At 42.8% G+C, this 57,671-nt stretch carries 48 protein-coding genes and 1 tRNA gene (1 of these 49 running past the window's edge); 22 read left to right on the top strand and 27 right to left on the bottom strand.

What is annotated here, in order from left to right:
• A partial coding sequence (locus tag H6G05_RS14410; protein ID WP_190578837.1) for a transposase occupies window positions 1-246 on the top strand: 246 nt, incomplete at its 5' end.
• 8 nt (window positions 247-254) lie between these two features.
• A complete protein-coding gene (locus H6G05_RS14415) occupies window positions 255-3,221 on the top strand; it encodes a DEAD/DEAH box helicase family protein (RefSeq protein WP_199310549.1) in 2,967 nt (988 codons plus the stop codon).
• 60 nt (window positions 3,222-3,281) lie between these two features.
• Here H6G05_RS14415 and H6G05_RS14420 read toward each other — a convergent pair whose 3' ends face one another.
• The 5 genes from H6G05_RS14420 to H6G05_RS14440 form a co-directional block, all read right to left on the bottom strand.
• On the bottom strand, window positions 3,282-6,032 hold the full coding sequence (locus H6G05_RS14420) for a phycobilisome rod-core linker polypeptide (RefSeq protein WP_190578838.1): 2,751 nt from the start codon (window positions 6,030-6,032) through the stop codon (window positions 3,282-3,284).
• Between the two features lie 273 nt (window positions 6,033-6,305).
• Complete coding sequence (dnaE, locus tag H6G05_RS14425; RefSeq protein ID WP_190578839.1) at window positions 6,306-9,344, bottom strand: DNA polymerase III subunit alpha; 3,039 nt, start codon at window positions 9,342-9,344, stop codon at window positions 6,306-6,308.
• Window positions 9,345-9,556: 212 nt separating this feature from the next.
• Window positions 9,557-11,251 (bottom strand): CTP synthase, encoded by a 1,695-nt coding sequence (locus H6G05_RS14430; RefSeq protein ID WP_190578840.1) that lies wholly within the window; start codon window positions 11,249-11,251, stop codon window positions 9,557-9,559.
• A 278-nt stretch (window positions 11,252-11,529) separates the two neighbouring features.
• Window positions 11,530-11,769: a type II toxin-antitoxin system HicA family toxin gene (locus H6G05_RS14435; RefSeq protein WP_190578841.1), complete on the bottom strand. Its 240-nt coding sequence runs from the start codon at window positions 11,767-11,769 to the stop codon at window positions 11,530-11,532.
• Window positions 11,756-12,007 carry a type II toxin-antitoxin system HicB family antitoxin gene (locus H6G05_RS14440; protein WP_190578842.1) on the bottom strand — a complete coding sequence of 84 codons (252 nt, stop codon included), beginning with the start codon at window positions 12,005-12,007 and terminating at the stop codon, window positions 11,756-11,758. Before H6G05_RS14440 ends, H6G05_RS14435 begins: the two co-directional genes overlap by 14 nt.
• 403 nt (window positions 12,008-12,410) lie before the next feature.
• On the opposite strand from H6G05_RS14440, the gene H6G05_RS14445 reads away from it, so the two are divergent.
• Window positions 12,411-13,637, top strand: coding sequence for an ABC transporter permease (locus H6G05_RS14445; RefSeq protein WP_190578843.1), 1,227 nt, complete (start codon window positions 12,411-12,413; stop codon window positions 13,635-13,637).
• Window positions 13,638-13,689: 52 nt separating this feature from the next.
• Window positions 13,690-14,448 carry an ABC transporter ATP-binding protein gene (locus H6G05_RS14450; protein WP_190578844.1) on the top strand — a complete coding sequence of 253 codons (759 nt, stop codon included), beginning with the start codon at window positions 13,690-13,692 and terminating at the stop codon, window positions 14,446-14,448.
• A 104-nt stretch (window positions 14,449-14,552) separates the two neighbouring features.
• On the opposite strand, the gene H6G05_RS14455 is transcribed toward H6G05_RS14450, so the two are convergent.
• Window positions 14,553-16,511: a S9 family peptidase gene (locus H6G05_RS14455; protein WP_190578845.1), complete on the bottom strand. Its 1,959-nt coding sequence runs from the start codon at window positions 16,509-16,511 to the stop codon at window positions 14,553-14,555.
• Window positions 16,512-16,775: 264 nt separating this feature from the next.
• Complete coding sequence (locus H6G05_RS14460; protein ID WP_190578846.1) at window positions 16,776-17,408, bottom strand: DUF1361 domain-containing protein; 633 nt, start codon at window positions 17,406-17,408, stop codon at window positions 16,776-16,778.
• A 48-nt stretch (window positions 17,409-17,456) separates the two neighbouring features.
• Between H6G05_RS14460 and H6G05_RS14465 the strand changes: the two genes are divergently transcribed.
• From H6G05_RS14465 to H6G05_RS14475, 3 genes are all read left to right on the top strand, one after another.
• Window positions 17,457-18,221, top strand: a complete 765-nt coding sequence (locus H6G05_RS14465) for a TIGR00297 family protein (protein WP_190578847.1) — start codon at window positions 17,457-17,459, stop codon at window positions 18,219-18,221.
• 196 nt (window positions 18,222-18,417) lie between these two features.
• Window positions 18,418-18,786, top strand: coding sequence for a cyclic nucleotide-binding domain-containing protein (locus H6G05_RS14470; protein WP_190578848.1), 369 nt, complete (start codon window positions 18,418-18,420; stop codon window positions 18,784-18,786).
• A gap of 412 nt (window positions 18,787-19,198) precedes the next feature.
• Window positions 19,199-23,461: a chemotaxis protein CheB gene (locus H6G05_RS14475; protein ID WP_190578849.1), complete on the top strand. Its 4,263-nt coding sequence runs from the start codon at window positions 19,199-19,201 to the stop codon at window positions 23,459-23,461.
• Between the two features lie 277 nt (window positions 23,462-23,738).
• Here H6G05_RS14475 and H6G05_RS14480 read toward each other — a convergent pair whose 3' ends face one another.
• Together H6G05_RS14480 and H6G05_RS14485 are read right to left on the bottom strand one after the other, a co-directional pair.
• Complete coding sequence (locus H6G05_RS14480; protein ID WP_190578850.1) at window positions 23,739-25,634, bottom strand: bifunctional serine/threonine-protein kinase/formylglycine-generating enzyme family protein; 1,896 nt, start codon at window positions 25,632-25,634, stop codon at window positions 23,739-23,741.
• A 90-nt stretch (window positions 25,635-25,724) separates the two neighbouring features.
• Window positions 25,725-26,522: an LmeA family phospholipid-binding protein gene (locus H6G05_RS14485; protein WP_190578851.1), complete on the bottom strand. Its 798-nt coding sequence runs from the start codon at window positions 26,520-26,522 to the stop codon at window positions 25,725-25,727.
• Between the two features lie 181 nt (window positions 26,523-26,703).
• Between H6G05_RS14485 and H6G05_RS14490 the strand changes: the two genes are divergently transcribed.
• Window positions 26,704-27,300, top strand: a complete 597-nt coding sequence (locus tag H6G05_RS14490) for a GNAT family N-acetyltransferase (protein ID WP_242025514.1) — start codon at window positions 26,704-26,706, stop codon at window positions 27,298-27,300.
• Between the two features lie 45 nt (window positions 27,301-27,345).
• On the opposite strand, the gene thiD is transcribed toward H6G05_RS14490, so the two are convergent.
• The 11 genes from thiD to H6G05_RS14545 all read right to left on the bottom strand — a co-directional run bounded on the left by thiD (window position 27,346) and on the right by H6G05_RS14545 (window position 36,542).
• Complete coding sequence (gene thiD / locus H6G05_RS14495) at window positions 27,346-28,161, bottom strand: bifunctional hydroxymethylpyrimidine kinase/phosphomethylpyrimidine kinase (RefSeq protein WP_242025516.1); 816 nt, start codon at window positions 28,159-28,161, stop codon at window positions 27,346-27,348.
• Between the two features lie 266 nt (window positions 28,162-28,427).
• Window positions 28,428-29,030: a hypothetical protein gene (locus tag H6G05_RS14500; protein WP_190578852.1), complete on the bottom strand. Its 603-nt coding sequence runs from the start codon at window positions 29,028-29,030 to the stop codon at window positions 28,428-28,430.
• Between the two features lie 128 nt (window positions 29,031-29,158).
• Window positions 29,159-30,616, bottom strand: a complete 1,458-nt coding sequence (locus H6G05_RS14505) for a hypothetical protein (protein ID WP_190578853.1) — start codon at window positions 30,614-30,616, stop codon at window positions 29,159-29,161.
• 303 nt (window positions 30,617-30,919) lie between these two features.
• Window positions 30,920-31,270 (bottom strand): hypothetical protein, encoded by a 351-nt coding sequence (locus H6G05_RS14510; RefSeq protein WP_190578854.1) that lies wholly within the window; start codon window positions 31,268-31,270, stop codon window positions 30,920-30,922.
• A gap of 502 nt (window positions 31,271-31,772) precedes the next feature.
• A complete protein-coding gene (locus H6G05_RS14515) occupies window positions 31,773-32,120 on the bottom strand; it encodes a DUF5615 family PIN-like protein (protein ID WP_190578855.1) in 348 nt (115 codons plus the stop codon).
• Between the two features lie 2 nt (window positions 32,121-32,122).
• Window positions 32,123-32,374 (bottom strand): DUF433 domain-containing protein, encoded by a 252-nt coding sequence (locus tag H6G05_RS14520; protein ID WP_190578856.1) that lies wholly within the window; start codon window positions 32,372-32,374, stop codon window positions 32,123-32,125.
• Between the two features lie 110 nt (window positions 32,375-32,484).
• Window positions 32,485-32,937, bottom strand: coding sequence for a PIN domain-containing protein (locus H6G05_RS14525; protein WP_190578857.1), 453 nt, complete (start codon window positions 32,935-32,937; stop codon window positions 32,485-32,487).
• Entirely contained in the window at window positions 32,934-33,218 is a 285-nt protein-coding gene (locus H6G05_RS14530; RefSeq protein WP_190578858.1) for a hypothetical protein, read from the bottom strand. Before H6G05_RS14530 ends, H6G05_RS14525 begins: the two co-directional genes overlap by 4 nt.
• A 75-nt stretch (window positions 33,219-33,293) precedes the next feature.
• On the bottom strand, window positions 33,294-33,872 hold the full coding sequence (gene lepB, locus H6G05_RS14535) for a signal peptidase I (RefSeq protein WP_190578859.1): 579 nt from the start codon (window positions 33,870-33,872) through the stop codon (window positions 33,294-33,296).
• Window positions 33,873-33,944: 72 nt separating this feature from the next.
• Window positions 33,945-34,637, bottom strand: coding sequence for a signal peptidase I (gene lepB, locus H6G05_RS14540; RefSeq protein ID WP_190578860.1), 693 nt, complete (start codon window positions 34,635-34,637; stop codon window positions 33,945-33,947).
• A 75-nt stretch (window positions 34,638-34,712) separates the two neighbouring features.
• Window positions 34,713-36,542 (bottom strand): aspartate kinase, encoded by a 1,830-nt coding sequence (locus H6G05_RS14545; protein WP_190578861.1) that lies wholly within the window; start codon window positions 36,540-36,542, stop codon window positions 34,713-34,715.
• Window positions 36,543-36,986: 444 nt separating this feature from the next.
• Between H6G05_RS14545 and gpmI the strand changes: the two genes are divergently transcribed.
• From gpmI to H6G05_RS14575, 6 genes are all read left to right on the top strand, one after another.
• Window positions 36,987-38,591, top strand: a complete 1,605-nt coding sequence (gene gpmI, locus H6G05_RS14550; protein WP_190578862.1) for a 2,3-bisphosphoglycerate-independent phosphoglycerate mutase — start codon at window positions 36,987-36,989, stop codon at window positions 38,589-38,591.
• Window positions 38,592-38,788: 197 nt separating this feature from the next.
• On the top strand, window positions 38,789-39,622 hold the full coding sequence (locus H6G05_RS14555; RefSeq protein WP_190578863.1) for a dienelactone hydrolase family protein: 834 nt from the start codon (window positions 38,789-38,791) through the stop codon (window positions 39,620-39,622).
• 114 nt (window positions 39,623-39,736) lie between these two features.
• Window positions 39,737-40,453, top strand: coding sequence for an SDR family oxidoreductase (locus H6G05_RS14560; RefSeq protein WP_190578864.1), 717 nt, complete (start codon window positions 39,737-39,739; stop codon window positions 40,451-40,453).
• Window positions 40,454-40,611: 158 nt separating this feature from the next.
• Window positions 40,612-42,963 carry a hypothetical protein gene (locus H6G05_RS14565; protein ID WP_190578865.1) on the top strand — a complete coding sequence of 784 codons (2,352 nt, stop codon included), beginning with the start codon at window positions 40,612-40,614 and terminating at the stop codon, window positions 42,961-42,963.
• Between the two features lie 440 nt (window positions 42,964-43,403).
• Window positions 43,404-44,555 (top strand): hypothetical protein, encoded by a 1,152-nt coding sequence (locus tag H6G05_RS14570; RefSeq protein WP_190578866.1) that lies wholly within the window; start codon window positions 43,404-43,406, stop codon window positions 44,553-44,555.
• A gap of 100 nt (window positions 44,556-44,655) precedes the next feature.
• A tRNA-Ser gene (locus H6G05_RS14575) sits at window positions 44,656-44,740 on the top strand.
• Between the two features lie 123 nt (window positions 44,741-44,863).
• On the opposite strand, the gene H6G05_RS14580 is transcribed toward H6G05_RS14575, so the two are convergent.
• The gene (locus H6G05_RS14580) at window positions 44,864-45,613 is read right to left on the bottom strand and encodes a DedA family protein (RefSeq protein WP_190578867.1); all 750 of its coding nucleotides are present in this window, start codon (window positions 45,611-45,613) and stop codon (window positions 44,864-44,866) included.
• A 276-nt stretch (window positions 45,614-45,889) separates the two neighbouring features.
• Entirely contained in the window at window positions 45,890-46,294 is a 405-nt protein-coding gene (locus tag H6G05_RS14585; protein WP_190578868.1) for an NIL domain-containing protein, read from the bottom strand.
• A 542-nt stretch (window positions 46,295-46,836) separates the two neighbouring features.
• On the opposite strand from H6G05_RS14585, the gene tftA reads away from it, so the two are divergent.
• Complete coding sequence (gene tftA, locus H6G05_RS14590; protein ID WP_190578869.1) at window positions 46,837-48,225, top strand: hormogonium tapered terminus morphoprotein TftA; 1,389 nt, start codon at window positions 46,837-46,839, stop codon at window positions 48,223-48,225.
• A 43-nt stretch (window positions 48,226-48,268) separates the two neighbouring features.
• On the top strand, window positions 48,269-48,916 hold the full coding sequence (locus H6G05_RS14595) for a Uma2 family endonuclease (RefSeq protein WP_190578870.1): 648 nt from the start codon (window positions 48,269-48,271) through the stop codon (window positions 48,914-48,916).
• A 17-nt stretch (window positions 48,917-48,933) separates the two neighbouring features.
• Here the strand turns inward: H6G05_RS14595 and H6G05_RS14600 are convergent, their stop codons facing one another.
• Both H6G05_RS14600 and H6G05_RS14605 read right to left on the bottom strand, forming a co-directional pair.
• Entirely contained in the window at window positions 48,934-49,320 is a 387-nt protein-coding gene (locus H6G05_RS14600; RefSeq protein WP_190578901.1) for a Uma2 family endonuclease, read from the bottom strand.
• Window positions 49,317-50,291: a succinate dehydrogenase/fumarate reductase iron-sulfur subunit gene (locus H6G05_RS14605; RefSeq protein WP_190578900.1), complete on the bottom strand. Its 975-nt coding sequence runs from the start codon at window positions 50,289-50,291 to the stop codon at window positions 49,317-49,319. Before H6G05_RS14605 ends, H6G05_RS14600 begins: the two co-directional genes overlap by 4 nt.
• A gap of 164 nt (window positions 50,292-50,455) precedes the next feature.
• Between H6G05_RS14605 and H6G05_RS14610 the strand changes: the two genes are divergently transcribed.
• The 5 genes from H6G05_RS14610 (at window position 50,456) to H6G05_RS14630 (ending at window position 53,969) form a co-directional block, all read left to right on the top strand.
• Window positions 50,456-50,830 (top strand): hypothetical protein, encoded by a 375-nt coding sequence (locus H6G05_RS14610; RefSeq protein WP_190578871.1) that lies wholly within the window; start codon window positions 50,456-50,458, stop codon window positions 50,828-50,830.
• 25 nt (window positions 50,831-50,855) lie between these two features.
• Window positions 50,856-52,712, top strand: coding sequence for a caspase family protein (locus H6G05_RS14615; protein WP_190578872.1), 1,857 nt, complete (start codon window positions 50,856-50,858; stop codon window positions 52,710-52,712).
• 268 nt (window positions 52,713-52,980) lie between these two features.
• The gene (locus H6G05_RS14620) at window positions 52,981-53,208 is read left to right on the top strand and encodes a toxin-antitoxin system, antitoxin component, Xre family protein (protein ID WP_190578873.1); all 228 of its coding nucleotides are present in this window, start codon (window positions 52,981-52,983) and stop codon (window positions 53,206-53,208) included.
• Between the two features lie 74 nt (window positions 53,209-53,282).
• Window positions 53,283-53,480, top strand: a complete 198-nt coding sequence (locus tag H6G05_RS14625) for a DUF433 domain-containing protein (RefSeq protein ID WP_190578874.1) — start codon at window positions 53,283-53,285, stop codon at window positions 53,478-53,480.
• Between the two features lie 30 nt (window positions 53,481-53,510).
• On the top strand, window positions 53,511-53,969 hold the full coding sequence (locus H6G05_RS14630) for a DUF29 domain-containing protein (RefSeq protein ID WP_190578875.1): 459 nt from the start codon (window positions 53,511-53,513) through the stop codon (window positions 53,967-53,969).
• Window positions 53,970-54,060: 91 nt separating this feature from the next.
• Here H6G05_RS14630 and H6G05_RS14635 read toward each other — a convergent pair whose 3' ends face one another.
• The 3 genes from H6G05_RS14635 to H6G05_RS14645 all read right to left on the bottom strand — a co-directional run bounded on the left by H6G05_RS14635 (window position 54,061) and on the right by H6G05_RS14645 (window position 55,919).
• A complete protein-coding gene (locus tag H6G05_RS14635) occupies window positions 54,061-54,477 on the bottom strand; it encodes a putative toxin-antitoxin system toxin component, PIN family (protein ID WP_190578876.1) in 417 nt (138 codons plus the stop codon).
• Window positions 54,474-54,695, bottom strand: a complete 222-nt coding sequence (locus tag H6G05_RS14640) for an AbrB/MazE/SpoVT family DNA-binding domain-containing protein (protein WP_190578877.1) — start codon at window positions 54,693-54,695, stop codon at window positions 54,474-54,476. The genes H6G05_RS14635 and H6G05_RS14640 overlap by 4 nt, the downstream gene beginning before the upstream one ends.
• 282 nt (window positions 54,696-54,977) lie before the next feature.
• On the bottom strand, window positions 54,978-55,919 hold the full coding sequence (locus tag H6G05_RS14645) for an NAD-dependent epimerase/dehydratase family protein (RefSeq protein WP_190578878.1): 942 nt from the start codon (window positions 55,917-55,919) through the stop codon (window positions 54,978-54,980).
• 212 nt (window positions 55,920-56,131) lie between these two features.
• On the opposite strand from H6G05_RS14645, the gene H6G05_RS14650 reads away from it, so the two are divergent.
• Window positions 56,132-57,671, top strand: the 5' portion of a protein-coding gene (locus H6G05_RS14650; RefSeq protein WP_190578879.1) for an N-acetylmuramoyl-L-alanine amidase. The gene runs 320 nt beyond the window's last position; 1,540 of the gene's 1,860 nt are visible here — the first part of the coding sequence; the start codon lies at window positions 56,132-56,134; the stop codon falls past the right edge of the window.

The following is a 57,671-nucleotide window of genomic DNA, read 5'->3' on the forward strand; positions in this document are numbered from 1 at the left end:
GCTGAAATTGCGAAAACTCTAATTGAATCTGTCGGTGCTAAGGTTAAGTTCCTACCTCCTTATTCCCCTGATTTATCGCCAATCGAGTTATGTTGGTCAAAGTTGAAAGAAATTATTCGCTCTGCTAAAGCTCGTACAATTGAGGCTCTTGATTCAGCTATCACTATGGCTATTAATGCTATTTCTGATGAGGATGCTCTTAATTGGTTTCATCATTGTGGCATCTGCTTTGAGCCTTTTCGGTAGGTTGTTTTGTGGTGGGTTTGATCGGTATTTGCTGTAATAAATCAGTTACGCTCCAAGGCATCAAACTACATCTTTTCTATACCGATGACAGCGTAATTCATGATAGTAATCTCTTCAATCAAAATATATTTTCCGTAGTCCAAGAACTACCCTACAAATACAAATATCAAAACAAAATCATCTTCTCCTTTCGTCCCGATATTTGCCTATTTGTGAATGGGATCTACCTCGGTTATAGCGAACTAAAATCTAACCTCAGCAACCAAACCGCAAAAAAGAACGGACGCGGTAAAGTCATCAAAGACTACTTTGAAGCCGTCAGAGTCTATTACGAAAACTTCGATCGCCATCTCTACCTCAGCGACAAAGAAAAAGAAACTCATCGCAAAGACTTCTTAAAAATATTTGAAAAAGCCATCCATATCACCAGCACCGACCTCGGCGAAACCTACGTGATCCGCACCATCTCTGACTTTTTTGATGAAATCCTCACCACCTGCCGCGATAAAGAGTTTGATCGCGAAGAGTACGAAAAAAATGTCATCAAAGTATTTAAACCCTATCCCCTGCTAAATCCTAACGCCGACAAAAAAGACAAACTCAAAGAAATATTCAAATACCATTACGGCAAAAACTTCATTGAGAAAGAAATTCTCTACTACAACTTCATCGAGCGCGATGTCTATTTTGTCAGTGGCAAAAAAGAACTCAAAGACGAAAAAGGACACCTCATCTCACCGCGTCCCAAACAAAAATTTGGAACAGACAAAATTCTCGCCAAAATCGATGAATTTCTCGATCATGAAACTGAAGATGATTATTTCATCAAGCAACTAGAGCGACAACTCGCCCATGTCGCCCCTAGCAAACGCGCCGAACTGATCGAAAAGCGCAAAGCCTACGCCAACAACAAAAATATTTATTCGCTCCTACTGCAATACGCCGCAGGGTTTGGCAAATCCAACATCATCGGCTGGACAGCACTCCAACTCAAAGACCTGCGCCGCAATGGTGAATATGTCTATGACAAAATCATGATCGTCGTCGATCGCCTGCAACTCCGCAGCCAAATTGATTCCAAAATGCTAAACATGAACATCGACAATCGGATGTATGTTGAAGCAAGCGACAAAAACAGTTTCCAAAAAGCCCTCGAATCCGACACCCGCTTAGTAATCGTCAATCTCCAAAAATTTGGCGCAGTCAAAACCATACTCGATCCTGACACCCTCGAAAAAATTGCCCAACTCCGCATCGTCTTCCTAATCGATGAGATCCACCGCTCCAACAGTGGCGAACAACATGAAGACATGGTCAATATCTTCGATGAACTGCAAACACCCTTTGACACTCAAACCAGCCTATTCCGTACTAAAAAGAATTTAATTATTGGCTTCACTGCTACCCCAGATGATCATACTCTCGCTCGTTTCGGTGAATTTAGCGGCTATGCCGAAAGCGAAAAGCTCTGGGTTCCCTTCGATTCCTACACCATGAACGAAGCAATCAAAGACGGCTTTATTCATAACCCTATCGAAAATATTATCCCTGTTGCTTCCAAAATGCTATTTGACCTTCCTCAAAACAAAATGGAAGGCTTCGAGCAACCTAATTACAAAGATGTCGATAAAAAGCAAATCTATGAGGAACGCGAACGAATTAATGCGATCGCCAAATACATCGCCGATCTCCTTGTAAAAGATGTCTATCCTAAAATTCGTGGCACGGCAAAAGCCATGCTTGCTGTGTATTCGATTAAAGCAGCGATCGCCTATAAACAAGCCATTACCAAACATTTCCAAGAAATCACCAAACAAAATAAATACGCTAAATATGCCGAAGCGCCTATTCACATCGTCTACTCCAGCAACCAAGACGAACAAAGCGCCACAGGGCTAAATGACGGACTCAGCGAGGAGAAAGTCTTAGAAAACTTTGCACTCAAGAAAAATGGCTTAATTATTGTCGTTGCCAAACTGCAAACAGGCTTCGATGAAAAAAGACTGCATACCCTATTTCTAGACAAAGAAATCAAAGGTATTAGCGCCATTCAAGCAATTTCTAGAGTCAATCGCACCGCCAAACATAAAAATGAATGCAAAATCGTTGATTTTTCCTACAACAATGTCAACGTTCAAAATATCAAAGAAGCCTTCGAGCATTTCTCCGATGTTGTCGTCAGTGACTTCGATCCCTTCAGCGACAAACGCATCTTAGAACTACTCTTCCCGATGCTGAAAAAATCTGAGGTGTACGAAAAGTTTTTCAATATATTTGTAGCGATCGCTAATGATGTCACTAAACAAAATGATCCCGAAAACCACCTAGATTTAGAAAGTAGCATCGAAAAACATATCGAAGCTAATCCTAAACCCACCGCCGACACCAAAGCCAAAACCGCCCAATATTTCACTATTCTCAATCGCATTGAATATGTAATTGCTCTAGAAGAAAAGTACAGTGAACCGAATTTTTTAAATTTTCTGCGCCTGTTCAATAAAATCTATAACCAGCTACATCGTACCGATGATATTAAAGATGCGATCGAGGTCTATTTTGACAACCAAATCGGCATCATCGAAGTTCAAACCCAACCCAAAGAACCCAAGCCCCCCAAGTCGCCAAAAATAGCTGAGGGCAAACCGCCCTTTACAGTTCATCAATTTAATATTTTGGCGATTCTCGAAGCGCGTAATGAACAAGAAGAATTAAAAGGCGATCGCATCAAAGAATTTGCCGCTAAAATTGCTGAATTCTTCGCTTATGTGCAAAATTGTGAAGACGGTATACGATTAGTTGCCAAGATTAACTCGAATGTCTCAGAAGAAGAGATTTATGAAATTTTTTCCAGAATCTATCGCCGATATAAAATCTTTAACCAGAAGACGGTGGGCAATTATTTTTTTAAAGAGATGGAAGATTTAGTCAATAAACTTTGTGATGATTTTGCGGAGACAGTGCGTAATGTTATTTAATCCCACAAAAAAAGAGAAACGGCTAAGCCGTTTCTCTTTTTTTAAGCTAGAAGCTAGTCTCTAAACTGTAGTTGGGATTTTCGATTTTACTGGTGCAAAGCTAGGCACAACAATCGATTTGTCCTGCTTGGTGAGGCGATCGTATAGCTCCTTAGTATTAGGGTAGTTAGCCGCAGGGAAGGTCTCGAAGCGGTTGTAAGGTACTACATCTTCACCAAAAGCATCGAGGAATTCACGGCTGTTAACCATTTCCGTGACCATCGCCTTGATACCACTAGTTGCCAAAATCACATTGTATTTGCGGATTTCAGCTTGATCGAGGGGCGCACGTCCTAAGAAGTGCTTTGTACCCAACTCGATCACCTTGGTGTTGGGGAATGGTGCGTAGAATTCCTTGATGTAAAGGTCGGATGTACCGATTGCCAAGATGAATTCCTTGACCGTGGTTTCTTTGTTGAGCAACTTGGAAGTAAATTGGCTGAATTGTGAATCAGCAACATAGGCATCCATGTCCCGCTCGAACACTTGACGGTAAGCAGCACGTACCAAAGCACCTGCTTCCACAGGATCAGTGGTAGTGAGCTTGAAGATCTTGCGTTGTTCACGTTTCTTGTCAACACCTTGATTGATGCGATCGCGAATCGATACAGAAGAACGCTCTTCAGTGACTTGACCAAGTTCGACAAACTTAGGCGTTGGCTCAACCACAACCTTAGTGCCTTTTTCTTCACCCAAGGTGCTGTTGCGATTGTTGCGAAGCGAGACACCTGCGGGGGTCAAATAGCGCTCGTAAGGAACCGTATCTTCACCAAAAGCCTGCTCGTATTCCTTGGTATCAAGGATTGCATCTACAACAGCGTAGAAACCTTTCTTTGAAGCCAGATCAAAGTAAGCATTCATCTCAGGACGACCATAGGTAGGGCGACCCAAGAGGCGGCGATGGGTAAATTCGATCGCCTTACAGACATAAAGCTTAGTCCAGTAGCGATCGCGGAAGATAGGTGACTTCGCCAACATTCTGACAAACTCACGCACGGAAATGTCGCCATTCTCTAGCTTGATTTCTGCGAGGGTGAGGCGCTGACCAGAGTAAGGAATAAAGCCAATGATTTGTAGATAAAGAGCACGAATCACTGCTTGGGTAGAGCTTTCTGAGTTGGTGATGCTCAAGCCCTTTACCGAAGATTTTCTAGCACCTTTACCGATCTTGACGTTATCACGTAGGGTTTGATCGAGCTTGAATACCTTGGGACTCATCGGATCGATTGAGCCAGTTGCCGATGGGTTGCCAAGTTGGTTGGTGATACCAGCACCATTGCGGATCAAGATGCGACGGGTATCTTTGCCAAAAGGAGCAGGGGATGCGCTGGGGTTGCGGGTTTCTTTGGGGAAGATCGCACCAAACGTAATTTCTAGAGGATCGTTGCCAGCACCGTAAACATGCTGATCAGGCAATGGATTCTGATAAGCCGCAAACAAGGTGATGAACTGAGGAACCTTGCGGAAAGGAGCCGAGTAGTTGAACAGGTCAAACTGTGCACCCCAGTTACGGGCTGTTTGAGCTTCTTGTCCGTATCCACGTTGATAAGGTACGGTTTCTTCGCCGAAGTAGTCGCTGTACTCTCTGGAGTTAACTAGGGCATTAACTAGGGCAGGTAGACCACCTTTGGAAACGATCGCAAAATAAGCAGCAACTTCTTCACGGCTTTCAGGTGAGCGTCCAAGGAAATGCTTAAATGCTAGTTCGACAGCGCGGGAGTTGATGAAAGGTAGGAAAAACTGATCGCGGTATAGAGGCGATAAGCCTAAGCGACGCACAAATTCACGTACCGAGATTTCGCCATTCTTTACCTTAGAGTCAAGATCCGAAACACCTTGGCTATAAGCACGAGCAATATCACGCTCGAAAACTTGACGGTAAGCAGCCTTAACTACTTCATTTTTCTCAGCACCAGTCATGGCTGCCTTCATCACAAACTTCTGACGACGCTCTGCGGTGTTGAAGTAGATCTGAGGTAGAGACAGACCTTGTAGGTCAGGAGAGTTGCGTTGACGGACTTTAGGTGATGGGGTCGCGGCTTTAAATTCAGCGATCGCTACATCCATATACTGCTTAATAATTTCAATCGCAGTAGAATCGTTAACAAAATAGCTTGCTGCTGCTTGCTTCATGGTTTGTAAAGCAACAATCGTGGCATCGGTCGAGCAAGCTGCTTCGATGATTTCACGCAAGCCGCGCACGTTCTGAGCAAGGATATTAGGGTCACCTGCGACGATCGCATAGGTGGCATAACGCAAGAACCATGACAAGTCACGTAGGGACTTCTTCATGCGGTCTGCGCCATAACGGGAAATGTTAATCGGACGGAAATTGGCTGGAGGCGTATCTACAACACCAATAAGCCCTGTATTACTGAAGAAATTCTTGATGGTTCCTAAAAAGCCACCTTCGCTTGCTTCGGTATAAGTGGTTGTCCCAAGTTCCATGCCGACCTTGACATCAACTACGCGACCAGCGCGATCAATTTCAAGCTCTTCTGAACCTTTGGGCTTTTCCAAAAACGCCATAGCGGAACCACCCGTAAAAATACGGCTAGCTGCCTTGGATACGATGTTATCTGAGTTTTTGGTCAAAATCGCAGCAATTTCGATGCGCTTTAGTCCAGATTGAAAGTATGTGGACAAGTCATCTAGTTCGCTACGAGTCGCAAAGCGATCTTGTTGCTCTATCTGGGAAATTGTGGAAGTTATAGCGGTCTGATATAGACGAGGGCGGGCATTTACTGCACCACTTGACGCTGTTACGCTCATGTGTCTGCCTTGTGATCTTTAAAGGGTATGTAAAAAGTCGAAATAATAACTACCCAGTATAGGGTTTTCCAACTAAATATCTAACTCTATCTCATCAGAAAATGCTGCATTTACAGGTATTTCAAGCAAAAACTAACGATAAGTTTTGTAAAGCAAGGGGGGTGGTGACTTTGTTTATTCATATATAGCTGTATGTAGGACATAAGCACGATCGCCTTAATCGTCATATTTTAGATTTTGTTAAGCTAGATCTAAAATTTAGTCTCCTAAGTTTCATATATTTGTGGCAATCACAAGATCTAACCCACGCTCAAAAATTTCATCGATCGCTAGCATCTCACCGTCAAGAGTCATAAACTTATGATCCTTAGTAGCTCTAATGCGATCGCCATTTTCTAGCTCATATTCAAAAACTTCTTGATTACCGCGATCGTGCCATTGGGCAATGGGTTGGGTATAGACAAAGCCATTCTCATCAACACTATACACACTACATTCGATGTGATGCTCCACAATCTTACCGATAGGCATCACACCATATTCGACAGTTTTTACTAAAGTATCGTAACTGAGGCAATACTCCGCAAAGATTACCATCTGATCGAATAGATCATTAGAAATCTCTGACCTAATACCATTTTTAGCGCAACCATCAAGAAAAATAGAACGCTGCTTTTCCATTTCTTCTGGCTTCTTCTTCCCCATCGCCCGACGCAATAAATCCGCAGCACCAAGGGAATATCCTGCCAGATCCTGCGCCATTTTCATGATCTGCTCTTGATAGCAATTATGGGTAACAATTCCATTTGCTAAGAAATAGGGAGAATTTTGATCTGCCATTTCAATGTCGAAACATTCGCTAGTTCCCCAGTCTTCAATAGATGCCACAAATACAGGACGAACATCTTTCAAGGAATTAGAATCTAATTCAAAAAGGAATGATCCGTAAGTGATAGTGTCTCCAGTTTCATTTAGAGGTTTTAACTCATTGGCAAACTGATCGCCCTGTGGCGTGAGAAAGCGATGTTCTGACGTACAGTAAATCTCTGTACCTGTTGATAGCGTGATTTTGACAATGGATTTAATACCGCTTTGCCATTGCTTTGCGACCTTTGCTGACCATACGCGCTTACCATCAGAAGAGAGAATTACATCACCCTTACGAATATTCTCAATTGGTGTACTTGTGCCATCAGGTTTTGCAATTAAAGTTCCTTTAGCTAAGCATAATACTCCATAAGTATTATTTAGAATTGGTTCTAAGGTGTGGTGCTGATACTCGATCGCTTCTCTGCCATGCTTACGATTAATGAACTTTGGAATTAGCCCAGCATCCAATGGACCAGGGCGATAGAGCGCCAGAATCGAAGAAATATCTTCAATATTGGAAGGCTTAAGATCTTTGACGATCTGCTTCATTCCCGATGATTCTAGTTGGAAGACACCCTCTAGATCGCCTTTTTCTAATAGCTTATAGGTTTTTTGATTTGCCTCCGTAGACATGTCGGGGGCGATCGCATCAATATGGAAATTCGGATCTTGATTGTTACGAATTAGCTTACTGGTATGCTCAATGGTTGTCAGATTTCGTAGTCCTAAGAAGTCCATTTTCAGCAAACCAAGGGATTCCAAATCCTCCATCGTGTATTGCGTGACAACTTGACCTTCATTACTGCGTTGCAATGGTACAACTTCATCCAATGGGAATGGTGAAATCACTACACCTGCTGCATGAACACCTGAACTTTTGTTCACACCCTCAATTCGCATCGCCATGTCCAGCCATTCAAACACTTTCGCATCTTGTTTGTAGCGATCGCGAAATTCGGGTGCAGGGGATTCCTCAGAAATCATCACCTTCAACTTGGCTGGCTTACCGCGAGAAACGGGTATCATCTTTGCCATTTTGTCTGATTCACTGTAAGACACATCTAGCACCCTTGCCACATCCTTGAGGACAGCCTTAGAAGTTAAGCGGTTAAAAGTCACAATCTGAGCAACTCGTTCTTGTCCATAGCGTTGCGTCACATAATCAATCAATTCACTGCGGTGATCGATACAGAAGTCCGTATCAATATCAGGCATTGACTTCCGTTCAGGATTGAGAAATCTTTCAAAGAGAAGTCCGTGATGAATGGGATCAATATTGGTAATTCCCAAAGAATAGGCAACCAAAGAACCTGCGGCACTGCCTCGTCCAGGGCCCACGGGAATCTGCTTGTCTCTTGCATATTTGATGTAGTCCCAAACCACCAAAAAGTAAGTAGAGAAACCCATCTGCATAATGATGCCTAGCTCAAACCTCAAGCGCTCTTGATATTCGGCAGAAATCTCGGCATGGGTCTTAGCATTAAATCTTTGGAGTAAGCCTTGCCATGTCACTTCTTCAAAATAAGTATCCGCAGTATGCCCTTCAGGAATGGGATAATCCGCAGCACGGGGATCGCGCATGAGGTCGTAGGGCTTAACTTTGGCGGCAGCATGGAGAGTATTAGCGAGAGCTTCTTCGATCACATCATCTTCCAAATGATCTCGAAATAACTGCCGCATCTCATCATAGGATTTGAAATATTCCATGCCGCTATAACGCAGGCGTTTCTCATCAGAAATTAATTTACCAGTTTGGATACAGAGCAGTGCATCGTGGGCTTCCACATCCATGCAAGAGGTAAAGTGGGAGTCGTTTGTGGCAATTACTCTGATCTCTAATTCTTTGGCAATCTTGCAAATTTCCACATTTACAACGCGATCTTCAGGATAGCCGTGATCTTGAATTTCTAGATAATAATCATCGCCAAAATGTTCTTTATACCAAGCCGCCACTTCTCTCGCTAGTTTCGGATCGCCATTCATGATTGCTTGAGGAACTTCTCCTGCTAAGCAACCAGAAGTGAGCATTAAGCCTTCTTTATATTGCAGTAAATATTCTTTATTAATGCAAGGACGGGCGAAAATCCCTTTGCCTTGATAGCCTTGCAAATGGGAAATGGTGGTGAGTTTGACTAGATTGCGATAACCCTGCGTATCTTTAGCGAGAACGCATTGGTGATATTTTTTCTTTTTATCTTCTCTTTTATACTGTATGGTAATGTCGCCATTGATGACATACATTTCATTACCAATGATTGGCTTAATTCCTTTAGATTTGCAGATCTTGATTAGCTCGATCGCTCCATACATCACCCCATGATCGGTTAAGGCGATCGCAGGCATTCCCAGTTCGACGGCGCGATTGACCATATCAGGGATTTGGCTTGCTCCATCGAGCAAACTATATTCAGTATGAACGTGTAGCCCAACAAATCCAGTCATAGTGATCTACAAAATCAAATTCAAACAGTCAGGTTAACATGATCCATAATAAATTTTTTAAAAGTGTGGCTTCGCCACACTTTTAAAAAATTTATTGGTTCGGATTTGAACCGCTAATGGTTCTGCAATTTAATCAAGAACCGATTTTTGATGGCGCGGCTAAGCCGCGCCATCAAAAATCGGTTCTTGAAATTAGGGCTTAGCCCTAATTTCTACGCAGATGTTGCTGAAGCGAACTCTTGCTTCTGCTCATTAAGTTGTTCAAGAATTGGCGAACTCTCTAACTCAGAGCCACTGGCTAGACGCTGTTTTTGCAAATCCAGAGCTGCTTTAATTAAGCCTTGGAAAAGTGGATGGGGACGACTTGGGCGAGATTGGAACTCAGGATGGAATTGTGTAGCGATAAAGTATGGATGGCTAGGAAGCTCGATCGCTTCGACTAAACGCCCATCGGGAGAAGTACCACTAATCACATAACCTGACTCCAGAAATAGTGATCTATAGGCATTATTAAACTCATAACGATGGCGATGACGTTCATAAATTACTGACTCTTTATAAAGATCACTAACTAGAGTATTCGGTGCTAGACGACAGGCGTATAAACCTAAGCGCATTGTGCCACCGAGATTAACCACATCTTGCTGTTCAGGCAGGAGGTGAATGACAGGATTCTTGGACTCTGGATCAAACTCGGCACTATTAGCATCGCCTAATTGACCGACATTTCTCGCCCAATCAATCACCGCACATTGCATTCCTAAACATAATCCTAAAAATGGAATCTGATGATCGCGGGCATACTTCACTGCGGCAACTTTGCCATCAACTCCACGATGACCAAATCCACCAGGGACAACGATCGCATGGACATCTTTGAGGAATTTCTCTGCGCCATAGGCTTCGATGTCTTCGGAGTTGATCCAGCGTAAGTTGACATTACTATTAACTGCGATCGCCCCATGCTTAAGGGCTTCAATCACCGAGAGATAGGCATCGGTCAAGCGCACATACTTACCAACGATCGCCACTTCTACTTGATGCTCAGAGCGATAGAGACGCTCGACAAGGGTTTGCCAACTGCGAAGATCGGGTTGACGTTGTTGCATACCGAGGAGTCGCAACACTTGCTCGGCTAAGCCTTCTCGTTCCATTGCTAGCGGTACTTCATAGATGCTCTTCACATCTTGTCCTGTCATTACGCATTCTGGCAGGACATTGCAAAATTCAGAGATTTTATCCTTGATGTTTTGAGGTAAGGGGCGATCGCTACGACAAACTAAAATATCGGGTTGAATCCCCACGGATTGCAATTCCTTAACTGAATGCTGTGTGGGCTTGGTTTTCATCTCCCCTGCGGAGGCAATCCAAGGCATGAGGGTAACATGCATGTAAACCACATTTTGCCGACCCACATCTTTACGAAACTGACGAATTGCTTCGATAAATGGTAGGGATTCAATGTCGCCAACCGTACCGCCAATTTCGACAATCACGAGATCGGGATTACCGTTATTCGCTACCCGATGAATGCGCTCTTTAATTTCATTGGTGATATGGGGGATCACCTGCACCGTGCCGCCTTGATAGTCGCCACGACGTTCTTTATTGATCACACCTTGATAGATTGCGCCTGTGGTGACATTGCTCAGCTTTGACATCGAAGTATCAGTAAAGCGCTCGTAATGGCCTAAATCGAGATCGGTCTCTGCGCCATCTTCGGTAACAAAAACTTCCCCATGTTGAAAAGGACTCATCGTCCCAGGGTCAACGTTGATATAGGGATCAAGTTTCAGAATTGCGATCGAATAATCCCTAGATTTAAGTAATCGTCCCAAACTTGCGGCAACGATGCCCTTCCCAATACTAGAGACAACACCGCCAGTCACAAAGATATACTTAGCCATAAAAATTTCGTTATTAGGGTGCATTGTTTTATCGTTTCGTAAACAATGCTTAACAAAGTGATTATATAGCAGTAGCTTACGCTCAGATATTTGAGAATAAAGCAATCCTAAATGTTTTGTGAGAATGTGTTACTTAGTAGCACATTCTCACAAAACATTTAATCTCACAAATAGATCAGAATTGTAATAGGTATTTCAGGGTACGTAGCGAAATAAGCGTGATATTGTTCTACTTTAATCCCAGAAAAGCCTCAAGTTTTAGATCAATGAAGATAAATTTATTCATAGAAGTATGGAAATAATTCTGATTCTAGAATATAGCGAGTAGCTTGACGAAATAGAGCTTGACAAGTACCAGTTGCTAGTTCGCGATGGTTAGGAATAGTTAAAGTTTCTTTGCCAAGAGAAGTGATACGACGCAGTTTAATATGACTACCTCTTTGACTATGAACTTCAAATCCAAATCTCTTAAAAATAGCGATCGCATCTGCGCCAGATAGTCGTTTAAGCTTTGACATATTCAGGTTGTAGTTCAAAGGTAACCAAAATTGATGGATGAGGAACTAAACCGAAATCTTCAGGATTTTCATCTTCTAAATGTAATCCAACTGCTTCTATGAGATTCTCGACAACTTCATCCAGAGTACTTCCCTGTGTTACTACTGAGATTCCCAAACATTCCGCGACATAGCCACCTTCTAAATTTGAGCGAATAAAAGAATTAATATTTTGCTGAAGTTTAATATGGCTTTTCATTTATCTATGTCTCTTAACCTTTTGGCGGTATTAAATTTAGAAGTTTAGATTAGTTTCATTTCAAGCCCTACACAATTGATTGTAGGCTAACTTTTTTAATTGTATTACAGCTTTGATGACCAATTATACCCATTCCTAAAAGTGTCGCCCCACTCTTGGGAATTAAAAACCAATTCTAGTGATGGTTTTAAAAATACAAAATGGCGTAGCCGTTTTGTATTTTGGGATTACCCCAAATACCGCCCAATGGTTGAAGTCAGGATTGAGTTTTGACCATACACTAGAGTTAAGCCTTGCATTAAATCTAGAGATGTAATGAAGTTCGGCACAGAGCGCAGCACTTCATTACCAAAACTATCGATTTTGCAAAGTTTAAAATCAGATACATCAGGAAATTTTAAGGATGGATACTTGGGAAAGCTTTCGGATGGCGGGCAAAACCCTTGCGGCTAACCGCTTGCGTAGTACATTAACGATGCTCGGTATCATTATCGGTAATGCCTCCGTAATTTTGATGGTGGGGATTGGACAAGGGGCGCAAAAGTACGCTTCAGAGCAGTTTCAGTCCCTTGGTACGGATGTAATCTTTGTGATCACAGGTACTGACAATGCGCGTCGGAATGTAATCGCACCGCCCAATCGCCTAGTACTAGCCGATGCCGATGCGATCGCCACCCAAGTTCCTACCGTTCGCAGTGTCGCGCCGCAGATTAACGGCTCCGAGCTAGCGATCGCAGGTAACAATACTAAACGCGCCACATTAATCGGTACGACCGATACCTATGCGATCGTTCGCAATGCGGAAGTTAGTGTAGGCAGATTTTTTAATGAGGAAGACCTTAAGCGGAATGCAAGGGTAATCACGATTGGGGCGGCGATCGCTAAGGAGTTATTTCCACAGGGATCGCCTGTCGGGCAGACAGTGCGAATCCGAGGCACTAGCTATGAAGTAATTGGACTCATGTCAGAAAAAGGCGCGTTTCTAGGCACAAACCAAGATGACACAATTTTTCTGCCAATTACGACGATGACTAGCCAACTTACGGGCAAAACTTCTCCCTATGGAGTAGCTGTCGCCGTAATCAATGTGTCAGCGACTAGCAATGCCAATGTGGACGCGGCGCAATTCCAAATTTCTAACCTATTGCGACTACGTCACCGCACTTCCGATGTGAATGCTGACGATACATTTACAGTGCGTACCCAACAGGATGCTCTAGAAATAGTCGGTAATATTACGGGCGCACTGACGATTATGCTTGCCGCGATCGCAGGGATTTCACTGCTAGTTGGTGGCATTGGCATTATGAATATCATGCTGGTGTCAGTCACCGAGCGCACCAGCGAAATCGGACTCCGCAAAGCGATCGGCGCTTCACCCAGCGATATTCTTACCCAGTTCACGATCGAGGCGGTGATTTTGTCGTTGCTAGGAGGAGCGATCGGTACAGGTATTGGGGTTGGCGGCATTTTATTCATCGCCGCAGTTTCACCTTTGCAAGCGGGTGTATCGATTGGGGCAATTTGTCTAGCCGTCGGTGTTTCGGGTGGAATTGGTTTGTTCTTTGGGATTTTCCCAGCTCGACAAGCATCCAGACTTGATCCGATTGTAGCTTTGAGAAGTATTTAGCAAAAGCATAGGAGGCAGCGCGAAGCGCGGCTTCTCATTAGAAAATAAATTTATGATTACTACCAACGCGATCGCATCTATTCCCGAAATATCTGATGATTCCAGACGGGAAATCGTCCGACTGAATAATGTCTGTAAATTCTATGGTCAAGACGACACCCTCGTAAAAGCCCTAGATGATGTTAGCTTTGTGATTAAAGAAGGCGAATATTGCGCGATTATGGGTGCTTCGGGATCGGGCAAATCCACTTGCATGAATATCATTGGCTGTCTGGATAGCAGCACATCGGGGCAATATTTTCTAGACGAACAAGATGTCTCCCATATGGAGGAAGGCGATCTTGCGAGAGTTCGCAATCTCAAAATTGGCTTTATCTTTCAGCAATATCATCTCTTGCCACAACTCACAGCCATGGAGAATGTGATGTTACCGATGGCGTATGCCAATATTCGTCCTAAGGAACAGAAAGAACGGGCGGCTGCCGCGCTGGAACGGGTTGCCATGGGACATCGTTTAAATAATCGACCTAACCAAATGTCGGGTGGACAGCAACAAAGGGTAGCGATCGCGAGGGCGATCGTGAATAACCCTGTGATGTTGCTTGCCGATGAACCTACAGGGGCGCTAGATTCTCATACTACACAGGAAGTAATGGATTTATTTGGTGAGTTGAATGCGAGTGGGATTACGGTGGTGATGGTCACCCACGAAGCTGATGTTGCTCGAAATTCGCGACGGATTATTTGGTTTCGTGATGGTCAAATCATTCATGACCATCTATCCCCCTCGGATTTAAATCATGTCATTTAGTAGAAAGGCGGCACAAAGCGCCGCCTTTCTATCTACGCAAAACAAGGAAATGTAGGGGCAATTCATGAATTGCCCCTACATTTCCTTGTTTTGCGGAATTCCAATTAATGCATGGCGCGAGAATTATTCTCGATCGCGATCGCCTCAATCTCATCCGCAGGTTTAAATCCAAAAATTTGAGAATAGAAATAGAATTCACCATCAAGGGCGCGTTTGATATTTTCGGCTTTACGGAAGCCGTGTTGTTCGCCTTCAAAGGGGACATAGGCTACGGGCAAACCTTTTTTAAGTAAAGCATCCACCATCATTTCTGCTTGGTTCGGTGGCACGACTTTATCCTCTAAACCTTGGAAAAAGGCGATCGCACAGGATAGCTTATCCGTGAAATGAATTGGCGATCGCTGAATATAGAGTTCCTTTTGTTCAGGATATTTACCAATCAAACTATCGAGATAACGTGACTCAAATTTATGGGTATCCGTCGCAAGAGCCTCAAGATCGCAGATTCCATAATGACTTGCACCTGCCTTAAAATCATCGCGAAAGGTCAAAGCGCAGAGGGTCGTGTAGCCGCCAGCACTGCCTCCTGAAATCGCTAAGCGATCGCCATCCACTAAACCCTTGTCAGCAAGGAATTTCGCACCATTGGCGCAGTCATCAACATCGACTATGCCCCAATTTCCTTTGAGGCGATCGCGATATTCGCGTCCATAGCCAGTGCTGCCGCCGTAGTTGACATCTAGCACCGCAAAGCCGCGACTTGTCCAATATTGAATGCCAAGACTCAAACTGCCTGAAGTTGAAGCAGTGGGACCACCATGACTTTTGACCAGCAAAGGTGGTTTTTCAGAATCCTCTGCTTGGAAATCTTTGTTTTTAGGAGGATAGAATAATCCATAGGCTGTTTTCCCATTTTCTGTGGGAAATTCGATGGACTGAGCGGCGGAAATATAGTCTGGGTCGAGTTGTAAATCTGAGGCAATCCGTACTTTTTGCCAAGTTTTTGTTTGTAAATCTAGCAAGACGATCGCCGTTGGTTCCGTTGCTGAACCACCATGAAACACTGCGCGATCGCCTTCACAATGCAATCCTGAGATCGAAGTAAAGGGTGTAGAAATTTCTTGTAAACCTGTTTCCAAATTGGCAGGATCGAGAATTGCTAAATGGGATTTGCCATGCTCTGTATAGGAGCAGAGGATTTTGCCATCACCCGTAAAGTCATAGGTAGTCATCCCAAACACCCATTGCGGCAAGCCAAATTCGGCGGATTTAGGACAGAGTGCTTCCATCGCAATAGCTTCTACGGAAGTGCGATATAAATTCCACCAACCTGTGCGATCGTTTACAAAGTAGAGCTTGCCATCGGGCGACCATTCTGGCTGAAATATTGACTCCTCAGCACCGCCTGCGACCAGTTGCGGATTTTGAATCGTGAGAACTCCAGTTTCAGATTCCACAAGATCAGCAACCCAAAGTTCGGTTCCATCCCAAGGCATATTGGGGTGATTCCAGCTAATCCATGCTAGCTTATCACCAGTGGAATTGAGTCTTGGCGAAGCATAAAAATCTGCACCTGTAACCAATACCTGAATATCTTCGCCATTGCTAGTATTCACTGCCACTAGGGTATTAATCGGTTCGCCGCCCCCTGTATGATCTTCGCGCACACAAATCAATTTTCCATAAATCCGATTCCAGACAAAATCGGTGTAACGATAGGCGCTTTCGGTCGTTAAGGGTTTGCATGAACTACCACCAACTTTGCGATAAATGCAGCGATCGCTAAAGTTAGAGAAATAAATGCGTCCATCTTCTACTAGATATTCACCGCCGCCGTATTCATGAACTAGCGATCGCACGTTGAGCGATGCTGGTGTCATCTCACGATAATTGCCATCCATGTCATAGCGCATGATCACATTGCGTCCACCTTCTGTTGGTCTGCCTTCATTCCAATAGACATTACCGCCATCAATGGCGATCGCGCCGAGGCGAATACTACTAGAAACGATCAGGTCAGAACTAATTGGTGATTTCCAAGAACCGTAAGGGGCGGCAAACATAAGTTTATGGTAAGGATTGCAAGCTTGATTATATCGCAAGAAAAGATTGGAAAGCGAACCCACAGGGTTCGCTTTCCAATCTTTTCTTGTTACTGATGTTACGTGGGACTCAGATGATGAATCTCTTGCTGCTAGCTCGATAGGGCAACCACGGGGGGATTGCCCCTACCCCAATAATTTAGATTTTGTAGGTGCTGTGCCACAGGGCAAGCCCTAGACTTAGATGATCGTAGGCATTCCATCCACGTAAGATTAGTTAGTAAGTTATACAGGAACTCGGTTAGAGCGATTTTGCCAGTAGAAGAAGATGGCAATGTTAATCCATTTGAAAATGTAATAGAGACTAGTAAAAATAATGAAAAATATAACCGTACCTAGGAAAAAATTAGGATTCCCTAAGTTGCGAGTGGCATCTTGGATCACACTTTGAGGGTTGGTGAACACATCCCAACTATTTAAGCGATTCACTCTTCCCCAATACACACCGATCGCACAGATAAAGTTTAAGCTTACTTCGAGCAAAGTTATCTTTCTAGTCAGTTTGAGCCAATCTACATATTGAACCAGCTTAATTAAAGAAATCACATAGCACTGAAAGCCCAGCAGTATAAAAGCGATATATTGAGGAATCAGCACAAAAATAAGCCCATTATCTGAAACGTCAGAGCGCATATCTTTGACAAAATGAATTATGTCAGTAATCACATAGGGAGCATTTGGCAGAAATAATATAAAAATTGCTAGCCCGAACCACCACAGAGGATTGAACGGTAATCGCCTTGGCGATCGCTTGGCAAATAACATAAAACTAAGTACGCAGGGAATCATTGCTAAGAAAAGATTCCAAGCCATAAACCTCTCAATATTTTCCCAGAACAACTCGATTGCTGCTGCCATTGTTTTTACTCCGTAGTATGTTGATTAAGTTACCTAAGATTAACTTCTATGATAAATAGTTTCCCAATTTCACAGGGCTGGTTAATAGCGATCGCCCTCAATACGATCCTTGGGGCGATCGCTTTACTATTACCTCGCAAAGTCTTAACCACCGCAGGTATTTTCCATGCATGGGCGTTAGGAATAACGGTTTGGGGTTGTCTGGGATGGCAAGGTTATCTTGTCATTTTAAGCTATCTCATTGTCGGTTCGGGGGTAACTCGCATTGGGAAGGACATCAAAGAAGCGAAAGGCATAGCCGAGAAACGTGATGGCGCAAGAGGACCTGAAAATCTGTGGGGTTCGGCTGCTACAGGTGCGGTTTGCGCCATCGGTCAGGCGATCGCACCCAATCCTCTGTGGTTATTAGCCTATGTCGCTAGTCTCAGCACCAAGCTTGCGGATACGACTGCCAGTGAAATTGGCAAGGCTTATGGTAAAAGCACATTTTTGATCACCACACTCAAGCCTGTTGCCGCAGGTACAGAGGGTGCTGTCAGTCTCGAAGGTACGATCGCAGGAATTATTGGTTCACTGGTAATCGCCGCCATTGGTTGGGCGGTAGGTCTATTAACTAGTCCTTGGGATCTGCTTTGGTGTGCGATCGCTGCTTTCATTGCCACCAATATCGAAAGTCTGATTGGCGCAACTTTACAAGAGAAATATGAATGGCTCACCAATGAACTCGTCAATGGAATTAATACAACAATTGGTGCGGCGATCGCGGTGCTAATTGTACAGTTGTTACAGATATTTAACCTTAAGTTAATTTAGATTTAACCTTATTAGTTAAATTACAAATTTGATTTATTAAGTTTAATTTGATTCTCGAAATCCTTTTTGTTAGCGGATGTAGACGATTATTTTCAAGATTTTAACTAATGGCTAAAATTTCTCACTTTACAATTACAATAAATAACATATTCCCATTTATTGTTTAATTTGATTTTGTATAAAGTGGAGTTTGATCTTGACTACAATTGACTTGTTTAATAACGCCAAAGACTTTGTGATCATCCCCGCAGGGCAAGTGATCTTTGAAAAGGGTGGAGTCGCTGATCACATGTATGCGATCGTGGAAGGGGAAGTAGAAATTACGATCGATGGTAAGTTACTAGACACCACAGCTGCTGGCGGAATCGTTGGGGAAATGGCGCTGATTAGCTCCAGCCCTAGAAGCGCCACGGCGATCGCGAAAACTGAATGTAAGCTAGTACCTGTTGATCACAAGCGATTTACCTTTTTAGTGCAACAAACTCCTAATTTTGCAATTAACGTGATGAAAATCATGGTTGAAAGAATCAGAAAACTAGATGCTCTTGTTTTATCGATGCAATAATATCGATTCAATTAAATTCAATTAAAATTAAGAACTTTTTAGACAGCAATTCTCTTTATAAAAATCGGTTTTTTGAAAGCCCGCCATTGGCAGGCTTTCAAAAAACCGATTTTAGTGTTTCCACTGCCTTCGGTGCTGGAAACACTAAAATCGGTTTCATAATGAGAATTGCTGCTTTTTATAGCAAAAAAAGAGTTAGCTAGTATAAACCAAAACCCCAGAATCGAGTGGCGGCGCGAAGCGCCGCCACTCGATTCTGGGGTTTTATGTCCTAAACAAAACTTGCTTTGCTATAGAAGGAATAAAAAGAAATAAAGATGTAGGAGCCATTCATGAATGGCTCCTACGATAAAATTTAGCTTATGAGGTTTCTGCGGTAAGATTAGCTGGAACAATAAACACACAAAAACTAGTGAACTCTGAATCCGCCTCAAGTCCAGATGAAACTCGGTTTTCTGATTTATTACCCCCTTCTGAGCAGTCATCCCAGAAATGCTTGAAAATCGTTGGAATTGGTGCATCGGCGGGGGGACTAGAAGCATTCACACAGATTCTCCAAAATTTACCAAATAATACGGGGATGGGCTTTGTGCTGATCCAGCATTTAGCGCCTCAACATGATAGTCAGTTAAGTGAGATTTTGCGAAATGTCGCGCAGATGCCTGTCAATGAAGCCAGAGAAGGCATGAAAATCTCGCCAAATCATGTCTATATAATTCCGCCTAATACCTTGATGACTCTAGAGCAGGGTGTTTTGAGGCTCGAACCGCGACGACGGGTCAAGGGGCGCTACATGGTGATTGATGGATTTTTTAAATCCCTCGCTAATCTTGGTGAGGAGGCGATCGCGGTCATTCTATCGGGAAACAATGAGGATGGCACAGCAGGCTTAGGAGCAATTAAGGCAGCAGGTGGAGTTACTTTCGCTCAAGATCTTGCCTCGGCAGAATTTCCCACCATGCCGATGATTGCGATCGCTTCGGGCTATGTGGATTTTGTATTATCCCCTGAGGAAATTGCCGCAGAACTAGTAAATATCAGCACTGGCAGTGAGTCCGAAGCCTCCGTAAGTACGGCGATTACTGTCTATGAACCTGATGAGCAATCTGCATTAGTTTTTACAGAAAGTTGGGAAAGTAGAGAAGCTTTACCAATTATTTTTCGGCTTTTACAGAACGCAATGGGGACTGACTTTAGCCATTATAAGCAAGGCACAATCAGGCGGCGAATCTTGCGGAGAATGGGTTTACTGAAGATCCAAACAGTAGAAGATTATACCGTCCATTTGCAAGAGCATCCTATTGAAGTTGAAAGACTATACAATGACATTTTGATTAGTGTGACCAGCTTTTTTCGCGATCCTGATTCTTTCGCTGCTTTACAGAAGTTAGTATTTCCTGTAATCAGTCAGAATAAGTCACTGGATTTACCGATTCGGATCTGGGTAGCGGGCTGTGCTACAGGGGAGGAAGTTTATTCGATCGCCATTAGTCTATTAGAGTTTCTCGATGATCGACCTGTCAAACCTGCAATTCAGATTTTTGCGACGGATATTAGTGAAGGTGCTATCGAAAAGGCAAGACTAGGAATTTATCATCAGAGTTTGCTGGTTGATGTGTCACCAGATCGACTGCGACGTTTTTTTACACCAGTGGAAGGCGGTTATCAAATTGGTAAGTCCGTCAGAGAGTTATGTGTATTTGCCCGCCAAAATCTGACTAGTGACCCCCCATTTTCGCGGCTAGATCTGATTAGTTGCCGCAATATGCTGATTTATCTAGAACCAGTGCTGCAAAAAAAGGTGATGCCGATTTTTCACTATGCCCTTAATGCCAATGGGTTTTTAATGTTGGGCAGTTCTGAAGGAATTGGGAAGGCAGGTGTTTTATTCGAGATCGTCGATAAAAAGAATCGTATCTACAAGAGCAAAATAACTGCATCATCACGGATAAACTTTAACTTTATCAAAAGTACACATGTAAGCGAGCCTATGTATCTCGCAAAACGCCCTGAAGTTAGTGAAGTTTCTGTGGAAGTCAATTTAGAACAGATAGCTGATCAAGTGGTATTGAGTCGATATGCACCTGCGGGTGTGATAATTAACTCTGAGCTAGAGATTTTGCAATTTCGGGGAAATACTAGCCCTTATTTGGAGCCATCTCCTGGTAAGGCAAGCCTAAATTTGTTGAAGATGACACGTCTAGAATTGCGTCTAGAATTGCGATTGGCGATCTATAGTGCCAAAGAAAAAGATTTGCCGATTACTAAAGACGGAATTGAGGTGTCGCAAAGTATTCTGGTGAAGCTGGATGTGATTCCCTTAAGAGCCAATGGCGATCAATATTTTTTAGTGCTATTTGAGAATCGTCCAATGCCAATTTTGCTGGCTTCTGCTCCCACATCATCCACAAAACCTCGCAAAGAACGATCAAATAGTGCTGATATAGAAGTAGTTCGGCTTACCCATGAGTTAGAGAAAACCAAAGAGTATTTGCGATCGATCATTGAAACTCAAGATGTGAATAATCAGGATCTCAAAGTAGCTGGGGAAGAAATCCTGTCAAGTAATGAGGAATTGCAAAGCGCCAATGAGGAGTTGGAAACAGCTAAAGAGGAAATCCAAGCTACTAATGAAGAATTAAGTACGATTAATGAGGAGTTGCGTAGTCGGAATATCCAGTTGCATCAAGTTAATAACGATATGCAAAATCTGCTCAGCAGTGTGAATATCCCTATCTTGATGTTGTCGGGTGATTTGCGGATTAGACGCTTTACTCCTACGACTGAGCAACTGTTTAATCTAATTTCTAGTGATGTCGGGCGACCCTTTAGCGATATTCAAAATAATCTAAATGTAGAGAACCTCAGGCAATTGTTGACAACGGTAATTGATACTCTGATTCCCTATGAACAGGATGTGCAGGATCATTCTGGGCATTGGTTTAGTATGAGAATCCGTCCCTATCGAACTACGGACAATCGCATTGATGGTGTGGTGATCAGTCTATTTGATATCGATCACCTTAAACGCAATGCTCTGGAGTTAGAATCTTCGCGCAATTATGCTACGGCGATCATTGAAACTTTACGTCAGCCTTTAGTAGTGCTAAATGCTGATCTGCAAGTGATTACAGCCAACTCAGCCTTTTACCAAATCTTTCAAATACATCCCCATCATACGGAACAAAAATCAATTTTTGCTCTAGGACATGGGGATTGGGATATTCCTAAACTGCGATCGCTCTTGCATGAGATTCTACTTTTGGATATTTCTGTCCAAGATTATGAAGTTACGCAGGACTTTACGCATTTAGGCAGACGCACGATGTTGCTGAATGCTTGCCAAATCGATCAAGGTAATGTCGGCAAGATGATTTTGCTGGCGATCGAAGATATCACTGAACGTAATCTCCAAAAGCAACAACTAGTTACTCGAAACCAGACGTTATCGGAAACGATGATAGCTTATGAACGTGCAAATCGCGCTAAGAGTGAATTTTTGGGCAATATCAGCCATGAATTACGCACTCCGCTCAATTCAATTATGGGCTTCACCCAAATTCTCCAAGATGCTCCTCATCTAGATGCAGAATCTCAGGAATATCTAGGAATTATTAGTCAGTCTAGTGAACATCTGCTGTTGCTAATTGAAGATCTACTCGATATTTCTAGAATTGAAGCTAACAAAATCAAGATTGAGCCAAATATATTGTCTCTATCTAATTTTTTAGAAATTACCGTGTCAATGGTTTATACCAAGGCGATCCAAAAAAATATCGTCTTTATCCCTCAGTTTGCCTCTGATCTGCCTGAAACCATCTATGCAGACGAAAAACGCCTCAGACAAGTCCTCCTCAATCTGCTCAGTAATGCCATCAAGTTTACCGATGCGGGTGAGATTACGTTTTCAGTCACCCAAAGCTCTAATCAGCTCATTCAATTTGCGATCGCTGATACAGGTATAGGGATCGCCCAAGCAGAGCTTAAGAAAATATTTTTACCCTTTGAGCAGGTCAGCAAAGCTGATCTAAATCCCAGTGGTGCAGGTTTAGGCTTAGCGATTAGCCAAAGTCTCGTAACCAAAATGGGAGGTGAAATCAAGGTGGTGAGTGAAATTGGAGTGGGTAGTACCTTTAGCTTTGAACTGGACTTAAGGGGAAATCAAGGTCAATCCCTGATCATGCCATCACAGGTGGCGATCGCTCTATTACCTGCTCAATCTGAATCTCCGCAAATTGCTCGTCTTTTTGAAGAATCTGCGGCGATCGTTAATATTGTTAATAACGAAGAATTAGCATCACCAAGGTCATTAAGTATTCTGGTTGCCGAGGATGTTGAATATAATCAATTGCTACTACAAAAATTTTTACAACGATTAGGCTATAGCCCTGATATGGCTCGCAATGGATTAGAGGTGCTAACCAAGCTAAGGGAAAAGCATTACGATGTCATTTTGATGGATATTTATATGCCTGAACTAGATGGAATTGAAACCACCAAAAGAATTGTTGCAGAATTAGAGCAAGGCTCTCGTCCTTACATTATTGCAGTGACCGCTAATGTAACGACAGAAGATCGAGAGCAATATGCAGCTATAGGTATCGATACATGCATCAGTAAACCCATTGACCTTGCTCAGTTAGAGAGAACTTTATCCCAATTTAGAAAAGTGTGACGACACTTTTCTGAATTTATAGCTATAGTCACTGATGTTACGTGGATGGAATTCCTGCAATCATCTAAGTCTAGGGCTGGCACGGGGGCGCAGCCCCTACAAAATCTAAATTATTAGGGTAGGGGCAATCCCCCCGTGGTTGCCCTGTCATGCTCGTAGCAAGAGATTCATCATCTGAGTTCCACGTAAAAATCAAAACGAGAAGACGAGTGGCGGCGCGAAGCGCCGCCACTCGTCTTCTCAATACAAAATGGCTACGCCATTTTGTGGTTTGCGATTATTGCGTGGCTAAAGTGACGGCAATGCGAAAGCCAGTGCAGCGATCGCCTTGATTGGCGGCATTCTTAAGCCGCTTGGCTGAGCGACAACAATGGGCCGGATCGCGCCATGAGCCGCCACGCACTACCCGACAACTGCGATCGCCTCCCTGCGTCCATGCCGTAGCGTCCCTCGGCAAAAGGTCATAGTCATCATGCCAATAATCAGCGCACCATTCCCACACATTGCCATGCATATCATGCAGCCCAAAGACATTGGCTGGATAAGTACCGACTTCAGTAGTTGACGAGTTACTGATTCCTTTAGGCGCGTACTTATAAGGACTTGCCCCATTGTAATTTGCTAGATTTGCAGCGATCGTTTCGCCAAAGCCAAAAGCGGTTAATGTCCCCGCCCGACAGGCATATTCCCATTCCGATTCGCTCGGTAATCGATAGGGTTTCCCAGTTCTCTCTACTAATTTCTGACAAAAGGATTGCGTATCCTCCCATGACACCATTTCTACGGGGCGATCGCCATTCCCAATAAACATCGCAGGATTATTATCCATTACGACTTTCCATTGTCTCTGAGTAATGGGAAAGCGCGACATAAAGAAAGCAGGAACATTCACAATATGGCGGGGAGATTCTTCTTCGCCACGTTCTACCTCGCTAATTGGTGAACCAATTTGAAATCTTCCTGCGGGAATGAATACCATTTCTAAGCCAATCGGTTTACCTTGGACATTACCTAGTGTCTCGATATAGATTCTTCCTGTTTTCTGTCTAGTACTAATTTGCAATTGATGCTTGGTGAGTTTGCCAATCCCTAACCGATGAACTGTGACGATCGCCGTCTCAAAGGAAAATTGTGATAACGGCGGTGCGATCGCCTGAATTGGTTGAGCTTTAGGTGTGGCGATCGGTGTAATCTGAGTTTTGGCAGTAGCCTTGGCATAACCCGATCTTTGGAATCTTGGGGTGTAGGCTTGATGGGATGGAGAAGTTAAATTTTTAAGATCATTTAAAACTGCTTGAGCAGTCTGATAGCGCTGACTTGGAGCCACCGCAATCATGCGATCGAGAATCTGACCAAGTGCGACACTAATAGAAGTGTTTTCTAAAAAATTGCGCCATATCCAAGATCCATCCATATCCATTAGCTCAAAAGGTGAGACACTCGTGAGCAGATGAATGCAGGTTACACCCAAACTATAAATATCACTGGCAAATATGGCTTTGCCGCGAACTTGCTCTGGTGCAACATATACCGCGCTTCCGATGCGAGTGCCTGTCTCCATCAACGCCGCCGCCGTCACAAATTTTGCGGCTCCAAAATCAACTAATACATGACTCCCCACTACCGCAGCACTAGATAAATAGCCAGAGATATTTGGCGATCGCCGACGGATAATATTTTCGGGTTTGATGTCGCGATGGATGACATTGCGTTCATGAATAAACTGCAAAACTGGTAGTAAATCCCCCAGCAATATCCGAATCTTGGCTTCACTAAAAGCCCCTTGTTCTTGGAGTTCCTTTAACAGATCCTGACCATCAATAAATTCCTGAATCAAATATTGACAACCATCATGTTCTAGATGGGCAAATAATGTCGGTATTTGCGGATGTTTTCCCAAATCATCAAGTCGAATAGCCTCCTGCTGAAATAACTCAGCAGCCTTTACAGCACTACTAAGATCAGCAGGAAAGAACTGTTTAATCACACAGTGGGGATGGGAAGGAAGTGCTTCGTCAATACCGATAAACGCTCTACCAAAACCACCTTGCCCAAGAATTTTAATCGTCCGATAGCGATCGCCAATCTTCAGTTTTGACCCACATTGACTACAAAAAATCAGCGCGGGATCTGGATTTTGATAATTGCAGTTAGGGTTGAGGCACTGACTCATAAAGTCTATCTAGATATTATGTAGTACAGAGAAGTGTTAAAAAGCTTGCGAAGCAAGCTTTTTAACACTTCTCTGGGTTTTGAGTTGCAACTATTGTTCGGGCAGAGCATCCATTTTGGCAAAACCAATGACCTGCATTTTCCCTTCCGTAAGTTCCAATCTGATCACTCGCGCCGTAATGCCTTTACTTTCCAATTGACGCAAATCTAGAACTTTATTCAATCCTTCGGTAAAAGCTTTAGCAATTCGCTCAGGTACTGGTGTGCCTGACAGTTCAATTCTAGGATTGATAATTTGCAGTTTTGTACCACCGATAGTTTTGAGTTCTGCATTTATAGAAACATCAAGTTTGCTGGGGTTAGGCTTAGCAGGAGTCGGTTTTGACTGGAGAGAAGCGGACAGACGGAGGCGATCGCCTTCCAAAAAAGTTATTTCAGGATCGATCAAATCCAAAATTTCGGGATTTTTATTAGTTCCTGTAATGTCAATGCTGAGATTTTTAAAGGAAGTTTGCACATTAGGCGATCGCAGGGCTGTATTCACATCTTCAGAGCGCATGACGACGCGCACAGCCGCCTGTAATGGACGACGTAAGACTACTTTGCCCGATTGCAACACGTTGGGATCGATGCTAATCGGATCGGTTTCTAGGTCAATCTGATCAATTCGCAAAAATTCTAAGATGTAAACACCACGACCTGCTACACGAACGCGATCGACGTTACCTAAAAGGACTTGATAGTTAGGAGCGTTATCAACGCGCACTTCTAGGACATCCGCTCGTACAATTTGCCCACGCAAAAAATCGGTTGCAATTTTATCGATCGCAATTCCTGGCGAGCCTGCCAAACCTAAAACCGTCGTAAGTAAGCCAGCAAATAATTCCATAAAAAGGAGATAACTACCTTACTCATCATAAACCAAAACCCAGAAATTAAAAGCAGCGCTACATGCTGCTTTTGTCGCATTTTGAACTGAAATAGAAACCAACATTTTTGTTAAAAGTGTTGCTTGGTAACACTTTTAACAAAAATGTTGTAATTTACTTAGTTGCAAATTACGGTAATGTATGAGTTTTACTGACACAATTTTGTGTAGCGCGGCTTTGCAGCCCAAAACGATTTTGGTAGGACTATTAGGGAGTATTTGTTTTATGCAAATTCGGTTGGCAGTAGAGGCTGATTTACCCGCAATTATTGAAATTTATAATGCTGCTATTCCTAGCCGTCTTGCCACTGCTGATTTGGAACCTATCTCTGTCGAGAGCCGCCGTGCTTGGTTTCGATCGCATGGCGATCGTTATCCTGTCTGGGTGATAGCTATTGGTAGTCACGATATTCAGAGCGATCAAAACGAGCAGATTCTGGGCTGGCTCAGTTTACAGATGTTTTATGGTCGTCCCGCCTATCATAAAACCGCCGAAGTAAGTATCTATATAGATCCCAAATCTCAAGGTAAGGGTATTGGCAAAAAATTGCTTGGTCATGCGATCGCCCAATGCTCCAAGCTCAATATTTCTAAGCTAGTCGGCTTTATATTTGCTCACAATATGGCAAGTCGTAGGTTATTTGAAAATTTTGGTTTTACAGAATGGGGATTTTTGCCTGAAGTTGCCGAATTAGACGGACAAGAGCAAAGTTTAGTAATTTTTGGCAAAATTATTTAAAAAGATGAGTGGCGGCGCTTCGCGCCGCCACTCATCTTTTGGGTTTTATTTTAACAATGGAAAGAAATGTCCAACTGGCCCCTGTCCTTTGCCGATCGCTAGAGCATATTTCAAAGCTTCGGTCACATAGTTCTTTGCTTCCTGTACTGATTGAAAACGTGGTTTTCCTAATGCTAGATTGGCAGCGATCGCGGCTGAGAGTGTGCAACCTGTGCCATGAGTATGGTTTGTATCAATCACCTCGGTCTGCAAAACCTCAAGGCGATCGCCATCAAACCAAACATCAACAGCCTTAAGATCACCTGTCATCCCTCCGCCTTTCACTAAAACCGATCGCGCTCCTAATTTGTAAATGTTTTGGGCAGCCGTTTGCATATCTTCAAGAGAGTGAATATCCATATCAGCAAGAATTTGCGCCTCGTAGCGATTGGGTGTGGCGATCGCCGCAAGGGGAATTAATACATCCCGCATCGTTTTTATCGCCTCGTCATCAATTAGCTGCGCCCCAGTCCGCGACACCATCACAGGATCGACCACCACATTCCCAAAGCCAAAGGCAACTAGCTTCTTCGCCACAGTTTTAATAATCTCTTGATTGAGCAACATTCCCGTTTTGATGGCTCCAATTCGCATATCAATCATTACGGCTTCAAATTGTGCGGTTACGGATTCAGGCAACATCGCATCTACCCGCGTTACTCCCTGTGTATTTTGGGCGGTGATGCAGGTGAGGACACTAGTTCCATGGACACAATGAAAAGCAAAGGTGCGTAAGTCAGCCTGTATGCCTGCGCCACCGCCACTATCAGAACCAGCGATCGTCATAGCGATCGGAATTTGGGAACTATGGAAATTGGTCATAATATGAGTTAATTCTAAAAACAGGTTTTGCTTTGCCCAAATTTTAGCTCATCCCAAAACACAAAACGGCGTAACTGCTTTGTGTTTTGGGATTATTCGACCGACTCGAACCGATACCACCATCTTAATCCCAACGAAGAGGTGGAGGGCACTGGTCAGCTAATGTGGGATGGGTTCTGAAACGTCCATTTCATAACGACAAAAAAGACTCAAATACGTCGATCACGATTTAGCTGATCAGTGCCGCTATCTCAATAACAAGAGTCTCAGTGATTTAAAAGTTTAGACTGACAATCCGCAAATAAATAATTTAAAATTCCGAGGATATCGGCTAGCTGGGTTTCTGAATAAGCTAGACTCTCGTAGCATTCTTCTCCGCTTAATTTATAAAATCTCCATATTGTTGCATTAGTGATAATGCCATATATAGGAAATGAATATTGTGGTTGATTCAATGTTAGACAGGCATACATTTCCGTTAAGCATTGTGCTAAGCCTTGTTCAAAATCATCTTTTTTAGCTTCGACAATACATAATAGAGGTGATCGATATACTTTCCCCTGTCCAGCGATTAAATAATCAACCACTCCAGTTAATTTTTCAGTTTGTAATTTTGCTTCCTTCCAGATTTTTAATGCAGAATAACTATCAATTGCTTCGAGCAAAATAGCATCAATTAATAATGATTTAGCGGATTCAGATAAGGATAAGTCAAAATGTGCTTTTAATTTTTGGGCGCTTGTCAAATAATATTCTGAAGCTTGTTTAGGCGTAAAGTTTATTTGCCATTCTTTTAATTCATTAATCCCGATGATTTGCAACGCACTACGCAAATCAATCTGTGAGAAACGTTGTTTTTTGCTAGACATAATACATAATAAGGTTGCATCGGATTTGTTAAATATTTATCTTTTGAAATATGGCTTAAAGAGTAGATCGCATACCTATTTCGATAAGTTAAGTCTAAAAATACAACTAGGTTACTGTCGAGTTATCTCTAGACCAAAAACAAGGTTACACCATCTTTCTCAAATAGCAATTTCATTCCCGTTTCTTCCTGTCGTTTGTGCAGTTGGAGCAATACCGAATCAAGTTCAATGCCCTCACGAGAAGTGATTTTATAGACAGCTTCCCGATTGGAAGCACCCAGCATCGGGGCAACGAGAGTAATCTTTGCAAGGGCGTTTAGTAGATCTCCATTCTTGCCGAGAATTTGATATAGCCCTTTTTGACTCATCATTACCTCTACTTCGGCTACATGCTCCTCAGACACAAGATTTAAAGCATAGAACGTGTAGATCTGACGCACATGCTCAGAAAATTCTTTCAGCGGGGTATTATAGTAAATATCGTCTAATCTTTCGAGTTGTTCATATCCAAGTCTTGTCAACTCACGGCGAGTACTTTCTGTTGACACAACCTTAGCTACTGCAAAACGGAGCATATCTAACTTATCGTTGGGAATCCCTGTAGATGGGACTGAAAGCATCGGTTGGTTTTCACGCAAAGCCAGCACTACGACTGACAAGTATTCTGGAAGGAAGTATACTGTCATCCATCCAGGTGTCACACCTAGCTCAGCATCAATAGGTGCAGGAGCAGACAAGTATATATCTAAAATTTCCCCAATGGAATCATTTTTGCGTTCAGTTGAGACAGTTTTGCGTACAATTAGACGATTATACTCATTCGTCTCAATTTCTACCAATTCCAATGAAAGTCGCATCATTGTCTGGCGATGCGTCAAAGTAAGCATGTCAGAGAAATACCAATTATTATGTTCTCCACCATCTACACCCACTATGACTTCGTTTAAGATTATCTGAAGACGTTCTTGCCCTTGTAGAACTTCTTCCTGTAATAAACGTAAACTCCAAAGTAATCTTGTTGGATCAGATTGTTTAGTATCTGACTCCTCTTCATAAACTGTAACTTCTTTAGTCAGATTTGTGGTTGAAAGTTGAATTAGGCGCGTTTGTATTCTTTCTGATACCAAGTAGCAAACCGTTTCACACTCTAGAATAGGGTCTGTAAGGTAGTCAATCAATACCCAATCCTGAAATATCCAATCTTTAAGGAAACATAGGAAAAGATCTCGATCTATGAAGGCAGGAGTATTCCTAGAGGCACTTAACCAGATCTGTTTTACTGATAGGTAACCCGTCAGATAATGATGCGTGTCATTAGAGATTGAGCGCATTAGCACATCTACTTTTCGGTGTAATGCCTTCTCACTAGTTCGATATTGAATAAGAATATTCCTAACTCTGCTAGTCCAACATTCAGAATCTGCCACTGCATCGCTCAACTGCTGTGGATCTTCCTCTAGAGGGCGAAACAAAAATGATGCCCAGAATGCTGGTGTTGAAAGAACACGAGAGCCGCCAGGAAAAGCATCAAATTCCTGAAAGAGTGCCATACCCTCAAGCAAAGGAAGCAAAATCTGCTGGGTCATTTTTGTACTTCCCAAATCATGCAACACAGAGTCGTTATATTGTGCAAGACCAATTTGATGTTGCGCACGCATCTCTAACAATGCCAGAGTGGCTCCTAAATCTGAAGCCATGCACCAAAAATGCGTAGCCTCATGCAAGAATGAAGGGAGAAAGATGGATGGCAGTTTTCCTTGAAGCACATACTTGGTTAAAGCTTGTGCGGGGATGTCCAACAACTTCGTTGATCCAGTAAGAAAGTCAGTGTAGCCTCGTCGGGAAACAGACTCAAATAAAGACATAACAGTTATTTGGGTATTTGGAATTCAGGAAGATGGAAGCAGAAACTTTGAAAGTTCGGCTAATATCTGAGCATTTGCCTCATCCTCTGAGTTTGCCTGAATATTTAAAATGTGCTCCTCAATGCGCCCGTCAGGGTGAATAATACGAATTTTTCTCTCCAGTATATATCTACGACGACTTTTACTGAGATAGATAGCGAGTGCTGTGATAGCAAGTGATCCAAGAGTTACTATTGCTGCAATCGTAGCTGGCTCTGCCAAAGAACCTTCTGGAACCTTAGGTTCCTCAAACTCAACTTCCTCTCCCAATACTTCACGTAGTTCTTCTTCGTCAAGACTATTAAGCCCAGAAATAATTAGTTTCGGTGATTCCATAAACGATTCTCCATAGTCTAGTAATAAAGATTTAGATGCCCATAGGTAAGATATTTAGGGCATTTTGGATACATTTTATTATACAGAAGGTTTAGTTAAAAAAATCTCTGGATTGGGGGGGACATTTTTAGACATTATTTACCCGTCAATACTTCGGACAGTTTTTTAACTAGGCTATAACGCTTGTAGGGCAGTATTTTGATTTAATTGGTTGTCCGCTCAAAAGCTAACGGTAATTTAAATAAAGCCCAAAATACTAGCTCTATACGGTATCGGTGATACAAGGTTTTGAAACTGTCCGAAGTATTGACCCGTTATAATTGCTCTTAAGCGATCGCCAAAATTCAAAAAACTAATAGCCACCTTAACAATTACATTTTTTATTGAAGTAAAACGACTCATTTGTTTTACACCCACTCTAGCGATAACTTTTTCTGCGATCGCATACAGTCACGAAGGTAAAGATTGATGAGACTCTGATAAGGGATTAACATTTCTAATTTTAGCTTCTACGAATCCGAATTTTTTGTTTTGACGCAATTACAACGGCTCCAGCTTCTAAATCTTGCCCCCAACTAGACAATACATCTTGCAATAGAGATATTCTTTCTAAACGAGGTAAATTTTCCAATCTTAAAACTCCACAATGTTGCCTTGCCTGTAGCCAAATCATTTGCTCAAAATCAGAATCCGTAGTAATGATAATGCGCTCTTCTCTTACCGCCCAATTCAAAATCTCACTATCACTCATTTTGCGATCAACATCACGCACACAAACAACATCATGACCAGAATCTAGTAATAAAACCAATAAAGCACCACTTGCATTCATATCAAGTAAAAATCTCATGACTATGATGCAACCGTCCTTTCAAAAATATCCTCATTAGCTACTAGGCGATAAGCATAGAGCAACGCTGCATAAATATCAGCAATTTCTAAATCTGGATAATCCTCCAAAATTTCCTGCATTGCCGCTCCCTTAGACAAAAGCTCCAAAATCATCGCCACCGAAATTCTCATACCGCGAATTATTGGCTTACCACCCAAAATATTACGGTCAAAAGTAATTCTTGATAGCAATGATTCATTAGTAACTGACATAAATCTATCCTCTACTGTTCTGTCTCTTGCGTTTTAGATATTACTTACTCGTTGTAATTGCCCCTAATCGATCACCCAAGGGGAAAATCTTAAATCTAACTGATTGAAGCTCAATCAATAGTGATATTTTGCCATAACTCGGCGGCAATAAATCTTGATAGATGTCCCACATTCGTTGTCGCAATTACAACATCTGTAGCGCCAAGCGTCATAGCTTGAGCTACCAAAATCATATCGCCATCAATCGTTTTATCACCCGATGTGGGTTGCCCTTGCTGACGAGCTTGCGCCCAAAGTTGTGCAGCTTGACGCATTGCAACCGTTTTAATCGGTAAATACTCAATCAACTTTGCTAAATCATCTAGACGAGAAAGCCCTTTAGTCTTGTTTGCTCGTAACAACTCACGACGAACCTCATAATCTGCAATCTCTGGAATGATAATTCGACTTGCTGCCGTGATGTGAGCTTGTAACCACTGGGCGCAAGCTACACTTTCTGGAGATAGCTTTGGATTTGTTACTAGACCAAGTAGTCCAGAATCCAATATTATGACGCGATTCACCAAGTTACACCCTTCATCTCAACTGGGAATAGTTTGCGATCGCTGAGACGATCCTTATCTAATGCACAGATCAAATATTGACCTGTTTCTTGCTGTTCATCACTATCTTCCTCATCTATCCAAGACTGGATTAAATCAACCGCTTTAGTTTGTTTTTGTCTTAAAAGAATAAAGCTTGTTAATAAATCCAATGTCACAGATTCAATGGAAAGCCCTTTTTGATTGGCTTCTTGCAAGAGATACTCCTCAACTTCTGATGGTAGGTTAAGGGTTAGAGTCATGTATTTTCTTAAGTATATTTATTAGTAGTTTAACATTCAGATTTTCCAGCGGTTATCCTAATACAAATTTAGGCGTTATTTACTCGTTGTAATTTCACCTAAACGATCGCCAAAAGGAAAAAACCTAATAGTCGCTTTACCGATGACATTTTCCTTTGGCAAAAATCCCCAAATATGTGAATCATTACTGTGATTGCGATTGTCACCCATCATCCAATAATGACCTTTGGGAACAGTCACAGTACGCATCATGTATTTAGGAGATTCCGCAATATATGGCTCATCAAGAGGTTCATCATTGCGATAGACCTTGCCACCACGTACTCCAATGCGATCGCCTTCGATGCCAATCAAGCGCTTGATATATGCCTTACTCGTATCATCGATCGCAGGAGACTTTGGTGGATAGAAAATCAAAATATCGCCACGTTGGGGTTCTTGCCATTGCATTGAGATTTTATCAACCAAGATGCGATCGCCCACTTGCAAAGTTGGCTCCATTGAGCCAGAGGGTATGAAGCGCGGCTCGACTATAAACGCACGCAGAAATAAAGCGATCGCAAGAGCCACAACAAAAATCCGAATGGTTTCACCATGTTGTTGCCACCAAGGCTTAATGGGAACTTGCGGATCGAGCTTAATTTCTGTGGACATGTATCAATTTCTGTGAGAGGACAAATCTTTGTCCCCCTCTCCTTTTGGGAGAGGGGGCTGGGGGGTAAGGGTCTAGTATTTAGGAACGTTTAAATTACCAGCACGATTGTCAAAGGGCCAGTAGCGAAACATCGCCCTGCCAACTAGATTCTCTTCGGGCATAAATCCCCATGCGTGAGAATCCAAACTGTTATTGCGGTTATCACCCATTACCCAATATTTACCATTTGGCACAGTGAAAAATGGATGCCCTTTACCCGACTGCACATTGTCAGGGCGGAAGCAGTTAGGACAGAGCGCGTCATCTTGGGTTGGCAGAGTGTAAGTTGGCGGTGATGCAATGTATGGCTCATTGAGAGGCACATCATTTATAAAGACTTTGCCATCATGAATGCTGATGCGATCGCCTGGCAACCCAATCACCCGCTTGATATAGACCTTAGACGCATCGGGAACAACAGGATTAACGGGTGGATTAAAGACGATAATTTCGCCGCGTTCGGGCTTGCGCCAACGTATTGAAAGCTTATCGATAATTAAGCGATCGTCAATTAATAAAGTCGGCTCCATCGAGCTAGAAGGAATATAACGTGGCTCAGCAATAAATATTCTTACGCCAACTGCTAACAAAATGGCCACTGTGACAGTGGGCAAGTTATCAGCCAAGAAATTTTTAAATGAATTTTCTTGTTTATGAACAGGTGGCGCTGGCTTAGGATCGGTGGGCGGATTGCTGGGGCGATCGCTAGATTTATCAGATGACATAGAAATGCTCGCGGGATATGTACTTATCTTAAAGCGTATTTAGATAGTAAGTGTGGCGCAAAATTGCCATACTTGCTACTTTTTCAAGGCACTGGGAACTTCGATCTCGTGATCACCAGATAGGTTAAATTCTTGATGAATGACTTTCAGTGCTTGTTCCGCTTGGTGATCGCGCACTACGCAGCTTACTTTAATTTCAGATGTGGCGATCATCTCAATATTAATATCTGAATTAGCGAGAGCGCTAAACATGCGGGCGGCAATCCCCGACTGATGGATCATATTTGCGCCCACAATACTGACTTTACTAATATCAGCGTCGCAAGTTACTTCGCCGTAGCCAAGTGCTTTTGTATATTGTTTGAGGGCAGTTTCAGCTTTAGCAAGATCAGCGATCGCTACAGTAAAGGCGATTTCGTTAACATCGCGATCGGACTGCGATTGGACGATCATATCCAAACTAATATTTTGCTCAACAAGCTGCTCAAGGATTTTTGCCGCCATCCCTGGGCGATCGGGGACTTGCTGCACGGCAATTCTGGCACGATTTCGATCTAGCGCGACCCCACGCACAGGCGAAATATTGGCGTTAGCTTCCGATGTAATCTCACAGGCTTGATGAGATTGCACGGGTACGTCGAAGGTTTTTTGGATCGCCGCGATCGCTGCCTCACCATCAGTCGATGCTATCACGCAACTGATTTTAATTTCAGAAGTGGAAATCATTTGAATATTGATCCCTGATTCTGCCAGAGCCGTGAACATTTGTGCGGCGACACCTGGTTGTCCGATCATGCCCACACCCATAATGCTGATTTTGGCAATGGCTGAGTCAACGGTGACTAAACTCGCGCCAATTTCTAAACTACGGGTGACCACTTCAGCAAGTTGCAGTTGCTTTTGAGGAATCGTAAAGGCAATGTCATTTACGCCTTCGGTTTCTTGCACCGCTTGGATAATTAAGTCAACATTGATCCCTTGATCAGCGAGAGATTTAAATAGCTGTGAGGCGATCCCAGGGCGATCAGGAATTTGTAACAGTGCAATTTTGACTTGATCATAATCAATTGAAACTGTCTCGACGAAACGATTCACTTCTAAGGCTTTCAGGTTACCTGTGCCGAAGCGAGGCGAAGTGATCACCGTACCCGCATCATCTAGCCAACTCGATCGCACACACATTTTTACGCCAAAGTTACGTGCAATTTCCACAGAACGCGGATGCAAAACTTTTGCGCCTAAACTGGCTAGTTCTAGCATTTCATCGCAAGTAATTTCTGCTAGCATTTGCGCCTTGGGGACAATGCGCGGGTCAGTGGTCAAAATTCCGGGGACATCAGTATATATTTCGCAAATGTCAGCATTGATCGCGGCGGCGATCGCTACTGCCGAGGTGTCAGAACCTCCGCGCCCTAAAGTGGTAATTTCATTGCTCGGTAAGCCAGTGGCTGGATCAATAGCTACACCTTGAAATCCTGCGATCACCACGACCTTACCAAGATCCAGCGCCGCTCTGATTTGTTCTGGTTCTACATATAAAATTCTGGCGCGGGTATGGTTTGGCTCCGTGACCACCCTGACTTGAGATCCATTCATAGCGATCGCAGGTTGCCCTACTGCTTGCAACGCCATACTTAAGGCCGCGATCGTGATCTGCTCCCCTGTTGCCAAGAGCAAATCCATTTCTCTCTCTTTTGCAGCAATTTCGGCAAGGGTCGGGTCAGGAGTTGCTGAAACTAATTCGGCGAGAGCCACCAAACCATCTGTGGTTTTGCCCATCGCTGAAACCACGACTACAACTTGATTGCTAGCATCAACTGTCCGCTTAATGCGATCGCGGACTGCCTTAATGCGATCGGCATCGGCTACGGAGGAGCCACCATATTTCTGAACTATTAACGCCATTCGTGAGGGGAATTTTTTTAACCGATGAAAGAATTTATTGCAGAGTAATACCAATTCACAAAAGTGTTGACACACTTTCGTGAATTAAAAACCAAACCCTGTAAGGGTTTTAAAATCACAAAATGGCGTAGCCATTTTGTGATTTGGTATAATCATCATACATTCGTTAGCGATCGGCAAAATAGAATGAGGTGATTCACCTTAGCTATTCTCATGATGAAATCAATTTTGGGGTTAGCCGCACCCACGGCGCGGATTGGTTTTGAACCCAGAAATTCAGCAATTGAAACAAAGCACCACAAATTTGGGAATAATTAAAAGTTTTTTACGATACATTGCGATCGCGCAAATTGCCAAGTATTGTTAAGATAATCCGTAAATTTGCTCCGATGGTATGATTGCCTAGTGAGGAGTAAACATGTACTTAACAAGGAACTGTCTTTTATGCAAACGGGGTCTGTTTCTCCACTGGTTCTGATCATTTTAGACGGCTGGGGACATAGGGAAGAAACCGAGGGCAATGCGATCGCCGCAGCAAATACTCCCGTCATGGATAGTCTGTGGAGTACCTACCCCAAAACTCTCCTCCAAGCCTCTGGCAAAGATGTTGGCTTACCAAAAGGTCAAATGGGCAACTCTGAAGTTGGACATTTAAATATTGGTGCAGGTCGAGTTGTCCCTCAAGAATTAGTAAGAATTTCTGATGCCGTCGATGATGGCTCATTATTGTCAAATTCTGTACTAGTCCAAGTTTGTGAAAAAGTCAAAGCGAATCGTAGTAAATTGCATCTGATCGGACTTTGCTCCGATGGTGGCGTACATTCACATATTGATCATCTATTGGGATTACTAGATTTAGCCAAGTCTCAAGGAATTGAAGATGTCTGTATTCATGTGATTACCGATGGTCGCGACACCTTGCCCCATTCAGGGATCAACTTTATTCGGCTTTTACAAGCACATATTAAAAAGATTGGTGTTGGGCGCATTGTCACGATCAGTGGACGTTACTTTGTCATGGATCGTGATAAGCGCTGGGATCGCGTCCAAAAAGCCTATGAAGTTTTGACAAGTGATCAAATTACTACTGAGCTAACTGAGCCAACAGACTTACTGGAATCCGCCTACAAAGAAAAAATTACCGACGAATTTTTACCACCTACTCGCGTCGCCCATGGCGCGATCGCCTCAGGTGATGGCGTAATTTGCTTTAATTTCCGTCCTGATCGCTCCCGTGAAATCACCCAAGCTCTAGTTGCCAAAAACTTTACAGGTTTTGAACGCGAACCTATTGAGCATCTTGCCTATGCAACTTTTACACAGTACGACAGTGCTTTACCTGTACCTGTTGCCTTTCTGCCACAAAATTTAACTAATTTGCTGGGGCCAGTTGTCGCACAGCATGGACTAAAACAGTTACGCCTCGCCGAAACTGAGAAATATGCCCATGTCACCTATTTCTTTGATGGTGGACTGGAAGAAGCTAGTGAAGGCGATGATCGGGTGCTGGTCAATAGTCCGCGTGTGTCTACCTATGATCAAGAGCCAGCCATGTCGGCTGCCGAGGTAACGCGCATTGCTGCGGAGGCGATCGCCAAGCGGATTTACTCGCTAATCGTGATTAACTACGCTAACCCTGACATGGTCGGTCACACTGGCAATTTTGAAGCGACAGTTAAGGCTCTCGAACATGTTGATCGATGTTTAGGCAAGCTATTGTCTAGCATCGCCAATGCTGGCGGTACGGCTTTAATCACCGCCGATCATGGCAATGCCGAATATATGTGGGATGAGCATGGCAATCCTTGGACGGCTCATTCCAGCAATCCTGTGCCATTTATTTTGGTCGAGGGCGAAGGTCGCAAGATTTATGGTCATGGTGCTGATGTAAGACTCAAACAGTCTGGCGGTCGTCTCGCAGACATTGCCCCTACGATTTTAGAAATTCTGCAAGTTCCCCAACCAGAAGAAATGACAGGAGTTTCTTTATTAGAAACCGCAATTTATGAGATCAAAGCCACTAAAACTCCAGTCAAAATTGGCAAATAGTTTAGTGAAGCCTACTTACTTCACCTTGTAGGGTGTTAGTGCAGCGTAACGCACCATATAAATGAAGGCGGCGCTTCGCGCCGCCTTCATTTATATGGGTTTTGAGGTAACACTCATTTTTAGTTTTAGGTTGCAAAATATAGAGGGTGGTAAGCCTAGCTTGTCACCCTCTATATTTTTGTAAAAGGTTCACTTGCATGTCAAAACTTACCAGACGCGAATTCATCGCCGTTACTAGTCTCACGGCTGGCTTTGCGATCGCTGTGCAGCCAATTTCCGCGAAAGTAATTACCACTGACAACAAAGGGATCGTTGCAGGCGAAGTCAAAATTCCTACGAAAGATGGCGTAATTCCAGCCTATCGGGCTAGACCAACTTTGGGCAAAGACTTTCCTGTGATCTTAGTTATTCAAGAAATCTTTGGCGTTCATGCTTATATCCAAGATGTATGCCGTCGCCTCGCTAAATTAGGTTATCTAGCGATCGCCCCTGAAATGTTTTATCGACAGGGTGATGTGTCAAAACTGACGGATATTGCTGAGATTCGCAAAGTGGTTAGTAAAGTACCTGACGAGCAGGTAATGTCTGACCTTGATGCAACTGTGGCATGGGCGATGAAATCTGCGAAGGGAGATCCAACCAAACTGGGAATTACAGGTTTTTGCTGGGGTGGTCGAATCACTTGGCTTTATGCTGCTCATAACCCTAAAGTCAAGGCTGGTGTCGCATGGTATGGCAGACTTGTGGGCGAATCAACTGCACTCACGCCCAAACATCCAGTTGACATCGCCACGAGTTTACAAGTACCGATTTTAGGACTCTATGGTGGCAAAGATACGGGTATTCCTTTAGATACGGTTGAGCAAATGCGCGATCGCCTCAAAGGTTGCAGTACCAAATCCGAAATAGTTGTTTATCCTGACGCACCTCATGCTTTTCACGCCGATTATCGACCTTCCTACCGTCAATCAGATGCCGAGGATGGCTGGAAACGATTACAGGTTTGGTTTAAAGTAAATGGAGTTGTTTAATCAAAAAACAAAATAACGCTTTGCAAGAAAAAAGAGCGCAATGCGCTCTTTTTTCTTGCAAAGCTCTATCATGTAAAGGAGTGTAAAGTATTGTAAACAAATCGTATTTTTAAGATGCAAAGTAAAGTTGTTGTCGTTATCGGTGCAACAGGCGGAATTGGTGCAGCACTTGTACCTAAACTAGCTGAAGCAGGAGCAAAGTTAGTTCTTGTGGCTAGAGATGCTGATAAGTTAGAAGAGCTAGTCAACAATCTCGAAGATGACTATGATATTGAGGCGATCGCAGTTCCTACAGATATTACTAAATACGAGCAAGTTGAAGGAATGGTACAACAAGCGATCGCTCAGTTTGGACAGATTGATGTCCTAGTGAATGCCGCTGGTGCGGGTGTGATGAAGCAATTCCTTCGCATTGAACCGCAAGAACTCGACCAGATGCTTGATCTCAATCTCAAGGGAAATTTTTATACCAGTCAAGCTGTGGCAAATGTCATGAAGGATCGCAAGGTTGGTCATATCTGTAATGTCATTGGCATTCTTGGCAAACATCCCATGGCTATGGCTTCAGCTTATTGTGCATCAAAGTTTGGGGCGATCGGATTTAGTAAATGTATGGCTGATGAAGTTCGACGTTTGGGGATTAAGGTGACTCTATTCTATTTTGGCGGAATTGATTCGCCATTTTGGGATAACGTCAGCCTGAAGGTTGATCGCAGTAAAATGCTAACGACCGAGACTGCGGCAAATGCAATTATGTTTGCTCTTTCCGCCGATCCACAAGCCGTGCCGATGGAAATCAATATTCAACCCGAAAGCCATTTATTCTTTTAATACAATCCTCAAAAAGAAAAGGCAGCCCAAAGGGCTGCCTTTTCTTTTTGAGGATTGTTTACTGAGAAGTATTTCTATCTCACCAAAATCAAGTTTAATGATAAGAAAGCAAATTCTTATCTAGCCTTCTGTCAGCTTGCCTAAATTTGGAGATCAAAATGCAAAAGCGATATCTATATATATTGACTATAGTCGCCACGATCTTCTCGTTTGGCATAGCACTTAAAGCGACAGAAGTATTTCAATCTCGGACAGTTAAAATACCTAGTCCATCGGAAATGTCAAAACTGGCTGACTCTTTCAGTCCTCAAGAAATATCTCAATTGGAAATTGATGATGTCCTGCGCGATCGCCTTCGCTTCGATCCCCAATGGCAAGAAATCGCTCAAGCAGTCCGCCAAGATATCATTGTTGCGAAATGGGGACGCGATCGTGTTGAGAATCCAGTCTGGAAAAAATATGGAGCCAAGGCTTATCCATTACTGAGTTATTATGCTCGCTCCCGTGATGAAACCAGACAAAAGTATGGTATTGAAGGTATTCGCAGTCTTGGTAAGCCCTATACAACTTTATGGCTAAGGGGACAGATTCAGCGACGGATGACTTATCCCAGTTTTTATGAAATTGCTTCCTATCTGTCAGAGGCTCAGAGCAAAGACTGGGAGAAAGAATTTGGCTTGGATGATCCTCAAGTGCGTAAAGAGTTAATCAGTCTTGCCAAAGCCAATCTTGAGCCGAGAAATTCACCGCGATATTACGACCAGTTCAATCTAGATTTTTTAACTCGCTTACTGGGTTATGAAGCTGTACATGGCAAAAATTCCTATGACAAAGGCAAGAACTTTGTCGGTCTATCTGAATGGTTGTCCTACGAGCAATTACAAAAACCGACAGATATCCAAGTCAAAGAAGCGATCGCCCTCTATCAAAAATTGTCTAGTGATGCCCAAGAGCATATTTTAGTTGAGCGACTAGGTGCTATTAAAGCAGGACAAATTACACCCTTCGCTCGCTCTTTCTTTCTTGCTTTGGCTAACGATCGCTCGGCAAGCGATCGCATGTGGGCGATCGCTGAACTTGATCGACATGGAGATAGCCAAGGGACAGAACTCCTCAAGCATATTTTAAATAATGATCTATCCCAGCTTCATTCCCTCTCAAAGATAGTTAGTTACGAAAATTTTGGGCAAAAGGGGAATCTTGCCTATTATCTGCTGTTGGGAATGGTAGAGAAATATCCACAATCAAAATTTGCGATCGCCTGTCGTGAATATGGCGATTTGACAGGACGCTCATATTTCAATGCTGAGCCACGCGAACCAGCCATCCTTGCACGTAATGCTAAACGCACTGAGAAAGAAAGACTCAATGCATGGAAAGAGTGGCTCCAGCAATATCCTAATCACTCTGGAGCCGATGATGCTAATTATTTTCTGGCGCTAAGTTTGCAAGATAACAATGATATTGTCGGAGCGATGCGCCTCTGGATCAAAATTATGGTGCAACCAATGGGCGATCGCGATGCTGTTTATCTTGCCTTTCCCCATGTTCGGACTCTCCTTGATGTTGGATTGTCCATCGACCAGATGCAAACCCTCTTACAAGAGCCAGAAAATCAAGTTCTTGCACCACTCTTGCAATATGCGATCGCAGTCCAATATGCGCGATCGCAGGATTACGCTAAAGCCCTAGAGATAGCATCAGATGTACAATTAGCATCTCTTCCTGACCAGATTCTCGAAGCTTACTACTATCCGCAAGGACGTTGGTGGCAACAGGATAATCAAGTGGCAAGCTTTAAGAGAGAAGCTCAATCACTATTGGGTGAACAAAAACTACGTTGGCAAAAGCTTCACCAATGGCAAATCGAAAATACACCTGAATCACGGTATCAGATCGCCTCCGATTGGGCAGGTATGGGCGGATGGAAAAACGGTTATTTAGCAATTTGGGATGGATTTCGCGCTTATTACTTGCCAACAGATTGGAATTGTCGCGAATGGTGGGTATGCGATCCATCTAAACGCAGTGAAGCTGATATTCTCGCTAAATATCAAGCTGGCAGTCAAAATGCGATCGCTATTTCGCTCTATCAAAAATTACTCGAAGATAATCAGCTTTCAACGGCTCTGCGAGAAAAGTCCCTGTACATGGTAGCAATGACACTTCTTTACCAGTGGGAAAACCACACTTTCTCAGAAACCCAACGTATCCATCCACCTGTAGGTGTGTCTGCGAGTAAGCCCTATCAGCTAACAAGTAGAAATAGTTATTCTTATCAAGACTATGAACAGCGCGAAAAGAGTATGCGCGTTGACTATCAACGACGTATTGATAGCATCATCACTGAATTACAGGTAAAGTTTCCTCAAAGCCAATATATTGATGATTTGCTGTTTTCTAGCTTCTTTCTCAGCGAGCAGTCCAATTATTTACAAAGACTGGTAGATCGATATCCCAACAGCGATCGGGCGACCGAAGCCAAATTTCTCCTAGACTTAAAAAAATAGCAACGTTGTGCAATTTTCAAATTACCCTCGACAATTTAAAACCCACAAAACTTTATTTAAAGACAATTTGGGTTGAATTCTCAGAATCAAAAAGCAAAAGCTTCACAGTGTGAAGCTTTTGCTTTTTGATTCTGAGAGAGTATTATTCACGCTAACTCCATCTCAGAGCTGGTTTTACATCATCCCGAACCAACTTTATTTAGCTTAACTTTAGATGCTTTCTCATGAATTGAGACCTATTCAATAAGGGAAAAGGGACAATGTATAACCCTCTTTCTTCTAAAAAAAATAGATAATGGTGAGAATTCTTTCTAAACTATTGCGAGTTCTCTCAAAACATGATAGAACGAAATGATGAGTTTCTTCCATCATAAGCAAAAGTATGAGGAAACAAACTAATCAAATCAATCAATCATTACTATCTCTTTGGTTTCCCTAATATGACTATAGATCTACCTGTAACTTTGCAGCCAGACGGATTTGGCGCGTCTTTACAAGCTTTGCAAACCCATTTGCAAGGCTTCCTCTCTGAATATGAAGATAAAGTTGCCCAAGCCCGCGCCCAACTTGCTCATGTCGAAGCACTCCTAGGAAGCTTGCCTGCTGAAGCTCCTAAAGCTAAAGGTAAAAAGAAAGAAGTTGTAGCTGCTGCTCCTGTTGTAGCTGCTCCTGTTGTAGCTGAAGTTCCACCCGCCCCCACTAAAGGTCGCAAGCCCAAAGCCGTCGTTGAACCTGAAGCAGCCCCTGCCGCTACACCTGCTGCTAAAGGAAGAGGAAGAGGACATCGTCGTGGTTCTTTGACAACTCGTCCTGCTTACGAAGGGCTGACCCTTACAGAAGCGATCGAAAAGATTTTGAATGAACGCCAAGGACAAGCTGTAAATGCTGATGATGTAGTCAATATTCTTTATGGTGATTTGACAGAGACCGTATTCCGAGTTGCTAAGGAGCGTGTAACCAAGAATCTATCCAAGGGCAAAGGCGAAAATAGATGGAAGCGTGTTCCTAACCAACTTGGTTACTACACGCTATCTCTAGAAACCTTGAAAACAGTTCCTACCTCAACTATCAAGAGAGGCAGGGCTGCATCTGTAAAAGCTGAAGCTCCTGCTCCTAAGGCAACTAAAGCTCCTAAGGCAACTAAAGCTCCTAAAGCTGCTGCTAAAGTTGCTCCTGCTCCTAAGACAACCAAGGCAACTAAAGCGCCTAAGGCTCCTAAAGCTGCTCCTAAAGCTGCTCCTAAAGCTGCAAAGGCTGCTCCTAAGGTCTCCAAAAAAGCTGAAGCAGAGGCAGCAAAAGCTTCACAGCCGAAGAAGTCTGGTCGCATGAGTTCTCTGGTAATGCGTCCTCTCTATCAGGGTAATACTTTAACTGATGCGATCGAGAAGGTTTTGCAAGAGCGCAAAGGTGAGTTTGTCAATGCAGATAGCGTTGTCAAAGCTCTGTATGGTGATCTCTCGGTAGAAAATTTCCGTCAAGCGAAGGATCGCGTTACCAAGAACTTGTCTAAGGGCAAGCTTGATGGTAAGTGGGAGAGAGTTCCTAACCAGTTGGGTTATTACACCTTGTCAATGTCTGCTGTCAAAGCATAGGTTCTGGGCTAGGTAGCCTGTCAAAAAAATAAAGACTCGCAAAGCGAGTCTTTATTTTTTTGCTTGTGTTAGGTGTAATCATGCTTTAGAATATCCAACGGGAGAGATGGCAGAGTGGTCGAATGCGTTCGACTTGAAATCGAATGTTGTGAAAGCAACCGAGGGTTCGAATCCCTCTCTCTCCGTAACTATAAAAAGAAGGGCTACCCCATCGGGTAGCCCTTCTTTTTTGTTATATGGGGATTAAAACCCAAACCTAGTAAAGATTTTAAAAACGCAAAATGGCGTAGCCATTTTATGTTTTGGTATTAATAATCCTTTTCGATCTTCACCATCACTTTATCTTCTGCGATTGGAAATATTACAGATGGCTCATGTGCAGACTGTAACTTCGACTGGCTAGGGTTAGAAGAATGAGGCTTTTTAGCATTGCGCCAAGTGATAAATCTTTCTTTGAGCCAACGGAATGCTGGTGGGGTGGCAAACCATAACACTACACCACTTAAAATGATGGAACTAATCCTCACAACTCCAGAGACTAAGGTCTCTAAAGGAATCAAAGTACCAGCATAGTAGGCAACGCCTGTGGTCACTGCTCCCCAAACTAATGCACCTGTGGCATTAAAAAAGAGAAATCGGGGATAAGACATTCCTGATAAGCCCGCCATTGGCCCTGCAAAAATTCGCAAGATGGCAATGAATCGTCCAAAAAAGACGGCGCGATCGGCACTACCGCGAAATTTTTCACGGGCGATCGCAATTTCATCACTGGGCATCCGAAATACTTTACCAATTTTCTCTAATGCTGGTAAGCCACCCCAACGACCTAACCAATATCCCGCACTGTCCCCTAAAATCGCTCCTGCAACTGTACAGAGCAGAACTAATGGATAACGCAACTCACCATTGCCAGCTAAAAATCCACCAACTAGGGTGATCGTTTCGCCTGGCAAGGGGATACCTGCATTCTCAAGCATGATGCCAAAGAAGACAATCCAGTATCCATACTGCTGCGTCCATTCTTGAATAATTTCTAGCGAAAAAAACTCAAAATGCATGAGTTATAACTCAAAGTTTGATGGGTTAAATTGTTTGTGAAAAATTGTTACTTTTTGTATCATTATAGGCGGTTATTGCGCTCGCATACCAGTTGTTGAACATTTGTATCGCGCACCTATACAAACAATGCAGTCTGATGCCAAAACACAAAATGGCGTAGCTATTTTGTGTTTTAAAACCCTTGCTGGGGTTAGTTTTTAATTCACAAAAGTATGACGATGCTTGTGTGAATTGGTCTTAAGCAGTAAAGAGGCAAGAGTTGTCCGATCGCTTTGCTATAGGTTAATAGATATAGCGTTGACTGGACAAGCAGTAATACATTGCTCACATACCACACAGCGCGATCGCAGAAAGTTGAGTTGAAAGGTTTTTGGATCAAGAGTCAGGGCTTCAGTGGGGCAAACACCTGTACACAAGCCACAATCAACACAGGTCGTATCGTCAATTACAATTTCGCGACCATGTAATGAAACCTCGATATCTTGCGATCGCATCCAGTCCATCGCCTCTTCGAGTTGGTCAATATCGCCTGATAACTCTAGTACCATCTTGCCCATTTTGTTGGGGGCGACTTGGGCGCGGATGATATTAGCAGCAATATTAAAATCTTTGGCAAGCCGATAGGTGATCGGAATGCTGATTGCTCGCTTGGGAAAGGTAAGATTAACTCTTTTTTTCATAATTGGTGTTTTTGGAAGATTCCCGCCCTAATAAACCAGCAATACATCACTTTGGATTTTGCCGTAGGCAAAATCCAAAGTCAAAAACCTTACTGAGATTGATTTTTGCTTTACGGATGCGTAATGAACTCATCCATAGAGTGTTGTATTAATTATGAAACCAATTTTGATGTTTTTACCATCGAATCTTAATCCTGTAGCTATTGCTAATCATGTTAGGAAAAAAACAAGCCCAAAAGTTAGTGGCGGCGCTTTCGCCGCCACTAACTTTTGGGCTTGGGGTTTGATTTACTTGGCGATAAAGCCACCATTCAGTTTTTAACAGCAATTCTCATTATAAAAATCGTTTTTTTGAAAGCCTGCCAACGGCGGGCTTTCAAAAAACGATTTGGGTGTTTCCAGTGCCTTCGGCGCTGGAAACACCCAAATCGTTTTCATAATGAGAATTGCGGTGTTTTTAATAATAAAAAGTCAAACAGGACAAAAGCTGATAGACTTACGAAGACTTTTTTGCTTGCTGAAATGGACTGGCAGATAGGAATATGGGCAAAATATTTATTTCCGCAGGTCACGGTAGTTTTGAAGGCTCATTTCGCGATCTAAGCGAGATGACAGGTGGAACGACGGAAACTTCTGAATTAGTCGCTACAAGGGACTTGGTAATTGCCGAGCTGAGATCGCGTGGGATTATGATCTCCATACCTAGCGACGACTTGAATTTAGCTGAGGCGATCGCATGGATTAATACAAGGTCAGATCAGCAGGATGTGGCTTTATCGTTGCAACTAAATATTGCCAATGCTCCTGAATTACGTGGCACAACCGCCTATTACATTACTAATAATGCTCTGCGTAAAAGACAAGCAGAAATACTCACCAATGCCTTAACTAAGCGTGTACCTGAAATCACCAATCGTGGCGCAAAAGCCGATACGATCGCTAGTATTGGCAGTTTAAGTTTTTGCCGCCAAATTTCAGTTCCTTCTATTTTGCTGGAATTAGTTTTTTCTAATAGTTCGCAAGATCGGCTGCTGATGCAAACAAGAAGGCGTGACTATGCGATCGGTATTGCCGATGGTTTGCAAGCTTGGATTAACGAAACAGCCACCACAATTCCTGTATATACTCCAGCCAATCGCCCAACTAATCCAAAGCCAATAACTTATCCAGAGATTAATATCAATCTTAATGGGCAGAGTTATGCCGAGAAAGGGATTATTGTATCAGGAAATGTATTTGTACCAGCAGATTTAGTTGATCGCCTTGGCTTCGATCTTAATCAGATTCCTCTAAATTGTCGGTTGCGCTATCAGAGCATTGTCTATGTACAGGCGATCGCCTTACGCGAGTTGAATACTTCTGTCTCTTGGGATAGCACAACTCGCACACTTCATTTGAAAACAATTTTCAAAGTTTTTACGGGTCAAATTGATCAGATCATGGGTGTGGGTAATGCTTCGGAAGTGCAGTTACTGATGTTTCTGAAAAATAATTATGAAGCGGCTCTGACTAACTATGGAGATCTTCCACATTTATATCGTGAAGAAGCAGAGATTGAAGGGGTCAATCACGATATTGCTTTTTGTCAAATGTGTATTGAAACCAATTTTTTAAGATTCGGGAAAGGTATAGAGCCTGAGCAAAATAATTTTGCTAGTTTAGGAGCCGTAGCAAGTTCGACTGCAAAGACAACGGGTGCAAGTTTTGCCGATCAGCGTACAGGTGTAAGAGCGCATATCCAACATCTCAAAGCTTATGCCAGCAATGCTCCACTATTTCAAACTGTAGTTGCACCCAGATTCCATTTAGTTGCGCGAGGTGTTGCCCCAGTCTTAAGTCAACTCACTGGACGTTGGGCGATCGATCCTCTCTACGATCGCAAAATCCTCGCTCTCATCCGCCGCCTCTACGAATCCGCAGGCATTTTTTAAAAATTGCCATAAGCTAAGATTAGTCTAGGCTCATAGGTTTTATATGACAGTTCAATTAGCTTTACGTCAGTTAGAGATTCCCGAAGGGCAAAGATTGCGCTTGCATGATCTTAGTTGGCAAGAATTTGAAGCGATTTTGGGCGAGATGGGTGAACATCGTGCTTCTCGGATCGCTTATTTTGATGGGATATTAGAGGTGCGAATGCCTTTGCCAGAACATGAAGTTGACAAGGAATTGATTGGGGATATTGTCAAACTAATTTTAGATACTTTTGGGATGGAGTTTGAATGCTTTGGCTCAACGACATTTAAACGTCAGGAGATGAAAAGCGGTATTGAACCAGATACTTGTTTTTATATTGATAATCATCACAGGATGGTTGGTAAACGGAGGCTCAATCTCGCTATCGATCCACCACCTGATTTATCTATAGAGATAGATGTCACTTCATTTACTCAACTAAAAGCTTATGAAGCTTTACAGGTTCGTGAGTTATGGTGCTACAGCGATCGCCAATTATCAATTTACATTTTGCAAGGCGATCGCTATATTCAGACAGAAATTAGCCCTACCTTTCCAAGTCTAAAAATTACCGAAGCAATACCCAAATTTGTCGCGATCGCTATCAATCAAGGTAGAAGCGCCGCAATGAAAGCTTGTCGTCAATGGTTAATCCAAGAGACTATTTGAATGCAGGAAAAACATGTTTAATCTAGCAACCATGCAAACAAGTCTTTCACCGTAAGTTGTAAACTATTCGCAAAATCGGGGACAGGAAGAACTGCATCTGGGTCATCAAATACTGCGATTTCCTGTTTTTGTTGATAGACAAATACAGTTTTTTCCTCTGGATCAATTAGCCAACCCATTTGGGTGACCTGTTTTAGGCAATGCAGAATATTTTTGGTTATTTTAGTTTGGCTTTGATCGGGTGAGAGAATTTCGATTGTCCAATCTGGCGCGATCGCACAGGTATTCGCAATTTCACCATTAGCCTCACGGGGAATTCTCTCCCACTGAAACACCGTAATGTCAGGCACTGTCGAACGTCCGCCAGTTACAAGAGAGATTGTGCTACGCACAATCTCTCTTATTTGTCTTTTGCAGAGGCGATCGCCTCAATTAAAGCTTTAGCTTCGACTGCTCCTTCTGATTTTTGGAATTGCCAAGGGTAGGGCATTTTACCGCTTAAAATCATGCGAATACCGAGTGGGAAAATGCTTAGTAATCCTTTTAAATCTCGGAAGTTATCGCCAACAACTCGCACCCCAAATTTACTTTCATCGATCCAACCGTCTTCTTTGACTAATTCCACCATTGTGTGACGATGACGTTGAGCAGTGGATTCTGGTAGATCGGTATTAGCAAGAATTTCATGCTTAATTTGGGAAATCCGATCTAGGGGTTGCACTTCCACTGGGCAGACTTCATTGCAGTTATAGCAGCGCGTGCAGTCCCAGACAAAACCTGATTCATTATATTTGGCGACTCTCTCCTCCGTCTGATCATCGCGGTTGTCTGCCATAACTCGATATGCCTTTGCTAAAGCATGGGGACCTACAAAGCGATCGCTTACAGCCGCCGCATTACATTCGGAATAGCAAGAACCGCAAAGGATGCAGTTAGCAGCAGCTTGAAGTTTAGCGCGTTGTTCAGGGGATTGCAGAAATTCGGTTTTGCTAATTTTTCGTGATGAAGTGGAGACATAGGGATCGACTTTGTGGAGGTTATCCCAAAACTTAGCCATGTCTACGATTAAGTCCTTAATCACAGGCAGATTTTGCATCGGTTCGATCACCAGTTCCATATCATGATCTCCCATTACTTCGCTGATATGCTTCTGACAAGCTAAGCCTGATCGCCCATTAATTCGCATCGAGCAAGATCCACAAATAGCATTACGACAATTACGCCGAAAACTAACGGAGCCATCCTGTTCGCTTTGAATCTTGATTAATGCATCTAATACTGTTGTGCGATCGGGGTCGGCTTCGATTTGAAAGGTTTGATAGGTGGGTTCGCTAGTGCGCGATGTTTGGCGGCGAAGCTTGACGGTAATATTCATGGGTGATATTGGCGATCGGGCTTTGTGCATTAAGTTTAACTTTAACGCAATGTTTGATTGATGGAGAGATCGCTTTAATCGCGACGTTTTACTGAAGATCAAGTTTTTAGCTGATATAATTCGCAGTAATCGAGTAAATAATGTGAAAAACTCGTTGAATCAGTATGGCTTCTAACTCCAGCATTAAATTTACGATCGCTTTTAACGATCCTGACCTTGACTCAGAGGAACTAGATGAACAGGCGCAACGCCTTGTATCTGAGTTAAAGCAAATGGATGAAGTCGATGAGGTAAATCGCGTAATTGACCCAAATCCGCCAGAGGGTAATAAATCAATGGGTGGGGTTTTGGTGGGTTTGCTGACGGCTGAGGTGAGTACATCTAATGCGAAAAAGCTTTTGGGTTTTCTAGGCGATCGCCTTGGTGGTAAGGCGATCGAGTTTTCGGTTGAGGGCAATGGTAAGAAGTTGTCGGTGAAGGCAAATAGCCGTGAAGAATTAGAATTTGCGATTAAGGCGGCTCAAGACTTTTTGGAGTAGGTAACTCTAATTTAGGCAGAAAGTCATGGCTAAGGTTGCATTGTTGATTGGGGTTAGTGAGTATGAGGTTGGGTTAAATCCTTTACCTGCGGCAGTGAAGGATGTTGTGGCTTTTGAGCGCATCCTCAAAGACTCAGAGATGGGTGACTTTGATGAGGTGAAGATTTTAACTAACCCTGAGCCTCAAACAATGCAATATGAAATTGAGTCTTTATTCTCAGGGCGTAGCAAGGATGATTTTGTGCTGCTGTTCTTTTCTGGACATGGGATTAAGGATGCTAACTACAATCTATACTTTGCTACCTGTATTACCAAAAAATCAGCAAATGGCGATTTGATTCGATCCACGGCTGTTCCTGCAAGGTTTGTGCATGAGGTGATGAATAACAGCCGTGCGAAGCGACAAGTGATTATTTTAGACTGTTGTTATAGTGGCGCTTTCGATCCAAATTTGCTGTCTAAGGATGATGGATCTGTTGATTTGCAGGGACAGTTAGGGGCTGAAGGTCGGGTGGTGTTGACTTCCTCTAGTTCTACGCAATATTCCTTTGAGCAGCAAGGTTCAGATCTATCGCTTTATACTCGTTATTTGATTGAGGGCATCGAGACGGGGGCGGGCGATCGCGATGAGGATGGTAGAGTCTCAGTGCGAGAGTTGCATGATTATGCAACGAGTAAGGTTCAGGAAACTGCACCTACTATGACCCCAAAGTTAATCACGCTCAAAGATATGGGCTTTGATTTAGTGTTAGCGAAGGCAAAAGTCACCGATCCTAAGCTAAGATACCGTAGACAAGTTGAGAAATATAGTAGTCGTGGTGCTATTTCTTCGATTGGGCGGACTATTCTCGACAGGCTTCAAATTCAGTTAGGGTTATCGGCAGCAATTGCTAAAGCGATTGAAATTGAGGTTTTACGTCCGTATCAAGAGCGATTGGACAATTTACAGCGCTATCAACAAGCATTTGAAGAAGCTGTTAAAAATGAATATCCATTAAGCAGTTATGTTAAGTCTGAGTTAGAAGATTTATTAGAAATCTTGGGTTTAAGGCGCGAAGATATAGACTCAGTTGAACAAGAGATTATTACTGATTTTCAGGCTGCACGTGAGGAATATCAGCAAAATCTAGAACGACAAAGGCTTGCGGAGCTAGAACGACAAAGGCAACGTGATGCTGAACGAGAAAAGCTCAATGCTGAAGCCAAACTTCAATCTGCACGAGAAGCTGAACAACAAAGACAAGAACGGCAAAATATACAGTCAAGGACAGAAAGACCAAATTCTCCTAAATTGCCTTTTCGTTTATCTAGAAGGAATTTTATGCTAGTCGCTGGCTTTTTGGGAGTAAGTGCTGTAGCTTTTACTGCTATTCGGGGCAATACCTCAGTATCTCCTAGTGCCTCAGTATCTCCTAGTACCTCAGTATCTCTTAGCGACTTAGTATCTCCTAGTACCTCAGTATCCCCTAGAGCCTCAGTATCTCCTAGCGCTAATCCCTCGACAAGTCCAACTATATCCACTACTACGAAGGCAAACCCTCTAAGCCTTGATAATCTCGCTGGTGAGTACAAAGCTTTTTTAGATCCCAAAGTTTTGGCGGACGCTGAAAAAGATGGCGTTAAGTCAGTTACTGGTATATGGAAGATTAAACCTGAAGGCACTTTTGAAGTTACCCTCAAAGCAGTCTCTACTAAAGACGAAGTGAAAGAAATAAAAACCAGTGGCAAAATTACGATCAGAGATGGCAAAGTTGTCTCTCAAGTCGAGACTGTTAACGGAGAGAAGCCACCTCAAGCTGTACCAGAACAAACATATACTTTGTCTGTTGATGGCAAAGAATTGCAAGCTGACGGTCAGCCTTTTAAGTTGGTCAAACAATAATTCTCTTCGCCACTCTTTGTGACCATTGGAATTTAGATATGGTCTATATCCCTAGCGACAAATTCACAACGGGTTCGTAGAAAAAGTCAATGAATCTCAATCTCAGTATTGATAAATCGCATTGTAGAATAAACTATTGTCAAATTACAGCTATTTTTCGATCCACTTTTACAAGAAATAGCCGACTTCATTGATTTTGTCATCCACAAACATCAAACTCAAATAAAAGCCATGCGATATAATGACATCGTAGTATAGGTAAATAACTATGCAAGCAAACACAATTCAATCCGATGCGAAATCCGAACAAAGAATACTAGAAAAAATCCGCAAGCTTCCATTCGATAAAATTGTTGAATTAGAAAACTTTATCGACCTTCTCTATCAACGCCCAAACCCTTCTCAAGCCCTAGTAACCACATCCGCTAAACTCTCAGAAGCTAGTTTTGCCAAAGTATGGGACAACCCCGAAGATGCCGCCTATGACAACCTATAGCTTTGGTGATGTGCTTTTACTCCCATTTCCATTTACCGAACAAGCAAACACAAGCTAATCGTTGAGAAACAACAATGAAAACTATAGGATTAGATCGAATCATCATTAAATCAGATGTCTGTCTTGGACAGCCTACCATAAGAGGACTGAGGATTACCGTAGCCTTTGTCCTTAAACTATTAGCCAGCAACCTATCCGTTCCAGAAATTTTAGAATCCTATCCTGAGCTAGAACTTGAAGACATTCGACAAGTACTCCACTATGAAGCTTAAAATAGAAATATTGCCAAAGGAGAAGATACAATGACAGTCATAAATGCAAAACCCTCTTTGAAGACAGTCTACGAACAAGACTACCTAATGTGGTTGGAAATGACTAGCGAACAACTCCGCACAGGGAAACTAGAAAACTTAGACATTGAGAACCTTTTAGAAGAAATTGAAGCAATGGCGCGAAAAGAAAAAGTCGCTTTAGAAAGTAACTTAGAAATTTTATTGATGCACTTACTCAAATATCAATATCAAGTCAATAAACGCACTTCAAGTTGGCGATATACCATTGACGAACATCGTAGCCGCATTGTCAAAGCCATAAAAGTAAGCCCTAGCCTAAAACCATACCTAAAACAAGTCTTTGATGACTGTTATCAAGAAGGTCGCAGAAAAGCCGCCATTGAAACAGAATTAAATATCTCTACTTTCCCAATGCGATCGCCTTTTAGCCAAGAAGAGACTCTAAATCCCGATTTTTTACCTGAATAAATTAAACTCTCATCATTGGCTCAGGCTTTTTGTTTTATCGGATTAGCGATCAGGATAGCTTTGCGATTATCCAAGTTTAATGTTTTTGTAATTAAGTGATTGTGAAAAACTGCTCAACAGTTACTATTGGACAGGTAAACCTATCAACAAGACAGAGCAAATCGCGATCGCCTGTTACTAGATAATCAGCATTCCCAACCATTGCCAAAACTAGAAAAGGTTCATCAAAAGGATCGCGACATTCAGGAATAGTGGGTAATTGTTCTGGCAACAACACCGTGTCGCAAAACGGCAAATAATCCGCTAATAAATCCTCTTGTTCTACCTTTGTCAATTTGAACTTCGGATAAGAAAGCACCCTGATTAGTTCCGTAATTGTTGCTTTGGAAACCAATGGAATAAGGCGATCGCTCTGCCATGCTAGACGTAATCTTGCTGTACTTCCACCAAATACCAACGCTGATAATACTAAATTAGTATCAATTACTACTCTTAGCTGATCGCTCATCCCTTACGCGCCCAAGCTACAGCATCCGCAATATCCTGTTCGCTTAAATCCAAAGCAGCAAGCTTAGAACGTACTGCATCAGCACGCTGAATCTTTACAGGCGTAAGAATAATTTGCCCACCTTCCACCTTCACATCAAAGTATTCTGAGTTTCCAATTGCCTTAGTAATACTTTTAGGAAGAGTAAGCTGATTTTTGGAGGTTAACTTAGCCAGCATAGTAAATTACCTATGTTTGCAAAAGGTAGAATGTAAGATTTCATTACTTTAGCATGATCTTACTTGTGCTTGGACTGTAAAGCATCTTTTAGCCCAAAAGAGACTCTAAATCCTATTTTTTACCTGAATAAGTCAAAGTAAGAGTTTTCAAAATACAAAACGGCTACGTCGTTTTGTATTTTGGGATCAGTCCTACAGAGCTTTGAGCTCAACCCCAAACAAGAGATTTTTTGAAAGTGTTGCGAAGCAACACTTTCAAAAAATCTCTTGTGATGCATAGGACTATTTCAAGATTTGCTCATCCGTGGAGAAATCAATATCGGCGTGCTGACGATTAGAAGGAATATAGTCATACTCAAACGATGTTTTCAAGCCAGACAAGAGATCGTACTTAGGATTCCAGTTTAGATCTTGCTGGGCTTTGGTGACGGTCGCAAAGAAATGCTGCAAGCGGAAGGGGAAAGCTTTCTTTTTGCCAAAGTCAAAATCTTTGGGATTGTAATAAACAAAGTTGAGTTGACTCGGATCTTTACCTGCGGCGATCGCGCATTGTTTGGCAAGTCCGATAAAAGTCACATAGCGGGTATCGGAAATATTGTATATTTCGCCGATTGCCTTTTGATTACCCAAAACTGCTGCCATCGCGGAAGCGAGATCTTCGACATGACCAAGTTGAGTAATAAACTTGCCATTCCCTGGAATCGGAATCGGGCGATCGCGCACAATTCGATCAAAAAACCAAGCTTCTACATCGTTATAGTTTTGTGGTCCATATATATAAGTAGGACGAATGGAAGTATAGGGAAATCCCGACTCAGTACGAACCTTTTGCAAATATGCCTCAGTATCCAACTTGCCCTTATGTCGGCTTTTCGGATCAGTGGCATCGGCTTCGTGATAGGGCAGAATATCGCTATCGAGATATACACCTGCGGAACTCATGTACACAAAGTGCTGAAGGCGATCGCGAAAGATTTCGACAAGGGGCTGGGTGTCACTCAGTTCCCGACCATTGTTATCAAAAATCGCATCGAAGGATTCACCACCAAGCTTGTCTTGCAATTGCTGTGAATCAGTGCGATCGCCAATAATTGTTCTCAGTCCAGCAACGGGTGATGGCTTTTTACCACGATTAAATAGAGTTACTTCATGTCCCTGAGACACCAATAATTTGACTAACGACACACCAATAAATCTTGTGCCGCCCATTACTAAAATTTTCATTTTTAACTAATTTTAATTGCATTTACTAAGTAGCTAGGTAAAACCAAAATCTGTACCGCCCGCTTCGCGGGCGGTACAGATTTTGGTTTTGTTTTTTAACTATATCTAGCTACTTAATCTCAGAATATATCGTTTTGCGCTGTAGATTCCGCGATGACGCTAGTATTAAATGGTGCTGTTTGTATTGCTAATCTAAGTAAGTAATTGGAATTATGCGGCGACTGATTGGAATTTTTGTAATTGGGATGTTGAGCTTTTTCCTTGCTACTGCAACAGGCGCTCAAAACTTTGTTCCCCCCACACAACTACATCTCACCTATCCCCCTCTACAACATAAAACCACCAGCGATCGCCTATTTTTTATTGGTACGGCTCCCAAAGATGGCAAGGTCAGTATTAATGGCAATGCCATCGAACGTAGTGATGCTGGACATTTTGCCCCAAGTTTGCCGCTTGCTTTTGGAGAAAACAAGTTTGAGATCAAGTATGTCGATGCAACAGGCGATCGCCGTAATGAACGCCAGATCAATGTCAAGGTCTTACGAGAGTCCCGTATCACCTTACCTCCTAAGGGTATTGGTTTTATCCAAGAATCTCTATTTCCCACTGTCGATATTGCGCGACAACCCAATGAAAGAATCTGCTTCGATGCGATCGCCACACCCAACGCCACGGCTCTAGTCAGAATCGGCGATCGCGAAATTCCCTTATTACCTCGTCGCCGCAATATCCAATTACCGCCGAATTCTTCAGTATTAACAGGCAATAACGAAGCGACTAGCGAATCGCCTTCAGGATATTTTCGCGGCTGTACTACCTTTGAAACTGCCAGTAAACTCGGTCAACCTGAGTATGAAATGCGGATCAAGGATCAATCTGGCGATCGCGTGGTCAAGCAAAAAGCTACAGGTAAAGTGGAGATTCTCTCTGCTCAAAATATTCAAGTTGCCGAAGTAACCGCGATCGCGGCGGATGCTAGAACTGGTGCAAGTACTGATTTCTCACGACTTACGCCTTTACCTAAAGGAGTCAAAGCTGTAGTCACAGGGCTTCAAGGCGATTGGCTAAGGCTTGACTATGGTGGCTGGGTACGCAAGAGTATGACAAAGCTCCATCCAGCCGAGACTCCGCCCCCTTCAATTGTGAGAAGCATTAATACTAAACGAGTTGTCAATAAAGCTAATCAAAAAGACAATCTTAATAATGCATGGACAGAAGTAACAATTCCCCTAGAAGTGCCAGTCCCAATTGCCATTAACCAAGGCGATCGCGTATTGACGCTGACACTCTATAATGTGACGGCTCAAACTGATACGATTTTGATCGATCCAGAATCGATTATTAATAAGTTAGACTGGGCACAAACTGAACCCAATAAAGTTACCTATACGATTAGTCTTAAACCCAAGCAGCAATGGGGATATAAAGTTCGCTACCAAGGTACAAACCTGATTTTATCCCTAAAGCATCCACCGATTCTTACATCTAATACATCAGTCAATTCTCAACCACTTCAAGGTGTGAAGATTCTGGTTGACGCAGGACATGGAAGCTCTGAAGACTTAGGAGCGCGAGGTCCCACAGGCTACCCCGAAAAAGATGTCACACTGATCACATCAAAACTATTCCAAACTGAGCTACAAAATCGTGGTGCTATTGTTATTATGACCCGCACTGATGATTCAGATGTTCTTTTAGAACCAAGGGTCGATAAAATTAATCAAGAAGAACCAACTCTAGCGATTAGTATTC

Source organism: Phormidium tenue FACHB-1050, assembly GCF_014696925.1.
Classification (GTDB): Bacteria; Cyanobacteriota; Cyanobacteriia; order Pseudanabaenales; family Pseudanabaenaceae; genus Pseudanabaena.

What these genes read in the sequence shown, in the direction of transcription:
- lepB (WP_190578859.1), bottom strand. Translation starts at nt 33,872, where the DNA reads ATGTCCACAGAAATTAAGCTCGATCCGCAAGTTCCCATTAAGCCTTGG.
- dnaE (WP_190578839.1), bottom strand. Translation starts at nt 9,344, where the DNA reads ATGACTGGATTTGTTGGGCTACACGTTCATACTGAATATAGTTTGCTC.
- thiD (WP_242025516.1), bottom strand. Translation starts at nt 28,161, where the DNA reads ATGACCAATTTCCATAGTTCCCAAATTCCGATCGCTATGACGATCGCT.
- H6G05_RS14485 (WP_190578851.1), bottom strand. Translation starts at nt 26,522, where the DNA reads ATGGAATTATTTGCTGGCTTACTTACGACGGTTTTAGGTTTGGCAGGC.
- H6G05_RS14610 (WP_190578871.1), top strand. Translation starts at nt 50,456, where the DNA reads ATGGCTTCTAACTCCAGCATTAAATTTACGATCGCTTTTAACGATCCT.
- H6G05_RS14430 (WP_190578840.1), bottom strand. Translation starts at nt 11,251, where the DNA reads ATGGCTAAGTATATCTTTGTGACTGGCGGTGTTGTCTCTAGTATTGGG.
- H6G05_RS14545 (WP_190578861.1), bottom strand. Translation starts at nt 36,542, where the DNA reads ATGGCGTTAATAGTTCAGAAATATGGTGGCTCCTCCGTAGCCGATGCC.
- H6G05_RS14640 (WP_190578877.1), bottom strand. Translation starts at nt 54,695, where the DNA reads ATGCTGGCTAAGTTAACCTCCAAAAATCAGCTTACTCTTCCTAAAAGT.
- H6G05_RS14585 (WP_190578868.1), bottom strand. Translation starts at nt 46,294, where the DNA reads ATGAAAAAAAGAGTTAATCTTACCTTTCCCAAGCGAGCAATCAGCATT.
- H6G05_RS14520 (WP_190578856.1), bottom strand. Translation starts at nt 32,374, where the DNA reads ATGTCAGTTACTAATGAATCATTGCTATCAAGAATTACTTTTGACCGT.
- H6G05_RS14615 (WP_190578872.1), top strand. Translation starts at nt 50,856, where the DNA reads ATGGCTAAGGTTGCATTGTTGATTGGGGTTAGTGAGTATGAGGTTGGG.
- H6G05_RS14560 (WP_190578864.1), top strand. Translation starts at nt 39,737, where the DNA reads ATGCAAAGTAAAGTTGTTGTCGTTATCGGTGCAACAGGCGGAATTGGT.
- H6G05_RS14605 (WP_190578900.1), bottom strand. Translation starts at nt 50,291, where the DNA reads ATGAATATTACCGTCAAGCTTCGCCGCCAAACATCGCGCACTAGCGAA.
- H6G05_RS14440 (WP_190578842.1), bottom strand. Translation starts at nt 12,007, where the DNA reads ATGAAAAGCCATATTAAACTTCAGCAAAATATTAATTCTTTTATTCGC.
- H6G05_RS14480 (WP_190578850.1), bottom strand. Translation starts at nt 25,634, where the DNA reads ATGAGTCAGTGCCTCAACCCTAACTGCAATTATCAAAATCCAGATCCC.
- H6G05_RS14515 (WP_190578855.1), bottom strand. Translation starts at nt 32,120, where the DNA reads ATGAGATTTTTACTTGATATGAATGCAAGTGGTGCTTTATTGGTTTTA.
- H6G05_RS14510 (WP_190578854.1), bottom strand. Translation starts at nt 31,270, where the DNA reads ATGGAATCACCGAAACTAATTATTTCTGGGCTTAATAGTCTTGACGAA.
- H6G05_RS14620 (WP_190578873.1), top strand. Translation starts at nt 52,981, where the DNA reads ATGCAAGCAAACACAATTCAATCCGATGCGAAATCCGAACAAAGAATA.
- H6G05_RS14465 (WP_190578847.1), top strand. Translation starts at nt 17,457, where the DNA reads ATGATAAATAGTTTCCCAATTTCACAGGGCTGGTTAATAGCGATCGCC.
- tftA (WP_190578869.1), top strand. Translation starts at nt 46,837, where the DNA reads ATGGGCAAAATATTTATTTCCGCAGGTCACGGTAGTTTTGAAGGCTCA.
- gpmI (WP_190578862.1), top strand. Translation starts at nt 36,987, where the DNA reads ATGCAAACGGGGTCTGTTTCTCCACTGGTTCTGATCATTTTAGACGGC.
- H6G05_RS14420 (WP_190578838.1), bottom strand. Translation starts at nt 6,032, where the DNA reads ATGAGCGTAACAGCGTCAAGTGGTGCAGTAAATGCCCGCCCTCGTCTA.
- H6G05_RS14435 (WP_190578841.1), bottom strand. Translation starts at nt 11,769, where the DNA reads ATGTCAAAGCTTAAACGACTATCTGGCGCAGATGCGATCGCTATTTTT.
- H6G05_RS14445 (WP_190578843.1), top strand. Translation starts at nt 12,411, where the DNA reads ATGGATACTTGGGAAAGCTTTCGGATGGCGGGCAAAACCCTTGCGGCT.
- H6G05_RS14530 (WP_190578858.1), bottom strand. Translation starts at nt 33,218, where the DNA reads ATGACTCTAACCCTTAACCTACCATCAGAAGTTGAGGAGTATCTCTTG.
- H6G05_RS14595 (WP_190578870.1), top strand. Translation starts at nt 48,269, where the DNA reads ATGACAGTTCAATTAGCTTTACGTCAGTTAGAGATTCCCGAAGGGCAA.
- H6G05_RS14455 (WP_190578845.1), bottom strand. Translation starts at nt 16,511, where the DNA reads ATGTTTGCCGCCCCTTACGGTTCTTGGAAATCACCAATTAGTTCTGAC.
- H6G05_RS14570 (WP_190578866.1), top strand. Translation starts at nt 43,404, where the DNA reads ATGACTATAGATCTACCTGTAACTTTGCAGCCAGACGGATTTGGCGCG.
- H6G05_RS14565 (WP_190578865.1), top strand. Translation starts at nt 40,612, where the DNA reads ATGCAAAAGCGATATCTATATATATTGACTATAGTCGCCACGATCTTC.
- H6G05_RS14490 (WP_242025514.1), top strand. Translation starts at nt 26,704, where the DNA reads ATGAGTTTTACTGACACAATTTTGTGTAGCGCGGCTTTGCAGCCCAAA.
- H6G05_RS14555 (WP_190578863.1), top strand. Translation starts at nt 38,789, where the DNA reads ATGTCAAAACTTACCAGACGCGAATTCATCGCCGTTACTAGTCTCACG.
- H6G05_RS14460 (WP_190578846.1), bottom strand. Translation starts at nt 17,408, where the DNA reads ATGGCAGCAGCAATCGAGTTGTTCTGGGAAAATATTGAGAGGTTTATG.
- H6G05_RS14580 (WP_190578867.1), bottom strand. Translation starts at nt 45,613, where the DNA reads ATGCATTTTGAGTTTTTTTCGCTAGAAATTATTCAAGAATGGACGCAG.
- lepB (WP_190578860.1), bottom strand. Translation starts at nt 34,637, where the DNA reads ATGTCATCTGATAAATCTAGCGATCGCCCCAGCAATCCGCCCACCGAT.
- H6G05_RS14635 (WP_190578876.1), bottom strand. Translation starts at nt 54,477, where the DNA reads ATGAGCGATCAGCTAAGAGTAGTAATTGATACTAATTTAGTATTATCA.
- H6G05_RS14450 (WP_190578844.1), top strand. Translation starts at nt 13,690, where the DNA reads ATGATTACTACCAACGCGATCGCATCTATTCCCGAAATATCTGATGAT.
- H6G05_RS14645 (WP_190578878.1), bottom strand. Translation starts at nt 55,919, where the DNA reads ATGAAAATTTTAGTAATGGGCGGCACAAGATTTATTGGTGTGTCGTTA.
- H6G05_RS14505 (WP_190578853.1), bottom strand. Translation starts at nt 30,616, where the DNA reads ATGACCCAGCAGATTTTGCTTCCTTTGCTTGAGGGTATGGCACTCTTT.
- H6G05_RS14630 (WP_190578875.1), top strand. Translation starts at nt 53,511, where the DNA reads ATGACAGTCATAAATGCAAAACCCTCTTTGAAGACAGTCTACGAACAA.
- H6G05_RS14625 (WP_190578874.1), top strand. Translation starts at nt 53,283, where the DNA reads ATGAAAACTATAGGATTAGATCGAATCATCATTAAATCAGATGTCTGT.
- H6G05_RS14500 (WP_190578852.1), bottom strand. Translation starts at nt 29,030, where the DNA reads ATGTCTAGCAAAAAACAACGTTTCTCACAGATTGATTTGCGTAGTGCG.